The 57671-nt window shown below is 60.6% G+C and carries 48 protein-coding genes (1 of these 48 running past the window's edge); 30 read left to right on the forward strand and 18 right to left on the reverse strand.

Annotation, left to right across the window (positions count from 1 at the left end):
- From ACTJKS_RS12385 to ACTJKS_RS12395, 3 genes are all read left to right on the forward strand, one after another.
- Positions 1–576: transposase (locus ACTJKS_RS12385; protein ID WP_440828800.1), on the forward strand; the 576-nt coding region annotated here is incomplete at its 5' end.
- 170 nt (positions 577–746) lie between these two features.
- Positions 747–1148: a cupin domain-containing protein gene (locus tag ACTJKS_RS12390; protein ID WP_108182486.1), complete on the forward strand. Its 402-nt coding sequence runs from the start codon at positions 747–749 to the stop codon at positions 1146–1148.
- Between the two features lie 241 nt (positions 1149–1389).
- Positions 1390–2103, forward strand: a complete 714-nt coding sequence (locus ACTJKS_RS12395) for a hypothetical protein (RefSeq protein ID WP_041062440.1) — start codon at positions 1390–1392, stop codon at positions 2101–2103.
- 196 nt (positions 2104–2299) lie between these two features.
- Here the strand turns inward: ACTJKS_RS12395 and ACTJKS_RS12400 are convergent, their stop codons facing one another.
- The gene (locus ACTJKS_RS12400; protein WP_108182485.1) at positions 2300–7195 is read right to left on the reverse strand and encodes an NAD-glutamate dehydrogenase; all 4896 of its coding nucleotides are present in this window, start codon (positions 7193–7195) and stop codon (positions 2300–2302) included.
- A 648-nt stretch (positions 7196–7843) separates the two neighbouring features.
- Here ACTJKS_RS12400 and ACTJKS_RS12405 point away from each other — a divergent pair.
- On the forward strand, positions 7844–9040 hold the full coding sequence (locus ACTJKS_RS12405) for a colicin-like pore-forming protein (RefSeq protein ID WP_108182484.1): 1197 nt from the start codon (positions 7844–7846) through the stop codon (positions 9038–9040).
- Between the two features lie 78 nt (positions 9041–9118).
- A complete protein-coding gene (gene cui / locus ACTJKS_RS12410; RefSeq protein WP_108182483.1) occupies positions 9119–9694 on the forward strand; it encodes a colicin immunity protein Cui in 576 nt (191 codons plus the stop codon).
- A 49-nt stretch (positions 9695–9743) separates the two neighbouring features.
- Here cui and ACTJKS_RS12415 read toward each other — a convergent pair whose 3' ends face one another.
- Positions 9744–11138, reverse strand: a complete 1395-nt coding sequence (locus tag ACTJKS_RS12415; protein ID WP_108182482.1) for a hypothetical protein — start codon at positions 11136–11138, stop codon at positions 9744–9746.
- A gap of 336 nt (positions 11139–11474) precedes the next feature.
- On the opposite strand from ACTJKS_RS12415, the gene ACTJKS_RS12420 reads away from it, so the two are divergent.
- The 7 genes from ACTJKS_RS12420 (at position 11475) to ACTJKS_RS12450 (ending at position 18962) form a co-directional block, all read left to right on the forward strand.
- The gene (locus ACTJKS_RS12420) at positions 11475–11828 is read left to right on the forward strand and encodes a hypothetical protein (RefSeq protein ID WP_108182481.1); all 354 of its coding nucleotides are present in this window, start codon (positions 11475–11477) and stop codon (positions 11826–11828) included.
- 291 nt (positions 11829–12119) lie between these two features.
- A complete protein-coding gene (locus tag ACTJKS_RS12425; protein WP_003218556.1) occupies positions 12120–13079 on the forward strand; it encodes an AAA family ATPase in 960 nt (319 codons plus the stop codon).
- A gap of 5 nt (positions 13080–13084) precedes the next feature.
- On the forward strand, positions 13085–14029 hold the full coding sequence (locus ACTJKS_RS12430; RefSeq protein WP_047293911.1) for a DUF58 domain-containing protein: 945 nt from the start codon (positions 13085–13087) through the stop codon (positions 14027–14029).
- Positions 14026–14523, forward strand: coding sequence for a DUF4381 domain-containing protein (locus tag ACTJKS_RS12435; protein ID WP_108182480.1), 498 nt, complete (start codon positions 14026–14028; stop codon positions 14521–14523). The genes ACTJKS_RS12430 and ACTJKS_RS12435 overlap by 4 nt, the downstream gene beginning before the upstream one ends.
- Entirely contained in the window at positions 14516–15595 is a 1080-nt protein-coding gene (locus ACTJKS_RS12440; RefSeq protein ID WP_108182479.1) for a vWA domain-containing protein, read from the forward strand. Before ACTJKS_RS12435 ends, ACTJKS_RS12440 begins: the two co-directional genes overlap by 8 nt.
- Positions 15592–17328: a tetratricopeptide repeat protein gene (locus tag ACTJKS_RS12445; protein ID WP_108182478.1), complete on the forward strand. Its 1737-nt coding sequence runs from the start codon at positions 15592–15594 to the stop codon at positions 17326–17328. Before ACTJKS_RS12440 ends, ACTJKS_RS12445 begins: the two co-directional genes overlap by 4 nt.
- The gene (locus tag ACTJKS_RS12450) at positions 17325–18962 is read left to right on the forward strand and encodes a BatD family protein (RefSeq protein WP_108182477.1); all 1638 of its coding nucleotides are present in this window, start codon (positions 17325–17327) and stop codon (positions 18960–18962) included. Before ACTJKS_RS12445 ends, ACTJKS_RS12450 begins: the two co-directional genes overlap by 4 nt.
- Positions 18963–19047: 85 nt before the next feature.
- Here the strand turns inward: ACTJKS_RS12450 and ACTJKS_RS12455 are convergent, their stop codons facing one another.
- On the reverse strand, positions 19048–22671 hold the full coding sequence (locus ACTJKS_RS12455; RefSeq protein ID WP_142579961.1) for an RCC1 domain-containing protein: 3624 nt from the start codon (positions 22669–22671) through the stop codon (positions 19048–19050).
- A 242-nt stretch (positions 22672–22913) separates the two neighbouring features.
- Between ACTJKS_RS12455 and ACTJKS_RS12460 the strand changes: the two genes are divergently transcribed.
- The 3 genes from ACTJKS_RS12460 to ACTJKS_RS12470 are packed head-to-tail and all read left to right on the forward strand — an operon-like array spanning position 22914 to position 28377.
- A complete protein-coding gene (locus ACTJKS_RS12460) occupies positions 22914–24158 on the forward strand; it encodes an exonuclease SbcCD subunit D C-terminal domain-containing protein (RefSeq protein WP_108182475.1) in 1245 nt (414 codons plus the stop codon).
- On the forward strand, positions 24155–27796 hold the full coding sequence (locus ACTJKS_RS12465) for an AAA family ATPase (protein WP_108182474.1): 3642 nt from the start codon (positions 24155–24157) through the stop codon (positions 27794–27796). Before ACTJKS_RS12460 ends, ACTJKS_RS12465 begins: the two co-directional genes overlap by 4 nt.
- Positions 27793–28377, forward strand: a complete 585-nt coding sequence (locus tag ACTJKS_RS12470; RefSeq protein ID WP_108182473.1) for a glutathione S-transferase — start codon at positions 27793–27795, stop codon at positions 28375–28377. Before ACTJKS_RS12465 ends, ACTJKS_RS12470 begins: the two co-directional genes overlap by 4 nt.
- Before the next feature lie 99 nt (positions 28378–28476).
- On the opposite strand, the gene ACTJKS_RS12475 is transcribed toward ACTJKS_RS12470, so the two are convergent.
- From ACTJKS_RS12475 to ACTJKS_RS12510, 8 genes are all read right to left on the reverse strand, one after another.
- A complete protein-coding gene (locus ACTJKS_RS12475) occupies positions 28477–28734 on the reverse strand; it encodes a hypothetical protein (RefSeq protein WP_108182472.1) in 258 nt (85 codons plus the stop codon).
- Complete coding sequence (locus ACTJKS_RS12480; RefSeq protein WP_108182471.1) at positions 28731–28940, reverse strand: hypothetical protein; 210 nt, start codon at positions 28938–28940, stop codon at positions 28731–28733. Before ACTJKS_RS12480 ends, ACTJKS_RS12475 begins: the two co-directional genes overlap by 4 nt.
- Positions 28941–29200: 260 nt before the next feature.
- A complete protein-coding gene (locus ACTJKS_RS12485; protein WP_041062495.1) occupies positions 29201–29380 on the reverse strand; it encodes a hypothetical protein in 180 nt (59 codons plus the stop codon).
- A gap of 157 nt (positions 29381–29537) precedes the next feature.
- The gene (locus ACTJKS_RS12490; RefSeq protein ID WP_108182470.1) at positions 29538–30713 is read right to left on the reverse strand and encodes a lactonase family protein; all 1176 of its coding nucleotides are present in this window, start codon (positions 30711–30713) and stop codon (positions 29538–29540) included.
- Positions 30713–31012 carry a DUF5629 family protein gene (locus ACTJKS_RS12495; RefSeq protein WP_108182469.1) on the reverse strand — a complete coding sequence of 100 codons (300 nt, stop codon included), beginning with the start codon at positions 31010–31012 and terminating at the stop codon, positions 30713–30715. Before ACTJKS_RS12495 ends, ACTJKS_RS12490 begins: the two co-directional genes overlap by 1 nt.
- Positions 31013–31167: 155 nt before the next feature.
- Positions 31168–32748, reverse strand: a complete 1581-nt coding sequence (locus ACTJKS_RS12500; protein WP_108182468.1) for an aldehyde dehydrogenase (NADP(+)) — start codon at positions 32746–32748, stop codon at positions 31168–31170.
- 9 nt (positions 32749–32757) lie between these two features.
- On the reverse strand, positions 32758–33750 hold the full coding sequence (gene araD1, locus ACTJKS_RS12505; protein ID WP_108182467.1) for an AraD1 family protein: 993 nt from the start codon (positions 33748–33750) through the stop codon (positions 32758–32760).
- A gap of 158 nt (positions 33751–33908) precedes the next feature.
- A complete protein-coding gene (locus tag ACTJKS_RS12510; protein WP_108182466.1) occupies positions 33909–35231 on the reverse strand; it encodes an MFS transporter in 1323 nt (440 codons plus the stop codon).
- Positions 35232–35425: 194 nt separating this feature from the next.
- Between ACTJKS_RS12510 and ACTJKS_RS12515 the strand changes: the two genes are divergently transcribed.
- Entirely contained in the window at positions 35426–37162 is a 1737-nt protein-coding gene (locus ACTJKS_RS12515) for an IlvD/Edd family dehydratase (protein WP_027613081.1), read from the forward strand.
- A 156-nt stretch (positions 37163–37318) separates the two neighbouring features.
- Positions 37319–38038 carry a FadR/GntR family transcriptional regulator gene (locus tag ACTJKS_RS12520; protein WP_108182465.1) on the forward strand — a complete coding sequence of 240 codons (720 nt, stop codon included), beginning with the start codon at positions 37319–37321 and terminating at the stop codon, positions 38036–38038.
- A gap of 173 nt (positions 38039–38211) precedes the next feature.
- Here ACTJKS_RS12520 and ACTJKS_RS12525 read toward each other — a convergent pair whose 3' ends face one another.
- Both ACTJKS_RS12525 and ACTJKS_RS12530 read right to left on the reverse strand, forming a co-directional pair.
- A complete protein-coding gene (locus ACTJKS_RS12525; protein WP_086790937.1) occupies positions 38212–40596 on the reverse strand; it encodes an efflux RND transporter permease subunit in 2385 nt (794 codons plus the stop codon).
- Entirely contained in the window at positions 40593–41636 is a 1044-nt protein-coding gene (locus ACTJKS_RS12530) for a WD40/YVTN/BNR-like repeat-containing protein (RefSeq protein WP_108182464.1), read from the reverse strand. The genes ACTJKS_RS12525 and ACTJKS_RS12530 overlap by 4 nt, the downstream gene beginning before the upstream one ends.
- 449 nt (positions 41637–42085) lie before the next feature.
- Here ACTJKS_RS12530 and ACTJKS_RS12535 point away from each other — a divergent pair, with 449 nt between their 5' ends.
- The 7 genes from ACTJKS_RS12535 (at position 42086) to ACTJKS_RS12565 (ending at position 47490) form a co-directional block, all read left to right on the forward strand.
- On the forward strand, positions 42086–42676 hold the full coding sequence (locus ACTJKS_RS12535; RefSeq protein ID WP_007968626.1) for an amino acid synthesis family protein: 591 nt from the start codon (positions 42086–42088) through the stop codon (positions 42674–42676).
- Positions 42677–42707: 31 nt separating this feature from the next.
- Positions 42708–43541: an alpha/beta fold hydrolase gene (locus ACTJKS_RS12540; protein WP_095666804.1), complete on the forward strand. Its 834-nt coding sequence runs from the start codon at positions 42708–42710 to the stop codon at positions 43539–43541.
- Positions 43538–45019, forward strand: a complete 1482-nt coding sequence (locus tag ACTJKS_RS12545) for an aldehyde dehydrogenase (RefSeq protein WP_198760184.1) — start codon at positions 43538–43540, stop codon at positions 45017–45019. Before ACTJKS_RS12540 ends, ACTJKS_RS12545 begins: the two co-directional genes overlap by 4 nt.
- Before the next feature lie 12 nt (positions 45020–45031).
- Positions 45032–45517, forward strand: a complete 486-nt coding sequence (locus ACTJKS_RS12550) for a flavin reductase family protein (protein WP_198760185.1) — start codon at positions 45032–45034, stop codon at positions 45515–45517.
- 207 nt (positions 45518–45724) lie between these two features.
- Positions 45725–46114: a carboxymuconolactone decarboxylase family protein gene (locus tag ACTJKS_RS12555; protein ID WP_007968634.1), complete on the forward strand. Its 390-nt coding sequence runs from the start codon at positions 45725–45727 to the stop codon at positions 46112–46114.
- Between the two features lie 58 nt (positions 46115–46172).
- Positions 46173–46925 (forward strand): GntR family transcriptional regulator, encoded by a 753-nt coding sequence (locus ACTJKS_RS12560; RefSeq protein ID WP_262949458.1) that lies wholly within the window; start codon positions 46173–46175, stop codon positions 46923–46925.
- A 1-nt stretch (position 46926) separates the two neighbouring features.
- Positions 46927–47490 carry an NUDIX hydrolase gene (locus ACTJKS_RS12565; RefSeq protein ID WP_041062549.1) on the forward strand — a complete coding sequence of 188 codons (564 nt, stop codon included), beginning with the start codon at positions 46927–46929 and terminating at the stop codon, positions 47488–47490.
- 105 nt (positions 47491–47595) lie between these two features.
- On the opposite strand, the gene ACTJKS_RS12570 is transcribed toward ACTJKS_RS12565, so the two are convergent.
- Positions 47596–47889 carry a DUF1330 domain-containing protein gene (locus ACTJKS_RS12570; RefSeq protein ID WP_108182461.1) on the reverse strand — a complete coding sequence of 98 codons (294 nt, stop codon included), beginning with the start codon at positions 47887–47889 and terminating at the stop codon, positions 47596–47598.
- A 69-nt stretch (positions 47890–47958) separates the two neighbouring features.
- On the opposite strand from ACTJKS_RS12570, the gene ribBA reads away from it, so the two are divergent.
- The 5 genes from ribBA (at position 47959) to ACTJKS_RS12595 (ending at position 53322) form a co-directional block, all read left to right on the forward strand.
- Positions 47959–49068, forward strand: a complete 1110-nt coding sequence (ribBA, locus tag ACTJKS_RS12575) for a bifunctional 3,4-dihydroxy-2-butanone-4-phosphate synthase/GTP cyclohydrolase II (RefSeq protein WP_262949573.1) — start codon at positions 47959–47961, stop codon at positions 49066–49068.
- A 329-nt stretch (positions 49069–49397) separates the two neighbouring features.
- A complete protein-coding gene (locus tag ACTJKS_RS12580; RefSeq protein ID WP_262949574.1) occupies positions 49398–50423 on the forward strand; it encodes an ABC transporter substrate-binding protein in 1026 nt (341 codons plus the stop codon).
- A complete protein-coding gene (locus ACTJKS_RS12585) occupies positions 50420–51334 on the forward strand; it encodes an ABC transporter permease (protein WP_041062560.1) in 915 nt (304 codons plus the stop codon). Before ACTJKS_RS12580 ends, ACTJKS_RS12585 begins: the two co-directional genes overlap by 4 nt.
- Positions 51335–51340: 6 nt before the next feature.
- Complete coding sequence (locus ACTJKS_RS12590; RefSeq protein ID WP_025111627.1) at positions 51341–52150, forward strand: ABC transporter permease; 810 nt, start codon at positions 51341–51343, stop codon at positions 52148–52150.
- A gap of 17 nt (positions 52151–52167) precedes the next feature.
- Positions 52168–53322: an ABC transporter ATP-binding protein gene (locus ACTJKS_RS12595; RefSeq protein WP_262949575.1), complete on the forward strand. Its 1155-nt coding sequence runs from the start codon at positions 52168–52170 to the stop codon at positions 53320–53322.
- 132 nt (positions 53323–53454) lie between these two features.
- On the opposite strand, the gene map is transcribed toward ACTJKS_RS12595, so the two are convergent.
- From map to ACTJKS_RS12610, 3 genes are read right to left on the reverse strand one after another with little or no spacing between them, the layout of a single operon-like run.
- Positions 53455–54246: a type I methionyl aminopeptidase gene (gene map, locus ACTJKS_RS12600; protein ID WP_262949576.1), complete on the reverse strand. Its 792-nt coding sequence runs from the start codon at positions 54244–54246 to the stop codon at positions 53455–53457.
- Complete coding sequence (locus tag ACTJKS_RS12605) at positions 54243–54470, reverse strand: ParD-like family protein (protein WP_041062571.1); 228 nt, start codon at positions 54468–54470, stop codon at positions 54243–54245. Before ACTJKS_RS12605 ends, map begins: the two co-directional genes overlap by 4 nt.
- A gap of 36 nt (positions 54471–54506) precedes the next feature.
- Positions 54507–54902: a hypothetical protein gene (locus tag ACTJKS_RS12610; RefSeq protein ID WP_262949578.1), complete on the reverse strand. Its 396-nt coding sequence runs from the start codon at positions 54900–54902 to the stop codon at positions 54507–54509.
- On the opposite strand from ACTJKS_RS12610, the gene ACTJKS_RS12615 reads away from it, so the two are divergent.
- Entirely contained in the window at positions 54901–55836 is a 936-nt protein-coding gene (locus ACTJKS_RS12615) for a Ppx/GppA family phosphatase (protein ID WP_262949579.1), read from the forward strand. The two genes, ACTJKS_RS12610 and ACTJKS_RS12615, sit on opposite strands and share 2 nt — an antisense overlap.
- A 125-nt stretch (positions 55837–55961) precedes the next feature.
- Here ACTJKS_RS12615 and metE read toward each other — a convergent pair whose 3' ends face one another.
- Positions 55962–57671: the 3' portion of a 5-methyltetrahydropteroyltriglutamate--homocysteine S-methyltransferase gene (metE, locus tag ACTJKS_RS12620; protein WP_262949582.1), read on the reverse strand. 579 nt of this gene lie beyond the right edge of the window; only the last 1710 of its 2289 coding nucleotides appear in the window; its start codon lies beyond the right edge, outside the window — the gene reads right to left on this strand; it ends in the stop codon at positions 55962–55964.

Genomic DNA, 57671 nt, shown 5'->3' on the forward strand with positions numbered 1-57671 from the left:
GCGATGGTGCGTCGATTGGATGATCTTCAGGAAATGGAGCAGATGGAGCTCAATCGTCTGGATGTGTCCGACGAAAAGGTCAAAGACTCGATCAACTCCGTTCTGCGCCACATCGAAAAAGAGATCGCTGAAACGCACAAAGCGATCAAGAAACACATCGATGATGATCCGGACATGCGCCAGATGCGCGACTTGATCGTGACCATCGACGGTATCGGGCAGAAAACCCTTGAGCGGCTGCTGGCCGAGCTGGGCGACCTGCGCAAATACGACGACCCTCGCAAACTGGTCGCTGCTGCAGGGTTGAACCCTAAGCTGCAGGAGTCAGGAAAACTCAAAGGCAGAACAATTATTTCGAGGGTCGGCTCGGCTCGCGTTCGGGCGGGTCTGTACATGCCAGGCCTGGTAGCGCTGAGGCACAACGAGGCGATCATCGCCATGAAGGAACGCTTGAAGGCCAATGGCAAAGCCCCCAAACAGATCATCTGTGCAGCCATGCGCAAGTTGTTGCACTTCGTCTACGGAGTGCTCAAATCGGGCCAACCATTTGACCCGAAATTGGCACTTGCCCGGTGAGGGGCAAGACGGTATCTACACTATCCCTGTAGGAGCTGCCGAAGGCTGCGATCTTTTGCTTTTTGGCGGTAGCCGATTGGTCACCCGATCTTCCCGAATATTGGCCGTTTGCATGCCCCACCCCGCAGACTACTGTGGTCACCACCCCCTCCTCCCACAGGTGATCCGCCATGAAAGCCCTGCACCTCTTCACCGCCACTCTCGCCCTGTCCATGTCCGCTGCCGCGCTGGCCCACGACCCGTCCGAAAAAGTCACCGTCCTGCAAGACCAGATGCTGAAAAACGCCCCCGGCAAAAAAGCCATGATGATCGAAGTCGACTACAAACCCGGCCAATCCTCCATCGCCCACAAGCACGACGGCACCGCCATGGCCTATGTGCTCGAAGGCGAAGTGATTTCCCAGGTCAAGGGCGAACAGCCGATCACCTACAAGAAAGGCCAGTTCTGGTACGAACCGGCCGGCTCCGAACATCTGGTGTCGAAAAACGCCAGCAACAGCAAACCGGCGAAGTTGCTGGTGTTCATGGTGTTGGCGCCGGACGAACAAGTGCTGATCCCTTTGAAAAACTGATGGTTGTTGGCACAGCCATAAATAAAAAGGCGCAAAACACTGTTTTGCGCCTTTTTATTTCCCGAGGCAATTAACCGATTTGCCTTAAAGCCAATAAAACTAATGCATTGCCACAACACGGAAAATTGTCAGCTTATTTACAGGTTGGCGGGTTTAGTCTGAGTCAACTGTCGTGCGCCTTTGACAAACAGCCGCGACAACTATGACGTTCCGACTGAAGTTGCTTCACGGGAGACTCACCATGAAACTTGCGTTTGCCAGTACCTTGGCGATATCGGTTTTAGCTTTGTCCGCCTGCTCAGTACCCACCGCGCCGAAAGCGGTTTCGTCCCTCGATACGCTGTTCACCCAACCGGTTGGCCGCAGCAGCGCCGCCCAAGTGCAAAGCGGCCCCGGCGTGTCACTGGGCGTGGTCTACAGCCCCAGCACCCTGACCAACCGCGAATACCTGCGTAACTATCAAGCCAACGCCGGCACCGGTTTCGGCCAGAGCCTGCTGGTGCAGCCGATCCATGACGCCTACGTCAACACCTCGAAACCGGACATGGCGGTGGATTGGGTCAAGGCCTCGCTGCAACGGCAGTTCGGTTCAGTAACGGTGTACCCGGACATGCAGAGTTTGCGTGCAGCGCATCCCGACGTGGTGGCGATCATCGACACCCACAGCCAGTTGATCACCTCGCGCAGCTCCGACATTAAGGCTGATGTGAGTGCGGATTTTTATGATGCGAAGTTGAACTACATCGGTACGGCGAAAGGTTCTGAAGCGAAGGAACTGACGCCGGTGTGGGCGGACTTCAAAGGTTCGGACGAGATCGTCGCTGATATTAATCAGCAGCAGGATGTGCAAGTTCGGGCGCTGCAGAAGTTTGATCAGTCGCTGAGTAATTTATTGACCAGACCGACAGATAAAGTGTCGATGCTGGATAACAAACAAGCACCTGACTTGTATTGAAAGTAAGGCCCTCATCGCTGGCAAGCCAGCTCCCACAGGATTTGTGGTGACACTCAAACCCTGTAGGAGCTGCCGAAGNTTTGACTTTTAAAATCAAAAGATCGCAGCCTTCGGCAGCTCCTACAGGGAGCGCATCAACGAGCATAAAAAAGCCCCGGCATCTCACGACACCGGGGCTTCTTCATTCAACCACTACTCAGGCCAGTTCAAGCTCGGCATTCGCAGCAGCCGCAGGCACCACCGCCTGCCCGCTCAACGCGAGGTCCAGCAGCTCACGGTTGGCAACGGCGTACATGGCGTAGTCCGTGCCGCTCGCAGCACGGATTTCCACCAGCATGGCGCGCCAGCGCTCGATCATGCTTTCGTGCTGTGCCATCCACAGCGCCAGACGTGCTTCCACGTCCTGGGTGCCGTCGCCCTGTTGCAGGACGGAGATGGTGATCGCACGTTGCTGCCAGTCCACATCGTCACGGAACGCTTCACGGGCCAGGGCCTGCCAGTTGTTTTCAACCGGCAGCGCGCTGATCTGTTGCAGGTACCAGGTGATGTCCAGCGCACTGCCTACGGCGAAGTAGGCCTTGGCCACTTCGGCCGGATCCTGGCCAGTGACGTCGGACGCTTCGATGATCGGCAGCAGGGTGTACAGGTGCGAGGTACCCGCCACCATACGCGCCAGCAATTCCGGCACACCGGCCGCGACGTAAGCCTGATAACGCGCCTGCCAGTTTTCACGGATTTCGCCGCTCAGCAGTTCGTCGAGCTTCAGACCCAGCTCCTTGAGGTGCGGACCGAAGTGCGCGACATCACGGGCAGCGTTCTGCTCGTTGCGACGGGCACGCAGGAACCAGCGGGTAGCACGGCGGCCCAGACGCATCAGCTCGTCCATCAGCTCCAGCTGCACGTCAGCGGAAACCTGATAGTCGAGCGCTTCGATCTGACGGAACCAGTGCGGGAGGTGGAAGATGTCACGCACGATCACGTAGGCGCCAGCCACGTTCGCCGGGCTCATGCCGGTCGACTCTTTGAGTCGCTGCACGAAGGTGATGCCCATGTGGTTGACCAGATCGTTGGCGATCTGGGTGCTGACGATCTCGCGCTTCAAACGGTGACGACGCATGGCTTCGGAGAACTTGCTGACCAGGGTCGGCGGGAACGCCGTTTCCATGTCGCGGGTCAGGTAGTCGTCGTCCGGCACCAGCGAGTTCAGCAGCTGTTCCTTGAGGTCGATCTTGCTGTACGAGATCAGCACCGACAGCTCGGGACGGGTCAGACCATGGCCTGCCGCAACGCGCTCGTTGATCTGCTCTTCGGTCGGCAGGAACTCGATGGCACGGTCCAGCTTGCCACGGCCTTCCAGATCGCTCATCAGACGCTTGTACTCGGCAATGCGCTCGTAGGCACGACGCGCTGCCAGGGACAGGGCCTGGGTCTGCTTGTAGTTGTTGCCCAGCACCAGACCACCAACTTCGTCGGTCATGCTCGCCAGCAACTGGTTGCGTTGCTTGTCGGTCATGTCGCCGGCCTGAACCACTTCGTTCAGCAGGATCTTGATGTTCACTTCGTGGTCGGAGCAGTCCACGCCACCGGCGTTGTCGATGAAGTCGGTGTTGGAACCGCCGCCATTCAGACCGAATTCCACACGACCCAGTTGGGTCATACCGAGGTTACCGCCCTCGCCCACCACTTTGCAGCGCAGCTCGTTGCCGTTCACGCGCAGTGCATCGTTGGCCTTGTCGCCGACGTCGGCATGGCTTTCGCTGCTGGCCTTGACGTAAGTGCCGATACCGCCGTTCCACAGCAGATCCACCGGCGCCTTGAGCAAGGCGTTCAGCAGTTCGGTCGGGGTCAGCTTGTCGGCCTTGATGTCGAAGCGTTCTTTCATCTGCGGCGAGATGGCGATGCTCTTCGCGCTGCGCGAGAAGATGCCGCCACCTTCGGACATGATGCTGGTGTCGTAGTCGGTCCAGGCCGAACGCGGCAGGTCGAACATGCGCTGACGCTCGACGAAGCTGGTGGCCGGGTTCGGGTTCGGATCGATGAAGATGTGCATGTGGTTGAACGCAGCGACCAGTTGCAGCTTGTCGGACATCAACAGGCCGTTACCGAACACGTCACCGGCCATGTCACCGACGCCGACCACAGTGATGCTGTCTTCCTGAACATTGATGCCGCGCTCGCGGAAGTGGCGCTGTACGCCGACCCACGCGCCCTTTGCGGTGATGCCCATTTTCTTGTGGTCGTAACCGGCGGAACCACCGGAGGCGAACGCGTCGCCCAGCCAGAAGCCGTAGTCGATGGCGATGCCGTTGGCGATGTCGGAGAAGGTCGCAGTGCCCTTGTCCGCGGCCACCACCAGGTACGGGTCATCGTCGTCATGCCGCACGACGTTGGCCGGCGGCACCAGCGCGCCGTCTTTCAGGTTGTCGGTGATGTCCAGCAGACCGGAAATGAAGATGCGGTAGCAGGCGATGCCTTCGGCCGCGATCTCGTCACGGCTGCCGCCCAGTGGCAGACGACGCGGCAGGAAGCCGCCCTTCGCACCCACCGGCACGATGACCGAGTTCTTCACTTGCTGGGCTTTTACCAGGCCGAGGACTTCGGTACGGAAGTCTTCTTCACGGTCGGACCAGCGCAGACCACCGCGCGCAACGTTGCCGAAACGCAGGTGCACGCCTTCGACGCGTGGCGAGTACACGAAGATTTCGAACTTCGGAACCGGCTTCGGCAGCTCAGGGATCGCGTGCGGGTTGAACTTGAAGCTGAAGTACGACTTGTTCTGGCCGTTGGCGTCAGTCTGATAGAAGTTGGTACGCAGCGTGGCTTTGATCAGGTCCAGGTAACGACGCAGGATGCGGTCTTCGTTGAGCACCTGAACATCGTCCAGAGCGGTCAGAATCGCCTGTTCCAGACGTTGTTGTTTGTCTTCCAGATCATCACTGCCCAGCTTGCGCGCCAGGTAGAAACGGGTCTTGAACAACCGGGTCAGCTCGCGAGCGATGTCGGTGTGGTTGTTCAGGGTGCTGGCGATGTAACCCAGGTCGAAGCCCAAGCGGATCTGCTTCAGGTAACGGGCGTAGGCACGCAGCAGCGCCACGTCGCGCCATGGCAGACCGGCGGTCAGCACCAGACGGTTGAACGCATCGTTCTCGGCATCGCCACGGACGATGTGGACGAACGCGTCCTGCAGGGTGTCGTTGAGTTGCTGGATATCCAGCTCCAGACCTTCGGCTGCGGTGAACGCGAAGTCGTGAATCCAGAACTCGCGGCCATTGGTGTGACGCAGACGGTACGGGAACTCACCCAGCACGCGCAGGCCGAGGTTTTCCAGAATCGGCAAGACGTCGGACAGCGCCAGCGGGGTGTCGGCGTGGTACAGCTTGCAATGCAGCTCGCGCTGACCGGACACCTGGCCCAGCGGCTGATAGAAGCTCATCACCAGCGGATTTTTTTCGTTCAGGCTCAGCAGGTGCTGCATGTCGACCACGGCCGAATGCGCCGCGAAACGCTCGCGGTAACCCGCCGGGAAACCTTTCGGGAAATCCGCCAGCACGTTGGTGCCGTGGGCTTCGCCGAAGCTTTCGACGGTCAGGGCGGCGTAGTCGTCCTGCCAGCTGCGGCAGGCCTGTACCACTTCTTTTTCCAGCAACAGCGGGTCGATGTCGATGCGGTTCTTCGGATCGACACGCAGGATCAACTGCACGCGAGCCAGCACGGACTCGGAGAAGAAGGTCCAGAACTCGCAGTCGGTGGCCTTCAGACGCTCCATCAGCACCTGCTGGATCTTCTGGCGCACTTCGGTGGAATAGATGTCGCGCGGCACGTAGGCCAGGCAGTAGCAGAAGCGACCGTACGGGTCTTTGCGCAGGAACACGCGGATCTTGTTGCGTTCCTGGATCTGCACGATCGACATCACGGTGCTGAACAGTTCGTCGACCGGGGTCTGGAACAGGTCGTCACGCGGCAGCACTTCAAGCACCTGCGCCAGTTCCTTGCCCAGGTGAGCCTTGGACTGGAAGCCGGAACGGCGTTCGATTTCTTCGACCTTGCGGCGGATGAACGGGATGACCCGCACGCTCTCGCCATACACCGAGGAGGTGTACAGGCCCATGAAGCGGTGTTCCTTGATGACGTGGCCGTCGGCGTCGATTTCACGGATCGACACGTAATCCGGGTAAGCCGGACGGTGTACGCGGCTCGGGTGCGCAGCCTTGGCGAACGACAGCAGGGTCGGTTCGCGCAGGTAGTTCACCGCGTAGTCTTCGATGTGCCGGTCTTCGTTGGTCAGGCCGGTGCGCAGCAGCTTGGTCAGACCGAGGAAGGAATTCTGGTCGTATTCGATATGGCCGCCATCGGCCTGATCGACAACGGTGAACTCTTCGTAGCCGAGGAAGGTGAAGTGGTTGCCCACCAGCCATTCCAGAAAGCTCTTGATTTCGCTCTTTTCGTCGGCATCGACGGCGAATGCGCTGTGATCGAGCTTGGTGAGGATCTCCTGCACCTTGGCCTTCATCGGCTCGAAATCAGCGACCGCGACGCGCACTTCACCGAGCACTTGCTCCAGCTCTTTGCTCAGCACATTCAGTTCGGCCGCGTTGGCGCAGCGGTCGATTTCCAGGTACATCAGCGACTCGTGCAGCACGCCTTCGCCGGTGCTGCCCTTTGGCAGGATTTCCAGCAGCTCGCCCTTGCTGCCACGACGCACGCTGAGCACGGTGGTCTGCAGGGTGTGGATGCTGTAGCCGCGACGGTTCAGCTCGGTGCGCACCGAGTCGACCAGGAACGGCAGGTCGTGGTGCAGCACTTCGACCGCGGTGTGGGTCGACTGCCAGCCATGACGCTCGTAATCAGGGTTGTAGACGCGCACTTGCGGTTGCGCGTGATCGAAGCGCTCAAGCAGGCGCCACGCGGAAAGAGTACAGCCAGCGAGGTCGGAGAGGCGACGTTGGGTCAGCTCGTCCAGGGAAATGATGCCGAAGAATTGTTCAGCGAACAGCGCCACTTGTGGCAGTGCCTGTTCACTGATGTGCTGCGCCAGTGCCGCTTGCAGTTGGTGCTGGAAGTCGGCTTTGCTGGCTGCGGTGAAGAACGCCATCTGTGGTACTCCGCTTAAGCTTGTTATTGATGGAAAGCGTCGCGTGCAACACCCCTTGCGGGGCTTGTGTCGCCCTGTTCCTGAATCTCGGGCAGAGGAAACAGGGGGACAGGTGGGTGAAGCTGGACGAGACACTCAGGTCACATTCACCTTCCATTGAATGGGCATCTGCAAAAACGACTGTCGAGGCTGCCGACAATGCCTTTACGGGTGCTCATTCGTTGCGCAGCTTAATGGGTGCGACAATGTGTCTGCTTGCGGTGCTGCGACATATTCGGTCATTGGCACGTAAACCAAGGCTGGGGCATGGCACAACACTAGCAGTGGATGGGCGAACTGGTCGGATTAAAACCCTATTTTCCACACATTCGTATCGAAAATGACTGCCTGAACAACGAACGTTCCCGCGCGTTCGGCCCTGCGCCTCCCTGCTTTCAGCCCCCCCTCCAAAAAAATGGCAACGATTTAGAGAAAAAACAAGTAGTTACAAGGCTTTTCCACCTTCTTACAAACAGCAAAGAAAAAGCCCACAGAAACTTCAGAACATATTCTTACAACCTGAATTGTTTGAATTTCAACGCAATGCTATCAATGTAAAAACATTCTCCACCCGAAGGATCGGGCATTCAATGCACAAGGAACTTGCACATGTCACAACTGGAACTTCCCGGGATAATCACCTATGCCGATGGCACGTGGGAAATAATCAATTTAAACCCAAACACGATAAGAGGCGACATCCGCAGAAACTATCCCTTGGGAAATCCGATGCATGGGTTCACCCTCGCACTACAAAATGACTACAACACACGCAAGCAAAATCTTGAAGCCAACCTTCAATCCGAACTGAACATCAAAGAAAGCAGCTATCCGCCTCTGACAGCCATTACGCCGGACTCATGGCTATCCCGGGCAACAAACATCGTCAACGAACTTTTATTTCAGAAAAACGCCGAACTTCAACAACAATTGAAAACTGTAAATACTGCAAAACTTTATGCAAAGCTGGAAGCAACTTACAACGCCATGATCCTCACCGATCAGATTGCAAGCCTGCAATCCCGGCAAACACAGTTATATGCCGAAACAAACCGCCGACAAGCCGAGGCTCTGGCCTTGCAACAGGCTGCCGAAGCCGCGCGCCGGATAGAAGAAGCACGCAGGCAAGCGCAGGAGCAGGCGCGCCTCGCAGCCCTTGCCGAAGCCCAACGAATCGCCGAGGAAAACGCGAGGCTCGCGGCAGCAGAGGAAGCCAGGCAGATCGACGAGCACAAGCGCGCCGTGGCGTTCGTTGCCGACGCCAATAAATACATCCTGGAGAAATACGGCGCGAACCTGCATCAGGTCGTTATGGATCTTCAAAAGGACATTTCAGGCAAGAAGATCCGAAGCTACACCGAAGCCATGCAGACCTTCGAAAAAGTGCGCACCAACCCGAATGCAAGGCTCAGCCCGCAGGATACCCGTGCGGTTGTCGACGCACTGAACGCGCTGGACAAGGCGACCTACACGGACAGTGTCAATCGGCTCGCCAAAGGATTTGGCGTAACCGGAAAAATCGTGCAGGTGCACTCGGTGATCGAGAAAACTGCGATTGGTTTCCAAGAAGGCAATTGGAAACCGTTGATGCTGGAGCTTGAGAGTATTGCGGCTGGTATGGGGGCAGGCGCACTACTGGCAGTGACCGCCGCCTACTTTTTCCCGGCACTGGTTACTACCGTACCCGGTATAGCAGTAGTCGGCTTATTGATTGCCTTGGCAGCAGCCTTTTTGAGCGCTGATAACGTGGAAAAAATAAATACACTGATCCTTGATCAGTTCAATAGCGCTTCCTCAAAAGGATAGCAAACATCTGTAACGGGCCAGCCTTCCGGCTGGCTCTGTTAAACAGACAACACAGCCAGCCTACTGGAGAACACCAAGATGAATAAAAACCCGCCTGAACTGACTGTACCTCCATTATTGATTTCCCTTTTCTGCGCGCCGATCTTTTTTATAAACCTTCTTCTTCCTGCACTCCCGCAAAGCAGCCTGGATTTTGCTATCAACGACTTCCTGGACAACCAGCTTTTCGGCTTGAGCGGATTCTGGTCTTCCTTATTCCCCTTCAGTTCCAAAGCAACCGCAAACTATGTAGCGGTTGTCGGGCCAATATTTGCACCAATTCTATTCTACAAAATTTACAAAACAATGAAGATTGACCCGACCCAGTACAAAAACAGGATTTTAACTCGATTCATCACCGGAATATTCTTTACAGCCTTTATGATTATATTTTTTATATTAGCTTTTTATTTAACCGAAACAGATCTTGGAAAAGGCACCGGAAAATATGGAAACCTGTTTGGACAAAACATATTGTTTTACTCGATATTCTCTTCAGGCATGTTGATACTTTTCTTTGTCATCCCATTTCTGATCCATCGAATCTTTTTTTACTTTCCGTACTTGCTGATCAAGAACTGGAAGGAAAAAAGGGAACGCCGCCACTCTCATTGAGCGCTATGCCTTCCCTTTTTCCTGAGCTGTTTACAGCCCCCCATCAACATCAGTCAGGCAGCTCCTCGAACGCCCTGAATTTACTAACCGTGGCACAGTCGTAACACAGGGTTTTCAGGACCAGTTTATCCATGCTGGCGTCGATATTGCTGGAGTCACACTCTCGGCAAAACAGCCTCAAATGACCGAGCAGGTCGCTGTCAAAAGCTGCACGGGAGAAGAACTGCGGCACCAGTTCATCGCGCCAATACATTCCCGGCGACTTGGAAAAGCCGGCTCCGCTGTCCTTGAGCACTACGTCGTACAACAGCCGATGCAGCGCCGATTGCGGTACCCGCGAATCGCGGTGTGCGTTTTTGCGCCAGTTCCGAGTCAGGGCATCCTGAGCGGTCCCGAGCATGTTGCGCGGGATGGTGTTGGACGCATGATTGCGACCTTTGGAATTGCCGGTAGCGTAGAAATGCGCAGCGTTTTTTACTGCCAGACGGGCAAAGTAATAGAGCTGGCTTACAGAAAAATCCTGCAGGAGTTGCCCCACAACTGTTTCAGCACGCGCCTCGGCCGTGAACGAAAAACTGACTTCATTGGCCAGTACACGGATGTATTGAAGCGATTCTTCTCGGGCCAAATCGAAGATCAGCCCGTAGAGTTCGCTCTTCCAGGCGACCTGAATGTCGCCGGACAATTCCTGATAGAGCGCCAGGTAAAGGCTTTCCCGATTACAGCGCGCAACCCCGCCGAGTGCCACATTGGGCTGCCAGCGCACTGCAGAATAGTCACTGATACTGCAACCCTCAGTGCGATCAAAGGCCCTGATATCAGAGCTCGTCGCGACCGTTACCACGCCGGCCTCGTGCAGACTCTTCAATCTTTCCTCACTTGCCTCAACGCTCGGTGCCAGACGTTCGCTTCGGGAAGACGCGTTCAACGGAGCGATCCATTCGGGACGGCTGACGTTGCCATCGTCCAGCAAGGCCAACAATGTCAGTTTCTGCACAAACCCAAGGGCCCCATATGGCACCGCGAGCCTCGGTATGCCGAAGTGCGATTCAAGTTCCCGTCGGTCACGCTCGGCCTGCGCCGCCAAGTGTTGCTGATGAACCTGCCAGCACGCCTGGCAAGTACAGGCCATGCGCCGGCCATGGCGGGCGAATTCAGAGTATCGGTGCTCGCACCGTACGCACTTGTAAGGATGACGCTGCGAGACCGAAGTGCCCCGGGCGTGCCGACGTATCCACATGGGTAAATCACAATAAGGGCATTTCAGGTCTTGACTGACAATCGGCGGCAATACCTTGAGCAAGCTGCGAACAGTGACAGGGATCTGATACTCGACCAGGAGCGCGGCGCTTTTTTCGCCGTCCAGATACCGTTGATAAATCTGCTCGACCTGAGCGTCAGAAAGGTGAGCGATTTCCTCTGCGCGTTCGAAATACGGATGCATTGAAAGAGGTCCTTTTTTTCAGTTTGTATTGACGCACTCCTTTGCGTTTGAACGGCAAAATAATGACAATCGTGTCGATAAAACAAGCGAAAAAGCAAAAAATGGCTGCCAAGTTCAAACATGTATTTTTTCCTGCGGCGTCCTCGGAAATTTCAGCGCTCAACCTAGGATTCAACTGTCGGAATTCTCCTTCTTCATTGATTCAGCCAAATTTCACGCGCCCTTTTATCGCAGGCATCCATAAAGCAACCCGCGCAAGAGAGCAGCGCAATTTCGTCAACGCTGGCAAAATCGCGCTTTCGATTGCACTTAGCGCCCGTCGGCCAGGAACTCCCCATGCAAATGACCACCGCCCTACTGATCGTCAACCCGTGCGACGACGAAGAAGACAACATGGCCATGCTCTGCTGCCATAGCGACAAGGGCGATATGTTTCTGATGAGCCGCTATCCGGACGAGGACGAGCTGGAGATCACCCTGGATGGCGAGCCTTCGACGCTCGACGGCGTAAAGGTCACCCTGAGCAAAACGCAGTTGAAGATCGAGATCGCGGCGGCGGATGCCGATGCGCTGAATGGCGATGATGTGCTGGAGATCACTTTCAATCCGGAGATGGTGGATCTGGAGGAGGTTGAGGAAACCTTGAAGAATATTCTGGATGGCACCGGCACCTATATCAGCCAGATTTGAGGGTGACTGAGCCGGCCTCTTCGCCGGCAAGCCAGCTCCCACAGAGAGCGATGTGTTGCATAAATCGCATTCGCACCGCTGATACCTGTGGGAGCTGGCTTGCCAGCGATGGGGCCAGAACTGCCACCTCACCACTCCCCCTGCTACAAAATTCCAACAAATCCCCCGTTCATTTCCCGCACTTTGCGCAAAATGCCGTTAGTCGCCACCCCCCTCGATGGATTAAAGTAACGCCCCCAGCCCCGGCGTTATCCGAACGCCTGCGGCCACCCTTTCCAGGAACAGTCACCGATGGAACATCGTGAAGCGCTGCTGGCGCTGCGAACCTTTCTTTCAACGCAGATTCTCGGCCAGGAAAAACTCATCGAGCGTTTGCTCATCGCCCTGCTCGCCGACGGCCACATGCTGGTCGAGGGCGCTCCGGGTCTGGCCAAGACCAAAGCGATCAAAGAACTCGCCGAGGGCATCGAAGCCCAGTTCCATCGCATCCAGTTCACCCCGGACCTGCTGCCGGCCGACATCACCGGCACCGAGATCTATCGCCCGGAAACCGGCAGTTTCGTGTTCCAGCAAGGGCCGATCTTCCACAACCTGGTGCTGGCGGACGAAATCAACCGGGCCCCGGCCAAGGTGCAATCGGCGCTGCTCGAAGCCATGGCCGAGCGTCAGGTCAGTGTCGGGCGCAGCACTTACGAGCTGTCGCCGCTGTTTCTGGTGATGGCGACGCAGAACCCGATCGAGCAGGAAGGCACCTACCCGCTGCCAGAAGCGCAGCTCGACCGCTTCCTGATGCACGTCAAGATCGGTTTCCCGGACGCCGCCGTCGAACGCCGGATCCTGCAGCAGGCCCGTGGCGAAGCGCTCAACGGCGAAACCAAACCTGAACGCCGGGTCAGCCAGCAGGCGATTTTCGCCGCGCGCAAGGAAATCCTCGGTCTGTACATGGCGGACGCCGTAGAGGAATACCTGGTGCAACTGGTCATGGCCACGCGCACCCCGGCCAAGTTCGACCCGGAGATGGCCGAGTGGATCGCCTACGGCGCCAGCCCGCGTGGTTCTATTGCTCTCGACCGCTGCGCCCGGGCTCACGCCTGGCTGGCGGGTCGCGATTTCGTCAGCCCGGAAGACATTCAGGCGGTGCTGTTCGACGTGTTGCGTCACCGCATCATTCTGTCGTTTGAAGCCGAAGCCGCCGGCATCGATCAGGATCGGGTGGTGCAGCGGATTCTCGACGTCGTAGCCGTCGCTTGACCCCCATGAACGCCCCCCTGCCGTCCGAACCGGGCATCCGCATCAGCCTCACCGACCTGATCGAGATGCGTCACCGTGTGCGCGAAGTGCAGCTGTTTTCCACGCCAAGTCAGCGCAGCCCGCTGATCGGCCTGCACCACTCGAAATTTCGCGGACGCGGGGTCGACTTCGATCAGGTGCGGGTCTATCAGGCCGGCGACGACGTGCGCACCATCGACTGGCGCGTGACCGCGCGCACCCAAGAGCCGCACACCAAGCTGTTCCACGAGGAGCGCGAACGACCGATTTTTATCATGGTCGAGCAAAGCACGCGGCTGTTTTTCGGCTCCGGGCTGATGTTCAAGTCAGTGCTGGCGGCGCAAGCGGCGGCGCTGATCGGCTGGGCCGCGCTGGGGCACAATGATCGGGTTGGCGGGCTGGTGTTCGGCGACAACGAGCACTACGAAATCAAACCGCGCCGCAGCAAGCAGAGCCTGCTGCAATTGCTCAACCGTCTGGTCAAGGTCAATCAGTCGCTGCACAGCGAACGCGAGCCGGACCGCGATGCCCTCGGCGTGGCGTTGCGCCGGGCGCGTGAAGTGTTGCGCCCGGGCAGTCTGGTGATCGTCATCTGTGACGAGCGCGCGCTGACCGACAGCGCCGAGCAGCAACTGAGCCTGCTGGCGCGCCATTGCGACCTGCTGATGCTGCCGCTGTCCGATCCGCTGGACCACGCCCTGCCCGCCGCCGGGCTGCTCAGATTCGCGGAAAGGGGCGCGCAACTGGAACTCGACACCCTCAATTTCGAGCTGCGTCAAACCTATCGCGCCCAGGCCGAGGCCCGTATCGCCCGCTGGGAATTGCTCGCGCAAAAACTGCGGGTGCTGCTGATGCCGTTGAGCACGCAAAGCGAAATGGTCGAGCAGATGCGCGAGTTCCTCAATCCGCAGCGCCCGGGGAGCAGTCGATGAACGGCCTCGAGCAACTGCAACCGCTGATTTCGCCACCGCCGATCGACTTTTGGCCGCCAGCGCCGGGCTGGTGGCTGCTGCTGTTATTGCTGCCGCTGCTGGGCTTCGCCGTGTGGCGTTTGCGCCGGTTCATTCCGCTCAAGAAACGCCCGATCGTGCGCGCCGAACAGCCGCTCGATCCGGTACGCATCGCCGCGCTGGCCGAACTGGCACAAATGCCCAAACCCTACGACGGTGCACCGGCCGGGGCGTGGCTGCAGCAGCTCAACGGCCTGCTCAAACGCCTGTGCCGCAACCACTACCCTTACAGCCAGAGCCACACGCTCAATGGCCGCAAATGGCTGGCATTTCTCGACAACCGTTGCCCAGCGGCCGGTCTGACGCGCTGGATGGTGCTGGTCGAAGGCGCCTACAAACCGGAATGCAAACTTGACGACAAAGCCATCGCCGGCCTGACCCAAGCCGTCGACACCTGGATTCGCAAGCATGTTTGAGTTCGCCTGGCCGTGGATCTTCGTGCTGCTGCCGCTGCCGTGGCTGATGCGTCTGGTGTTGCCGGTGGCCGACAGCGGCGAGCCGGCGTTGCGCGTCAGTTTCCTCTCGGACCTCGAAGGCCTCGCCCGTCGCCGCGCCCGAGCCAACCTGCCAGCGTGGCGTCAGCAGGCGCCGTTTCTGTTGCTGTGGCTGCTACTGCTGAGCGCCGCGGCGCGCCCGCAATGGCTCGGCGAACCGTTGCCGATTGCCGCCAGCGGCCGTGATCTGCTGGTGGCGGTGGACGTGTCCGGCTCGATGGATTTTCCCGACATGCAGTGGCAGGACGAAGACGTCAGCCGCTTGTCGCTGGTTCAGCATCTGCTCGGGGATTTCCTCGAAAGCCGCGATGGCGACCGCGTAGGTCTGATCCTGTTCGGCAGTCAGGCGTATCTGCAGGCACCGCTGACATTTGACCGCCACACCGTGCGCGTCTGGCTTGATGAAGCGCGCATCGGCATTGCCGGCAAGAACACCGCCATCGGCGACGCAATCGGTCTGGCGCTCAAGCGGCTGCGCCTGCGTCCGGCGCAAAGCCGAGTGTTGATTCTGGTCACCGACGGTGCCAACAACGGTGGCGAAATCGATCCGCTGACCGCCGCAAAACTGGCCGCCAGCGAAGGGGTGAAAATCTACCCGATCGGCATTGGTGCGGACCCGGAAGACAGTGGCAGCACCGGCCTGCTCGGGGTCAATCCGAGTCTGGACCTCGACGAACCGGCTCTCCAAGCCATCGCCAACGCCACGGGCGGCCAATACTTCCGCGCCCGCGACGGCAAAGAGCTGCAAACGATCAAGGACACTCTCGACCAACTCGAACCGGTCACCCAGCAACCGACCCAGGCACGCCCGGCGCAAGCCTTGTATCACTGGCCGCTGGCGTTGGCCCTGCTGCTGAGCCTGTTGCTGGTCGTCCGCGAATTGTGGCCGGACAACCCGCTGCAACGCCTGTTTACCAAGGAGCTGTATCTGCAAAGTCCGTTGCCTGACTGGCGTGAGCGTCTCAAGCGCCTGCGTTTGCGGAGGCGCCGATGATCGCGCTCTGGCCGCACTGGTTCCGCCCCTGGTGGCTGCTGCTTCTGCCGCTGCTCGGCTGGCTGATCTGGCAACTCTGGCACCGACAAAAACGCGCCGGACGCTGGCAGATGATTCTGCCGCCAGCGTTTCACTCGACGTTGCTCAGCGGTGGCGGTGGACGCGACAGCAAGCTGCCGTGGGTTGCCCTCGGCGTCGCGTGGTTGCTGACCCTCGTCGCGCTGCTCGGGCCGAGCTGGGAGCGCGTCGAACAGACCAGCCAGAAACCCGCCGATCCGTTGGTGGTGGTGCTGGAGCTGACCCCGGAAATGCTCGCCACCGACTCGCCGCCAACGCGACTGGAACAGGCCCGGCGCAAGCTGTTCGACCTGTTGCAGGCACGCAGCGATGCGCAAACCGCGATTGTGGTCTACGCCGGCAGCGCGCACACGCTGGTACCGCTGTCGGATGACCTGGCGACCAGCCGCAACCTGCTCGACGCCCTCAAGCCGTCGCTGATGCCGGAAAGCGGCCACCGCGCCGACCTCGGCGTGGGCAAAGCATTGGCGTTGCTCAAGCAAGGCGCCCTGGGCCAGGGACGCATCCTGCTGATCGGCTCCTTGCTGACCGAGGAGGAACGCCAAGGCATCCGCCGTGCCCTCGGCGAGCAATCGGCGCAACTATTGATGCTCGGCATCGGCACCGCTGAAGGCGCGCCCATCGCTCAGGAGGACGGCAGTTTCCTCAAGGATGAACAAGGCGCGATTCGCGTACCGCAACTCGACAGCCCGGGCCTCGGCGCGTTCCTCGCCAGCGTCGGCGGTGAATACCACAGCGCGCGTCTGGACGAATCCGATTTGCGCGCCCTCGGCCTGCTCGATGGCCCGCGCAGCCTGCGCAACGATGGTCAGACCGTGCGCCTGGACACCTGGGCAGATCAGGGCTACTGGCTGTTGTTGCCGCTGTTGCTGCTCGCCGCGTGTGCCGGACGGCGTGGCTGGTTATTCTGCCTGCCGCTGCTGCTGTGCCTGCCGCAGCCGAGCTACGCTTTCGACTTCGAAGACCTGTGGCTGCGTCCTGACCAACAGGGCTTGCACTTGCTCAAGCAGAAGCGCCCGGCCGAGGCCGCCGAACACTTTGAAGATCACCAGTGGCAAGGGCTGGCGTTGTATGAGGCCGGCGATTACAGTGGCGCCGCTCAGCGTTTCGCCGAAGGCAGCGATGCCCGCGCCCACTACAATCGTGGCAACGCGCTGGCGAAAAGTGGCGAGCTGGAAGCGGCGATTGATGCCTACGAGCAAGCGCTGGAACTGCAATCGGATTTGCGCCCGGCGCTGACCAACAAGGCCCTGGTGGAAAACCTGCTCAAGCAGAAGAACACCCCGCCACCGGCCGAACCACAGCCGCAAACGGCCCAGCCGAACGTGCCCGGCGATGAACCACCGCCAGCGACCGCGCCGCCACCGACGGTCAAAAACGAGACCCCGAGCGAGGCTCAGCCCGGCGAGTCGGCTACCGAGCCGCCGCCGACCACGCCTCCGCAGCCGGGCCCTGACGAAGTGCCGGGCAATCCGCCGGAAGAAGCACCGAATACGGCACCGACGCTGCAACCGGCCGAGGACAACCTCGAAGGCGAGCAACGTCAGGCACTGGAACAATGGCTGGGCAAAATTCCGGACAACCCGGGCGAATTGCTGCGACGCAAATTCTGGTACGAACAGCAACAACATCAGGATCAGGAAAAAACTCGATGACCCGCTTCAGCGCCCTCTTGCTACCCCTGCTGCTCTGCACAGCCACCGCCCAGGCGGCCGAGCTGACGGCCAGCGTGGATCGCAGTCGCCTGAACTCCGGCGAGACGGTCGAGCTCACCCTCGAAACCAGCGATGTCACCCAGTTCGGCAAACCCGACCTGACCCCGCTGGAACCGTTGTTCGAGGTGCGCGGCACGCGTCAGGTCAACCAGTTGAACACGCTTAATGGCGACAACCGCGCCACCACGCGCTGGATCATCACCCTGCTGCCGAAAGAGAACGGCAGCGTGGTCATTCCACCGCTGCAACTGGGCGATGTGCAGAGCCAGCCGATCACCGTGCAAGTGGTCGAGAGCGATACTCGCGCAGAAAAAAACAACCCGAACCCGGTGTTCATCGAGGTCAGCCTCGATCAGTCCAGCGTTTACGTGCAAGCCCAGGCGGTTCTGACCCTGCGCATCTACCATTCAGTGTCGCTGTACGACGACAGCAGCCTGACCCCGCTGCAAATCGCCGATGCGCGTATCGAACAGCTGGGCGACATGCGTACCTATGAGAAAGACATCAACGGCGTGCGCCATGGCGTGATCGAGATGCGCTATGCGATCTACCCGCAGCACAGTGGTTTGCTGCTCATCGCCCCGCAGACGTTCAGCGCCACGCTGGTCGACACCCAGCCCAGCCAGGACGCCACCGCGCAAGGCCCGAAACCGGGCAAATTGCTGCGGGTCAATTCCGCCGAGATCGCCCTGACGGTCAAACCGAAACCGCTGACCTATCCGGCAGATGCGCCGTGGCTGCCCGCTCGCAGCCTGAGCCTGAGCGAAAGCTGGAACCCGGAGCCGGAGCACATTCAGGTCGGTGACTCGCTGACCCGCAGCCTGACACTGAAAGCCGAAGGCCTGGCCAGCTCGCAGTTGCCGGCCCTGCCCGGTACCGAAGCCAACGGCCTGCGCCGTTACCCGGATCAACCGGTGCTGAGCAACCAGAGCGGCGAGCGCGGCCTGATCGGCAGTCGTGAAGAACGCGAAGCACTGGTGCCCAGCCGCAGCGGCAGCATCGAGCTGCCCACCGTCGATGTGGTCTGGTGGAACACCTTCGAAGATCATCTGGAACACACCAGCCTGCCGGCGCGCACCCTGCAGGTGGCGAACAACCCGAGCCTGCAAGTCGACACCCCGGCGGGCACCCTGCAATCGGCCATTGTCGACAGCGATACCCTGTGGTGGTGGAAACTCAGCACCCTGATCCTCGCCTGCACCACCCTGCTCGGCTTCGGCCTGTGGTGGCGTGCGCGCTGGCAACCGGCGGTGCATCGCGCCGCCCAGACCGGCCCAAGCCCGCGCACCTTGCTGGACGACATCAAGCGGGCGTGCCAGGCGAATGATCCGCAAGCGACGCGGCAGGCACTCGATGCCTGGGCGCGGCAACAGCCGGAGACACTGGCGGACATGGCGGCGCGGTTTGTGCCGTTGTCCGACGCGCTGGACGGGCTCAATGGCGCGCTGTACAGCGAGACCGGGCAGCATTGGCAAGGCGAGGATCTGTGGCGGGCGATCCGCACGATTCCGGCGGCGGAGCGGGTGCAGGATCCGGTGGGTGACAGCGGGTTGCCGCCGCTTTATCCGAAGTAAAAAGCAAAAGATCGCAGCCTGCGGCAGCTCCTACATTTAGTCGTAGGCGCTGCCGCAGGCTGCGATCTTTCAGGCGTTGACGGTGTTATGAGGTTTGTTCACTTGCTGCCGCTTCAAGCAGTCGCTTCTCACGCATTCCCAGACCACGGGACAGCGCTGTAGCTTCGTAGAAGATTTTGCCATTGAGCTGATCGGCGACGGCATCGCTATCTCCTCCGGCGGGGCCACGCCCCCAGGTCACGACGTCGCCGCTGGACGTCAGTGCAGCGAAGGCATGGGTGTTGCCATAAATGGCCCGGACGTTGATCAATCTGGCCGTAATGGCATCCGGGATTTCACCGCCTCGATCAGCAAAGCCCCAAGCTACAACAGTGCCGTTGGCCCGCAGCGCGGCAAAAGCAACGTGCCCGCATACAACCTGTACGATATCTGTCAGAGCTGCAACCGGCGCCGGAATAGCCTGGGCTCCCCACCCCACTACACGCCCGCTGCTCAACAGTGCGACGAAAGATCCAAAGTTACCCGTCACGGTCCGGATATCCGTCAGGGCTGCGATCGGCGCAGGAACGTTGGCGCCATGTGCCCCATCCCCCCAGGCAACAACGCTGCCATTGCTTCGTCGGGCGGTAAAGGCCCTTTGAGTGGCGCTCAGCTCGATTATGTCTGTCATGTCTCCAATCGTGGCAGGCACGTTTCCGCCGATAGTGCCGGCTCCCCATGCCACTACCGAACCATTGGCACGCAGAGCTGCAAAGGCGTATGCGGTAGCGACTATATCAACGATGTCAGTCAATACCGCGATGGCCGCAGGCACATTACCTCCGTTGCTTTGGTGCCCCCACGCCACGACCGAACCATTGGCCCGTAACGCAGCAAAGGCGTAGAGGTTGCCAATCACTCTGACGACATCCCTCAATGCAGGGATCGGCTGTGGAAGCGCCGCCCCCATACTAGGGTTTCCCCACGCCACCAGACTCCCATCGCGACGCAGCGCACAGAATGCATAACCGTTGCCGCTCACTGCCAAGATATCCCGCATAAGACTGATGGGTTCAGGTATCTCGCCTCCGTCTTCTTTCCGCCCCCAAGCCACCCCCCCGCCACTTGCCTGACGCGCCGCAAACGCATAACCGCAAGCACTCAGCGATAGGGCATCAGAAATGGCCGGTAACGAATCTCCTAAATTTCCACCCCGGTCAGGACTGCCCCATGCCACCAGTGCTCCACGCTCCGTCCGCGCGGCAAAGGCTGCGTTGTTTGCTTCATGGCCAGATATAAAATTACCGTTCCCGCAAAGGTTCAGCGGATTGACTGTCACTTGATCGTCACTGATCCGCACGTGCAGCAGTCGGTCCGGGCGGGTGTCACGAAACGTCATACCACTGAACTCGCCCTCCTCGCCGTTATAACGCCACCAGGCCCTGACCGGCTGCCGGTCGGTTGCATCCAGCGCGGTCAGCCACGCAGTCCCGCCGCCATAAATCTGATAATTGCCCCGCGAGCGCGCGCCCATTACGAGCAAGCGGCCTGTCCCCAGCGAAGCACGCACGTCATAAACCGCCACGCGCGAGTACTGTTGACCACCGGCCTGACGCAGCACGGTGCAATCCAGCGAAATCTCCTGCCCGACGTTGGCCAACACCACCGACAGCGGCACGCTGATCAGTTTGTCGCGTCCCGCTTCTCCGCTTTCCACGCGAAATGGCACCATCGCCGTGCCCTCTCCGGCAACGCCGATCCAGCGGATCTCGCCGCGGTCGCCAACCTTCAGGCCATACGTCGCGGCAAGGCGCACAGTGGCACCCACCGCAGGTACCGCGCTCGCATCAATCTGGTCGCCGCGTGCGCCATCGATTGAGGGCGGATCGAAATCCAGCAGGGCATTGCCGACCCGCAAGGTCAGCGGAAAGGAGTAACCCAGGGTCTTGCCGTTACGCACGATAAAGTAGTCAATGACGATCCGCCGATTGAGGTTGTTGGTCACAAACTGTTTAGGCACGGTGAACGGCACCTCCTTGCCGGCGGTTTGCGATGTCAGTTGCAGCGAGCCGCTGGTACTGCCGCTGGTGGCCGAGCCGCGCCAGCGATAATTCACCACGTCTTCGGGCAGCGTCTCCAGATACGGCACAATCAATTTACAGCCCAGCGGCGGTACGGCTTCCGGATCGATCAACGACGTGCCAGGCACTGCCTCTTCCACACGCGGCGTCACGAAAAGCGGTTGCACCTCGCCCACCTGCATCTCGAACGGCAACGACTCGCGCACGTTGAGTGTCGCCTCGTCATCATTGGCGACGGAATAGAACACCGAAACCTTCAACCCGTCGAAACGCTGGATCACCACATTCGAGACGTTGCGCAAAACCGGCTCGTCATCCGGCACATCACCAACCGGACGCGGATCTTCGTAATAGACGATGCCGCCGCCGGGGCGCGTGGCCTGCCAGATCAGCGTCAACAGGTCACTGGCGGCACGCCCCGCAAACCATGGAATGCGCACGGTGGCCCAGCGTTCGTCCGGGTTCAGCGTACCGGCAGGGGCTTCGTCCACCGTAGGAGAAGGCAGTCGGAAGGCCTCCCCTATCACCGAGATACCGACGGTCTTGGACGGCCGATCGGCCTCGCCCGCTCGCTTGAGTATGTAGGAGACACTGGCCCGGCCTTTGGCAATGGCCCGTACCTTGTCGTTCGGGATGGTGAACGGCAGCGCAAGACCGACTCGCGTCACCGTCAGCTCTACCGGGCCATGGTTGATCGGTGCGCCCTGGGCGTTGGTTCCCAGCCAAGTCAATGCGACGACATCCTGTACCTGGAAGGAGCCGGCGGGGGTGTTGACCAGAACGTTCACATCGTCATCGTTCAATTCGTCGAGGTCGATTTCGTCAGTCTGCGGATCGGCCTCCAGCACGATAGGCGCATCGAGGCGATTTTCTTTCAGATCCACCACGAGTCGGATTTCCGCTGACCACGGTGAACGCAGATCGGGATAATTGCCGCACTCATCGATCACCTGGTACGTCACGATCACCCCGGCGCTGTCGCCCGCCTGCTCGATCAGTAACTTATCGATGGTCACGACCAGCGGGTTATCGTCAGGGTCATCAATATGTCTTTGCTCGACAAGGACGGTTTTCTCTACGCTGCCCCATGCCACTTTGACAAGGTCGTTGATGCGCATGAAGAGGTACGGCAGGATCGTGATTGGCACACCCGCTGCGGCCTCTTCGGGGCCAACACCGCCGTCAATGATGCTCTGCGGAATATGGTAACGCAGGTTCTGGTTACCGGGCGTCGACTGGTCGTCATCGAAGCCGCCGGGGCGATCCAGTTTGACGAAGAACCTCTCCGGCGGAGTTGACTCAGGCTCCTGAAACGGTCGGGTCACGCGATAAAAAACCGGATAGGCCTCCCCTCTGCGGATATGCCCCTCATCGATAACCCCTTTGATGAGTTCGTTTTCATCTTCTGGCTCGATGTCTTTGCTCCAGACCGGCATCTGCAGGTCGCCCCAGAACACCTCAAGCAGATCACCCGCCTTCATGACCAGCCAGGGAGGCACCAGAAACTCGACGCCTCCCTCCACAGCGGCCACCGGCAACCCACCGTCATAGCCCTGCACGGGAGTCCTGAGCTTGATGATTTTTAAGGGCTTGAGTGCGCTCACGCCTGGATCAGAAGACGTAGAGGTCGACGATGATTGCGTTTTCATACAGGCAATTCCTCAGGTGACAGAAAGCCCTGGCTTGACGCCTTGGCGACTGCGGTATCCCATCACCCGACGCCGTCTGTCGCTACTGTCAGATCTGACAGTAGCGACAGACGGAAGCGGCTACGGCCTCTTGATCTTGCAAGCCTTTGGGCAAGCCCGCTCGTTTGCCAGTAAACTCCCCCCTCTTTAGCCGCCCATCATTTCCCCCGCGGCCATCACCTATTTCTGTAGCGGAGTCCACCTTGCGTCTGTTCCACACCTCCGACTGGCACCTTGGGCAAAACCTGCATGGCCAGGAGCGCGATTTCGAGCATGCGTGCTTTCTCGAATGGCTGCTGCGCCAACTGCAACTGGCGCAGCCGGATGTGCTGCTGATTGCCGGGGACATCTTCGACACGGTCAACCCACCGGTCAAAGCCCAGGAACGCCTCTACGACTTCATCGTCAGCGCTCACGAACAGCAGCCGTTGCTGACCATCGTAATGATCGCCGGCAACCACGATTCCGGCTCGCGCATAGAACTGCCCGCGCCGTTGATGCGCCGTTTGCGCACCCATGCGCTGGGTCGGGTGTTGTGGCTGGATGACGGGCAACTGGATGCCGAACGCCTGCTGCTGCCGTTGCCGGATAAAACCGGCGAAGTCGCCGCGTGGTGCCTGGCGCTGCCGTTCCTGCGTCCGGCGGAAGTGACCGGTGCGCATCTGGGCGACGACTATCTGCGCGGTATCGGACAGGTGCATGAATGGCTGATCGAAGCGGCGAATGCCAAGCGCCAGCCGGGTCAGGCGCTGGTCGCCATCAGCCACGCGCACATGGCTGGCGGCTCGGTCTCGGAAGACTCGGAGCGCAGCCTGATCATCGGTAATGCCGAGGCGCTGCCCGCCAGCCTGTTCGGACCGAGCATCAGCTACGTTGCGCTCGGCCATTTGCACAAGCCGCAAAAGGTCAACGGTGAAGAACGCATTCGCTACAGCGGCTCGCCGATTCCGCTGTCGTTTTCAGAGATCGCCTATCAGCATCAGATTCTCGACATCACCCTCGACGGCGAAACCCTGGTCAGCGTCGAGCCGAAACTGATCCCGCGCTCGGTCAACCTGCAACGCATCGGCCCGGCGCCGCTGGCGGAGATTCTGCTGCAACTGGCTGACCTGCCGAACATCGATCTGCTCGCTGAAACCCAGCGTCAGCCATGGCTGGAAGTGCGCGTCACCCTCGACGAGCCGCAGCCGGATCTGCGCCATCAGGTGGAAAACGCCTTGCAAGGCAAAGCCGTGCGCCTGGTGCGGATCGCCGCCGAGTACGCCGGCAACCGTGGCGCCGAGGGCAGCGACGACGGCAGCGCGTTGGTCGAACTGGATCAACTCACCCCGCAGGAACTGTTCAGCCGTGCCTGGCTCGACAACTACGGCAACGAGGTCGATGAACAAACCCTCAAGGACTTCGCCGAATTGCTGCAAGACGTGCAACTGGAGGGCGAGCAGCCATGAAGATTCTCGCCATTCGCTTGAAGAACCTCGCCTCGCTGGCCGGGCCGTTCGAGATTGATTTCACCGCCGAACCGCTGGCCAGTGCCGGCCTGTTCGCGATCACCGGGCCGACCGGCGCCGGTAAAAGTACCTTGCTCGACGCCTTGTGCCTGGCGCTGTTTGGCGCCGTGCCACGGCTGAACAACACCGGTCGTGACGCCAAGGTGCCGGATGCCGACGGCGAAATCGCCACCGGCGACCCGCGTACCTTGCTGCGCCGTGGTACCGGTGAAGGTTACGCGGAAGTGGATTTTGTCGGCGTCGATGGCCGGCGTTATCGCGCGCGCTGGGAAGCCAACCGCGCCCGGGAAAAGGCCGGCGGCAAGTTGCAGGCCAGTCGCCAGAGCCTGCGCGACATCGATCAGGATCAACTGCTCGCCAGTCAGAAAGGCGAATACAAGACCCAACTCGAAGCCGCGCTGGGCCTGAACTTCGAACAATTCACCCGTGCCGTGCTGCTGGCCCAGAGCGAGTTCAGCGCGTTTCTCAAGGCCGACGACAACGACCGCAGCGAACTGCTGGAAAAACTCACCGACACCGCGCTCTACACCCGCCTCGGTCGCCGCGCGTTCGACAAGACCAAAGAGGCCCGCGAAGCGCACAAGCTGTTGCAGGATCAGGCCACTGGCGTGACTCCGCTGACGCCCGAAGCGCGGGCCGATCTGGACGAACGCTTCAACGCCGCCCAGCAACAGTTGAAGTTGCAGCAGGCGCAGCTCAAGCAACTGGAACAACAGCACAGCTGGCTCAAGGATTTGCGCCAATTGCAGGACGCGCAACAAGCGGCCGCCGAACAACTGCAGAGTGCACAGCAGCAGTGGGAAGGTCTGGCTGGCGAGCGCCTGAAGCTCACGCGCCTGGAGCAACTCGCGCCGCAACGCCACCAGTTCGCGCGCAAGACTGAACTCGATGCGCAACTGACGCCGCTGGCGGCACAGATTGCCGCGCATACCCGGCAACACGGCGAGCTCAACGAGCGCCAGACGCAACTGGAACAGGCGCTCAATGCGGCAAACATCGCCCTGAGCGAAGCGCAGCAGCGGCACAGCGAAAGTGGCCCGCTGCTGCGTCAGGCCTTCGACGAGCAAAGCACCCTCGCCCGCCTCGCCAAGGAAACAGCCCTCAGCGCCGAAACCCGGCAAGCCGCCGAGCTGGCCTGCAGCGAAGGCCAGAGCGCAATTCAGGCCTTGCAGACGAAACAGGTAGAAGTCGCTGAACGCCTGCAGAAAATCGCCGCCGGGCTGGAGCAGAGTGCGGGTCTGGCGCCGCTCAGCGATGCATGGAATGCCTACCGCGATCGCCTGCAACAGCTGATGCTGATCGGCAATCGCCTGAACAAGGGCCAGGCCGAACTGGCGTCCCTCGAACAGAACGCGGCGCTCAGCGCCGAGACGCTGGCCGCGCAAAAACAACAACTGGAAGTGCTGTTCAAGGAGGCCGGCGCCGAGCCGGATGCCGTCGCCGAACAGATCGGCATCCTTGGCAATCTGCTGCAGGACAATCGCAAACAACTGCGCGCTATCGAAGACCTGACGCGGCTCTGGGCCAGTCAGCAGGAGCTGGAAAAACGCAGCGCTGAGGTGCAACAGCGCCTGCTCGATGCGCAGCAGGAACGCGAGCGCCTGACCCAGGACGGGGTGAAAACCAAGGCCGAACTGACTGTCGCTGAACAAACCCTCAACGTCACCCGTGAGCTGCTTGAACGCCAGCGTCTGGCCCGCAGCGCCAGTGTCGAAGAGCTGCGCGCGCAGTTGCAGGACGATCAGCCGTGCCCGGTCTGTGGCAGCAACGAGCATCCGTATCATCAGCCGGAAGCGCTGCTGCAAAGCCTCGGCCGTCATGATGAATCCGAGCAGGCCAGCGCGCAGCACGCGGTGGATCAGCTCAAGGAAAAACTCACCGAGTTGCGCGCTGAAGTCGGTGGCGTGATCGCCCGGCAGAAAGAGCTGCTGCAACAGCAGGAACAATTGAGCGTCCAGCTGCAGGCACTGGCGCCGAGTCTGGAGGCGCATCCGCTGGCGCCTCAGTTGCTCAATCAGGACGCCGACAAGCGCGATGCCTGGCTGACCCGGCAAAACGAGCAACTGAACCAGAGCATCACTCAGGACGAACAACGCCAGAGCGCCCTGCTCACCCTGCAACAGGATGCGGCGCGCCTGACCCAGCAACTGCGCAATGCCGAAACCGCACATCAGCAAGCGGCGCAGCACCTGAGCAATCAACAGCGCGAACTGAGCAGCGACCGTCAGCGTCTCGACGAAGAGCTCAGCGCGTTCGCCAGCCTGTTGCCAGCCGACACCCTCGAAGCCCTGCGCGTTGAACCGGCGGCAACCTTCATGCAACTGGATCGGCAGATTGCCGAGCGTCTGGCGCAGGTCGAGCAGCAGAAGGAAGAGTTGGCCGAACAGCAACAACGCCAGCAAACGCTGGAGAAAGAACAGGACCGCCAGCTCAGCCGCGTCCAGCAGCTGCAAAGCGCCGAGCAGCAGTTCGGCGCACTGGCCGCACAGCAACAGGCCAGTCAGGAAAAACTCGCGCAGCTGCTGGGCGAGCACAGCAGCGCCGAGCACTGGCAGCAGCAGCTGGAACAGGCCGTGGAACAGGCGCGCAACGCCGAAACCAGCACTGCTGCACAACTGCAGAACGTGCGCACGCAACAGGTGCAAATCAGTGCCGAACTCAAGGCGCAGCAGGAACGCTTGCAGGTACTGCAAAGCGAAGACAGCGAACTGACGCAGAAGATTGCCGACTGGCGCGCACGCCATCCTGAACTGGATGACGGCGGTCTGGAAGATCTGCTGCGCGTCGATGACACGCAACTCAGTGAACTGCGCCAGCGCTTGCAGCACAACGAAAAAGCCATCGAACAGGCCAAGGTGCTGCTGCAGGAGCGCGATCAGCGCTTGGCCGATCATCAGGCGCAGCACAACGGCAATCTCGATGCCGAGCAACTCGCCAGCGCTCTCGCCCAGCTGCAGAACCAGTTCAACCTCAGCGAGCAACAGTGTGCCGAACTGCGCGCCGAACAAGCCGAAGATCAGCGCCGCCAGAACGCCAATCAGGCATTGGCGCAGCAGATCGCCGAGGCTTACGCCGAGTACCAGCGCTGGGCGCGCCTGAACGCGCTGATCGGCTCAGCCACCGGCGACACCTTCCGCAAGATCGCCCAGGCCTACAACCTCGACCTGCTGGTGCATCATGCCAACGTGCAGTTGCGCCAACTGGTCAAACGCTATCGCCTCAAACGTGGCGGCAGCATGCTCGGCCTGCTGGTGCTGGACACCGAGATGGGCGACGAATTGCGCTCGGTGCATTCGCTGTCCGGCGGCGAGACCTTTCTGGTGTCACTGGCTCTGGCACTGGGGCTGGCCTCGATGGCGTCGAGCACGCTGAAAATCGAATCGCTGTTCATCGACGAAGGCTTCGGCAGCCTCGATCCGGAATCGCTGCAACTGGCCATGGATGCCCTCGACGGCTTGCAGGCGCAGGGGCGCAAGGTCGCGGTGATTTCCCACGTGCAGGAAATGCACGAGCGAATTCCGGTGCAGATTCAGGTGCAGCGCCAGGGCAACGGCTTAAGTACGCTGGAGGTGAAATGAACACGCTGTACTCGTTCCGCCGCTGCCCGTACGCGATGCGCGCGCGGATGGCCCTGCGCTATTCGGGGGTACCGGTGGAGATCGTCGAAGTCAGCCTCAAGGCCAAACCGGCCGCGATGCTGGCGATCTCCCCCAAAGGCACGGTGCCGGTGCTGGAGGCCGATGGCCGGGTGATCGATGAAAGCTTGGAAATCATGCGCTGGGCGTTGGCTCAGCATGATCCGGACGATTGGCTGCTCGGTGGGGATTCACGGATTGCCGAGTTGATCGAGGCTAACGATCAGGCATTCAAGGTGCAGCTGAACCGCTACAAGTACGCCGAACGCTATCCGGAGCAACCGATGGAGGTTTATCGGGCCGAGGGCGCGGTGTTTCTGCAGCGGCTGGATGGGTTGCTTGAAGGTCGGGATTATTTGCTGAGTGATCACTTGAGTCTGGCAGATGTGGCGTTGCTGCCGTTCGTTCGACAGTTTGCGCATGTGGATCGCGAGTGGTTCGCGCAGACGCCCTATGTTCGCTTGCAGGCGTGGCTACAGCGCTTCCTCGAATCCAACCTCTTCACCTCCATCATGAAGAAATAACCCCTGTAGGAGCTGCCGAAGGCTGCGATCTTTTGATCTTGATCTTAAAAACAAATTCAAAAGGTCGCAGCCTTCGGCAGCTCCTACAGGGAATGTGTTTCAGGCCAGTGCGTTGCACATGCCCAGTGCCAAGCAATCCACTTCAAACGGCCCAAGAAAATCGACCTCAGCCTTGATCGGCGGATTACCGGCCAGCAACCCCTGCGAGTTGGCCCGTTCGATATTGTGCGCAATGCTGTGATTGGCCTCTATGGCCCGGGCCAGCGCACCGACCGAGCCTTGACCAAAACCGAGTAACGCCGCGCCATTGGTCATCAATGCCAGACCGGCGATGACCCAGAGTCTATAGCCTTTCATGCGCCGCTCACTCCTGTGATTTCAGCACGATCAACCAGCACGTCTGCGCGGTGTTCGAACTGGATGCCGGGGTGTGCGACTTCGATCGGTGCGTCGACGCTGTGTTGGGTTTGCGCGGCGATGCTGACGAACAGCACCAGGGCCAGGTAAAGACCGATGGCCAGGTAGGCGCCGCGCTTGGCTGAGGTAATGATTGAACTGGCCATGATGTGCTCCGTGGGCATGTTTCAGTGCCGTCAGGATCAATCAAAAAAGCCGTGGTAACCACTCAGGGTTTGCCATAGTAAACATCAGCTTGGTTGATTATTTAGGCCGTCTATCTCAGCATTGGAGAAAACCTATCGAGCGGAGATTTTTGATCACGCATACGTGTAGGAGCTGCCGAAGGCTGCGATCTTTTGACGTTGAAGATCAAGAGATCGCAGCCTTCGGCAGCTCCTACAGGGAGTGATGCCAAATCGGACTTTCAGTGTTGGGCTTTGTGATCCAGTGCGGCGTAGAAGTTGGCGCTCTGTTGCAGGTATTTCTGGGTGTAGCTCTGGGTGTGGGATTTTTTGCTGGCGATTTCAACGTTGGCACTGGCTGGCAATGCAACGGTGGCGGAAATGGCGGAAGCGGCGATGACGGAGAAGAGATTGAAGTTCATGGCGGTAACCCTCGTGTTCGGTTGGCTTGCTTTGCCCGGTTGGGCCGTGAAGCAAACTTAACGCTCGAGGGTTGATCGCTTGAAATGCTTTGTAGCATTACCGGATATCAGCGCGATTAATACAAAGAGACAGGCCCCGTAAACCGGGGCCTGTGGCTTATTGTCGCACGATAAACTTCAGGTCACTGGGTGCGTCCATCGGCAGTTTCTGCACGGTTTTGCCGAGCAGACCGGTCTTGGCGTCACGCTCGACGACGACAATTTCGTTGCTCTTCTGGTTGGCGATCAGCAGGAATTTGCCACTTGGATCGAGGCTGAATTCGCGCGGGTGATCGCCCTCCACCGAACGTTTTTGCAGCTCCTTGAGCTGGCCGGTTGCCGGATCGATGCTGAAAACCAGTAGCTGATTGGCGGTACCACGGTTGCTGACGTAGAGGAACTTGCCATCGGCCGAGGCATGCAGCGCGGCGGCGGCTTTGTCCGAGGTCGGTTGACCGGCAGCCAGATCGACCAGTTGCGTCTGGGTCAGCACACCGTCGTGATAGTCGAACACTGCAACCTGTGCGCTCATTTCCATGGTCAGCCAGGCATGTTTACCGTCCGCGCTGAACAGCAAGTGACGCGGGCCGCTGCCGGCCGGCAGGCTCACCGAAGCAGTTTTCGCCGGGGTCAACGGCAGCTCTGGGTTGGCTTTCGGGTCGAACTGGTAAATGAAGACCTTGTCCGCCCCCAGATCGTTGGAGAACACGTAGCGGCCATCCGGCGAGGACACCGTCGAGTGCACGTGGTTCGAGGCCTGACGCTCGGGGTTGACCCGGCTCGCCGGGTGCGCGCTCATCTGCACCACCGGTTTGAGTTTGCCATCGGCACCGACCGGCAACACCGCGAGGGTGCCGCCCGGATCTTCGACCACCGAATAGTTGCTGACGAACAGATGGCTGGCATCGCCGCTGAGGCTCGAGTGGGTCGGCTCGTTGCCCAGGCTCTGCACTTGATTGATCAGCGTCAGGAGGTGGGTCTTGGGATCGATCGAGTAGCTGCTGACGCGGCCGACCGGATCTTTCTGGCCGGGACCGTTTTCATTGACCACGAACAGCTGCTTCTGGTCTTTGGACAAGGTCAGCCATGACGGGTTTTCGCTCTTCACCACTTGCAGCGGCTTGGCGGCGATCTGGCCTGTGGCGCTGTCGAAATTCATTCGATAGATGCCCTGGCTGGTGCCGGCGGTGTAGGAGCCGACCAGCAATTGATAGCTCTCGGCGCTGGCACTGGACAGGCCCATCGCACCGACGCTGCCAGCCATCAGCAATGGCCAGAATTTACGCATGTTCATTAATTGTCATCCTCGTCGTCGCTGCTGCTGAGCACATCACCGAGGCACACCAGACGGTGTTCGCCGGTGGTCTTGGTGTCGCTGGCGTAGCCAATGATCAGCCAGCTTTGCAGGTCTTCATCAAACGTCGCCGCCGCAACCTGCGCCGGGGTGAACTCCCAATGCTTGGCCGCGCGGCCATCGATGCATTCGATGTGCAGGTTGTCGTCTTCGTCGAGGGCGAATTCGAAGGCGTGCAAGCCATCGATTTCGACCATGCCGCAGTGTTCGAGGGCGTTGAGAAGGGTTTGGGCAGTCATGGCAAACAGTCTTTCTAGGGGGGAAAGGGCCAATGATAGCTTATAGCGCCTCGATCCCTCTGTAGGAGCTGCCGAAGGCTGCGATCTTTTGATCTTGTTTTTTAAAATCAAAGTCAAAAGATCGCAGCCTTCGGCAGCTCCTACAGAGTGATGGGTCAGAGGGCGTCGCGCGAGGGCTTGCCGTCTACCAGCCGTTGAATGCGCAACGGGTTGGCGTTTTTCAGCGGTTCCGGCAGCAAGAAATCCGGGTAGTTCTGGAAGCATACCGGGCGCAGGAACCGATCGATCGCCAGCGTCCCCACCGAGGTACCGCGCGCATCGGAAGTCGCCGGATACGGCCCGCCGTGCACCATTGAGTCACACACCTCCACACCCGTTGGATAACCATTGAGCAGGATCCGTCCGACTTTCTGTTCGAGCAGCGGCGTCAGTTCCGGGAAGCGTTCGAAGTCAGCCTGCTCGCCGATCATCGTCGCCGTCAATTGGCCGTGCAGGCCCGACAGCGCCGCGCTGAGCTCGGCCTTGTCCGCCACTTCGACAATTACCGTGGTCGGGCCGAACACTTCTTCCTGCAGCACCTCATCGCCGTTGATCAACAGGCTGACATCGGCCTTGAACAGTTGTGGCTGCGCCTGATTGCCCTGTTGCGGATTACCCGCCAGATGCTCGATGCCGGAATGTGCCAGTAACTTTTGCAGACCTTTGCCGTAACTGCCAAGGGTGCCGGCGTTGAGCATGGTTTGCGCCGGTTGGTCGCCAATCAGCCCGGCGACTTGCTGGACGAAGGCGCTGAACTGCGGCGAGCGAATCCCAATGACCAAACCCGGGTTGGTGCAGAACTGGCCGCAGCCCTGCACCACGGATGCGGTCAGGTCGCGGGCGATGGTTTCCGAGCGCTCAGCCAAGGCTTGAGGCAGAACGATCACCGGGTTGATGCTCGACATTTCGGCGAACACCGGGATCGGTTGCGGCCGTGCCGCGGCCATGTCGCACAGTGCCCGACCGCCCTTCAGCGAACCGGTGAAGCCGACCGCCTGAATCGCCGGATGCTTGACCAGCCACTCGCCAACGCCAGCGCCGTAAATCATGTTGAACACACCGGCCGGCATCGCGGTTTTTTCGGCGGCGCGAATCAGTGCCTCGGCCACACGTTCAGCGGTTGCCATATGACCTGAATGCGCCTTGAACACCACCGGGCAACCGGCGGCCAACGCGGCAGCGGTATCACCACCGGCGGTGGAAAACGCCAGCGGAAAGTTGCTCGCGCCAAACACTGCCACCGGGCCGAGGCCGATGCGGTATTGACGCAGGTCCGGGCGCGGCAACGGCTGGCGATCGGGCAGTGGCAGATCGATTCGCGCGCCGTAGAAATCACCGCGCCGCAGGACTTTGGCAAACAGGCGCATCTGCCCGCTGGTGCGCCCGCGCTCGCCCTGAATGCGTCCGGCGGGCAGCGCGGTTTCACGGCAGACCAACGCTACGAAATCATCATCCAGCGCATCTAGTTCGTCGGCAATCGCGTCAAGAAATTGCGCGCGGCGTTCGGCGCTGAGGCTGCGATAGGCCGGGTACGCTGCGGCGGCGGCTTTGGCGGCGGCATCGACTTCGGCTTCAGTCGCTTGAATGAATGCGTACGGCAGGTGTTCGCCGGTGGTTGCGTCGACGCTGTGCAGTGTCACGTCGCCCGCTGCGCTGCGCTGTCCGCCAATGAAGTTGTATCCAGAAATCTGCGTCATGGGAGCTCCTTAAAGGGTGCCGATGCTGTCCGGTTGAAAGGCCGCTGCTGCCGGCGCAATGCCGTTGACCAGCGGGGCGCCGAATTCGGCCTGGCTGATTTCAAACTGGTCGCCCGGTTGGGTGCGAACGCCATCGGCGAACGACAGGGTCGCCGTGCCGAAGAAGTGAATGTGCACGTCGCCCGGGCGCAGGAACTGGCGGTACTTGAAGTGGTGGTATTCGAGGTTGGCGAGGCTGTGGCACATGTTGGCCTCGCCACTGAGGAATTCGTTCTGCCACAGCACTTCGCCGTTACGCAGAATGCGACTGTTGCCGGCCAGATGCTGCGGCAATTCGCCGGTGCGCAGTTCCGGGCCGTAGCTGCAACTGCGCAGTTTCGAGTGGGCCAGGTACAGGTAGTTCTTGCGCTCCATGACGTGATCGGAGAACTCGTTACCCACGGCGAAACCGAGGCGATACGGTTTGCCGTCGTGGCCGATGACGTAGAGCCCGGCCATTTCCGGCTCCTCGCCGGCATCTTCGGCGAACGGCGGCAACGGGAAGGCTTCGCCCGGACGCACGACGATGCTGCCGTCGCCCTTGTAGAACCATTCCGGTTGCACACCGGCCTGCCCTGCCGCCGGTTTGCCGCCCTCCACGCCCCATTTGAAGATGCGCATGGTGTCGGTCATTTGCGCTTCGTCGCCGGCCTGCTGGTGCATCTTGTCCCGCGCCGAGGCGCTGCCCAGATGCGTGAGGCCGGTACCGCTGACCAGCAGGTGCGCCGGGTCCGGGTGATCCAGCGGTGGCAGAATTCGCCGCGTGCTCAGCAGCTCGGCGTAGTCATGACTGATGCCCAGGCCGTGGGTTTGTACTTGCTGCTCCAGAGTGCCGCCGGCTTCGATGGCGGCCAGCGCGAGATCGCGTACGCTACGGGCGTCCTGCACGTCGCGGATCAGACCGTTGTCGACCACACCGACGCGGCGCTCGCCGTTGATCAATTCGAATTGAACCAGATGCATAAATTTCTCCTGTAAACAAAACTTCGAAACACTGCAAAACCCTGTGGGAGCTGGCTTGCCAGCGATAGCAATCTGTCAGATACCGCTATGTTGGATGTGCCGCCGCTATCGCTGGCAAGCCAGCTCCCACAGGGTTTGCGGTGATGGTTCGTTTGATATCAGGTTCGGGTGGCACCGCGTGCGCTGGCGGCGAATTGCTCGGTTGGCAGGACGTGTTTGCGCTCAAGCACGCGGTAAACCACGCCGGTCAAAATCAAACCGAACACCATCACTGCGCTGAGGAAATACAACCCCGAACCCAGATTCCCGGTGTATTCCTTCAACGCGCCAATCACGAACGGCCCGATGTAGCCGCCGAGGTTGCCCACCGAGTTGATCAAGGCGATCCCCGCTGCCGCACTCGCGCCGGCAAAGAACCGCCCCGGCAAGGTCCAGAACACCGCCGTGCAGGAAAACAGCGCGAACGCCACCAGACACAGCGCCGCCAGTTGTGCCACCGGCAGGGTCAGCCAGGCGCTGAAAAACAGGCCCAGTGCACCCAGCACATAAAGCACCGCGAGATGACCGTAGCGATCATTCATGCGGTCGGAACTGCGAGGCACGATCAGCAGGCCGACGATGCCGAAGATGTAGGGCACCGACGAGACGAAACCGGTCACCAGATCGCTGCCGCCAAACTGTTTGATCAGCGTCGGCAGCCACAGGCCAAGGCCATAAATGCTCAGCGTCACCGGCAGGTAAAACAGCGCCAGCAGCAACACCCGTTTGTCCTTGAGTGCATGCAGCGGGTTGCCGTGACGGGTCTGGCCGTATTCCTGCAAATCCTTTTTCAGCTCGCCGGTCAGCCAGTCTTTCTCGGCCTGATCCATCCACTTCACGTTTTGCGGGCCATCGGGTAGCCAGCGCAGGACCGGCCAGGTCAGCAGGATCGCCGGGGTGCCGATGACGATGAACAGCCACTGCCAGCCGTGTAGCCCGAGGATGCCGTCCATACCGAGCAAACCACCGGACACCGGGCCGGTGATCATCATCGCGATCGGTTGGGAGAGGATGAACAGGCCGAGGATCTTGCCGCGATGGCGCACCGGGAACCATTGGGTGATGTAGTACAGAACACCGGGAAAGAACCCCGCCTCCGCCGCGCCGAGCAGAAAGCGCATCACGTAGAAACTGTGCGGGCCCTGGACGAACGCCATGCCGATGGTGATCGCGCCCCAGGTGATCATGATCCGCGCGAACCAGCGCCGCGCACCGAAGCGTTCGAGCATCAGGTTGCTGGGAATTTCGAGAAGAAAGTAGCCAATGAAAAACAGCCCGGCACCGAGACCGTAGGCCGCATCACCGATGCCGATGTCAGCGCCCATGTGCAGCTTGGCGAAGCCGACGGCGGAGCGATCCACATAGGCGATCAGGTACAGCAGGATCAGGAAGGGAATCAGTTTCAGCGTGATGCGGCGGATAAGCCGCAATTCCTGGCTCATGGGATCGGTCTCCGATTGTTGTTTTTATAGAACCTCGGGGGACGCCTCTCGCGAAAAATCGCCAGGGCCAATCCCTCCGTCGAAAACGACTATATAGTATTACTAATTACCCAACAACACTTCCAAAGCTGCGATTTTGCGCTTATGTTTAGCCATGACTTGCAAACAATAGTCTTACAATAAGAGAATCGATCATGTCTGAGAAGAAACCCACCCTGCGCTCCGCCCAATGGTTTGGCACGGCCGACAAGAACGGCTTCATGTACCGCAGCTGGATGAAGAATCAGGGCATCGCCGACCACCAGTTCCACGGCAAGCCGATCATCGGCATCTGCAACACCTGGTCGGAACTGACCCCGTGCAACGCGCATTTCCGCCAGATTGCCGAGCACGTCAAACGCGGCGTGATCGAGGCCGGTGGCTTTCCGGTGGAATTCCCGGTGTTCTCCAATGGCGAGTCGAACCTGCGCCCGACCGCCATGCTCACCCGCAACCTGGCGAGCATGGACGTCGAAGAAGCGATTCGCGGCAACCCGATTGACGGCGTGGTGCTGCTGACCGGCTGCGACAAAACCACCCCGGCGCTGCTGATGGGCGCGGCCAGTTGCGACGTGCCGGCGATCGTCGTCACCGGCGGGCCGATGCTCAACGGCAAGCACAAGGGCAAGGACATCGGTTCCGGCACGGTTGTGTGGCAGCTCAGCGAGCAGGTCAAGGCCGGCACCATCACCATTGACGATTTCCTTGCAGCCGAGGGCGGCATGTCACGCTCGGCGGGCACCTGCAACACCATGGGCACCGCGTCGACCATGGCCTGCATGGCCGAAGCACTCGGCACGTCCCTGCCGCACAACGCGGCGATTCCGGCGGTGGATGCGCGACGTTACGTGTTGGCGCATATGTCCGGCATGCGCGCAGTGGAGATGGTGCGCGAAGATTTGCGCCTGTCGAAGATCCTGACCAAGGAAGCCTTTGAAAACGCCATTCGGGTCAACGCGGCGATCGGCGGTTCGACCAACGCGGTGATTCACCTGAAAGCCATCGCCGGGCGCATCGGCGTCGAGTTGGATCTGGATGACTGGACGCGCATCGGGCGCGGCATGCCGACCATCGTCGACCTGCAACCGTCCGGGCGTTTCCTGATGGAAGAGTTTTACTACGCCGGTGGTTTGCCGGCGGTGCTGCGGCGTCTCGGTGAGGCCAATCTGATCCCCAATCCGAACGCGCTGACCGTTAACGGTAAATCGCTGGGCGAGAACACCAAGGACGCGCCGATCTATGGCGAGGACGAAGTGATCCGCACCCTCGACAATCCGATCCGCGCGGACGGCGGTATCTGTGTATTGCGCGGCAACCTGGCGCCGCTGGGTGCGGTACTCAAGCCGTCCGCCGCGACCCCGGAATTGATGCAGCATCGTGGACGCGCAGTAGTGTTCGAGAACTTCGACATGTACAAGGCGCGGATCAATGATCCGGAGCTGGATGTCGATAAAGACTCGATTCTGGTGATGAAAAACTGCGGGCCGAAGGGTTATCCAGGCATGGCCGAGGTGGGCAACATGGGCTTGCCGGCCAAGCTGCTGGCCCAAGGCGTGACCGACATGGTGCGCATCTCGGATGCGCGGATGAGCGGCACCGCGTACGGCACCGTGGTTTTGCACGTTGCCCCGGAAGCCGCTGCCGGTGGGCCATTGGCGGTGGTGCAGGAAGGCGACTGGATCGAGCTCGATTGCGCCAGCGGGCGTTTGCATCTGGACATTCCGGATGCCGAACTGGCAGCGCGCATGGCGGATCTGCAGCCACCGCAGCAGCTACTGGTCGGCGGCTATCGTCAGCTGTACATCGACCATGTGTTGCAGGCGGATCAGGGTTGTGACTTTGACTTCCTGGTGGGTTGCCGAGGGGCCGAAGTGCCGCGCCATTCTCATTAAGATCAAAAGATCGCAGCCTGCGGCAGCTCCTACCTTGGAATGCATTTCCCTGTAGGAGCTGCCGCAGGCTGCGATCTTTTCAAGGGCTGGATCGCCCACCGCCCGTGCCTGCTATGATGCGCGGCATCTCCATCGCTCAGGATCGCGCCGTTCCCCATGGATTACCGCAAACCTTCCGACCGTAAAAGCATGCACTCGCGCATTGTCCAGGAACTGGGCATGCAGATCGTCTCCGGACGCTTTTTGCCCGACGACAAACTGCCCGCCGAAGCACTGCTGTGCGAGGAATACGCGGTCAGCCGCCCGGTGTTGCGCGAAGCCACGCGAGTGCTGGTGGCCAAGGGGCTGGTGTACTCCAAACCGCGTGTTGGCACGGTGGTCAAGGCCCGTCGCGAATGGCACATGCTCGACCCGGACGTGCTGCACTGGCTGATGCAAAGCAGTCCGCAGAATGAATTCTTCAATGTGCTGACCAGCGTGCGCAGCATCATCGAACCGGCCGCTGCCGCCCTCGCCGCCCAGCACGCGACCGAGGCCGACATCACCGCCATCGGCGAGGCCTATCAACGCATGGAAGCCGCGCCGACACCGGAAGCCTTGCTGCAACCGGACCTGGACTTCCATAGCCGGATTGCCGATGCGACGCACAACGATTTGCTGGCGAACCTGTGCAACATGCTTTCGGTGGCGATTGCCGAGGCGTTGAAGCATTCCAACCAGCGACCGAATCTGCATGAACTGGCGTTGCCGCGGCACAAGGCGATTCTTACGGCGATCGAGAACCGCGATGCACTGGGTGCCCGCCACGCGACGCTGGTGCAGCTGGATGATGCGCGCAGTGCGTTGAGTGCGGTGCTCGGCACCGAGTTCTCTTGAAGCAAAGTCAAAAGATCGCAGCCTTCGGCAGCTCCTACAGGGATCATGTGCACCGGTGAATATCGGGTGTACTTGTGCCCATGTAGGAGCTGCCGAAGGCTGCGATCTTTTGATCTTGAGCTACAAAAAAGCCGCAACCCTGAGGTTGCGGCTTGTCGTTTCAGGCATCCGGATCAGTGAGCAAACAGCGAATTGCCCTTCTGCCCCGCCAGTTTCTCCGGCTTGATCAAGAACTTGGCCAGGGCCGGCAACAGCCACAGCGCACCGAACATGTTCCACAGCAACATGAAGGTCAGCATCAGGCCCATGTCGGCCTGGAACTTGATCGCCGAGAAGATCCAGGTGCACACGCCGATGGCCAGGCACAGGCCGGTGAACAGCACCGCTTTACCGGTGGATTTCAGGGTCTGGTAATAGGCTTCCTGCAACGGCAGACCGGCACGCAGGAAACTCTCCAGACGGCTGTAGATGTAGATGCCGTAGTCCACGCCAATCCCCACGCCCAGTGCCACCACCGGCAGGGTCGCGACTTTGACGCCGATGCCCATGAACGCCATCAGCGCGTTGCCCAGCACCGAGGTCAGCACCAGCGGCAGGACGATGCACAGGGTCGCCGCCCATGAACGGAAGGTGATCATGCACATCACTGCGACGCAGATGTACACCAGGATCAGGATGGTCAGCTCGGCCTGTTTGATCACCTCGTTGGTGGCCGCTTCGATCCCGGCGTTACCGGCGGCGAGGATGAATTCCAGACCGTCCTTGTTGTTGGCCTTGGCGAATTCCTGCACCGCATGCACCGCGCGGTCGAGGGTTTCGGCCTTGTGGTCGTTGAGGAAAATCAACACCGGCGCCAGCGAACAGCTGTTGTTGTACAGGCCGTCGGCGCGGGCGATCGAGTTGTTCAGCACGTCCGGGTTGCGCGACAGGGTTTCCCATTTCAGGTTGCCCTCGTTCATGCCCTTGATCATCTGCTTGGATACGGTCACCAGCGAGATCGCCGACTGCACGCCCTCGGTGTTCTGCATCTTCCACATCAGTTCGTCGATCGGCGCCATCGCTTCGTAGCGCGAGCAGCCCTCGGTGGCGGTCTTGACCATCACCACCAGCACGTCGGAACTGGTGGAATAGTTGTTGATGATGAAGTTGTTGTCCTTGTTGTAGCGCGAGTCCGGACGCAGCTCCGGCGCGCCCTGGTCGAGGTCGCCGATCTTCAGGTTCTGGCTGTACCAGAGGCCGCCGCCGAAGGCGAGCAGCGCCAGAGCAATCGAAACCGGGGCGACTTTCGGGCTGGCGAAATTCGACAGCAGGCGCCAGAACGGATGTTCGCGATTCGCGTCCTTCTTGCTCTTGGCAATCGCACGCTTGCTGATGCCGACATAGGAAATCGCCACCGGCAGCAGGATCAGGTTGGTGAACACAATCACCGCCACGCCGATGGACGCGCCGATCGCCAGTTCGCGGATCACCCCGATATCAATGATCAGCAGGGTGATGAAGCCCACGGCGTCAGCGAGAATCGCGATCATCCCCGGCAGGAACAGTTGCCGGAACGTGCGCCGCGCCGCGGTCAGGGCGTTGTCCGCCTCACTCGACTGCAGGGCGATGCCGTTGATCTTCTGCACGCCGTGGGAAATGCCGATGGCGAAGATCAGGAACGGCACCAGCATCGAATACGGATCCAGCCCGAAACCGAAGAAGTGCATCAGCCCGAGCTGCCAGACCACCGCCACCAGCGTGGTGCTCAATACCGCAATGGTGCTGCGCAGGCAGTTGGTGAACCACAGCAGCAGAATCAGGGTGATGACGAACGCGATGCCGAAGAACATCACCACCATCACCAGACCGTCGATCAGGTCTCCGACCTTCTTGGCGAAGCCGACGATGTGGATTTTGACGTTGGGGTTCTGCGCTTCGAACTTGTTGCGGATCTTGTCTTCGAGCTCATGGGAGAACTGGCGGTAGTCCAGCGCCAGCAGCTTGCCCTGATCCTGCGGGTCCGGGTAGGACTCCAGCAGCGGGATGTCGACGATGCTCGATTTGAAGTCGTTGGCCACCAGGCGCCCGACCTGCCCGGATTTGAGGACGTTGTTGCGCAGCATGTCGAGGCTGTCCGGCGAGCCGTCGTAGCTCTGCGGGATCACTTCGCCGCCGGCAAAGCCTTCTTCGGTGACTTCGGTCCAGCGTACGCTCGGACTCCACAGCGACTTGAGGCCGGAGCGGTCGACGCCGGAGATGTAGAACACCTCGTCGTTGATCTGGCGCAGGGTCTCCATGTATTCCTTGGAGAAGATGTCGCCGTCCTTGGCTTCCACCGAAATCCGTACGGTGTTGCCCAGGTTCGCCAGATCGTTGCGGTGCTCCATCATCTTCTCGATGAACGGATGCTTGAGCGGGATCATTTTTTCGAAACTGGTGGAGGGGCGAATCAGCGTGGCCTGCCAGAACAGGAAGATGCTGACCACCAGGCAGATCAGGATCACGGCCGGGCGGTTGTTGAAAATCAGACGTTCGAGGAACGTCGCCTTGTCCTGATGATGAGTGCTCAAGGAAGTCATAGCCCCGCCTTCTTATTATTGATTTCGGCGCCGTTTGGCTGCGTGGTGTGCACGCCGCCCTGCCCGGTCAGAATCAGATTGCCGTCGCCGGCCGCTGTCACCGAGGACAGCGAAATGCGGTCCGGGCGGTTGAACACGCTGAAGGTTTCGCCGTTGTCGCTGCTGCTGATCACCGAGCCGCCGTTGCCGACGATCACGATCGAGCCGTCGGCGAGCAGCGTGGCGCCGGACAGACCGAACTCCAGCGCACCACGCGCGGCCTTGAGTTCGACCTGCTGCCAGGTGCTGCCGAAGTCGCTGGAACGATAGAGATTGCCGCGCAGGCCGTAGGCCAACAAGGTCTGCGCCTGGGCGGTGCCGATCACGCCGAACAGCGAGCCTTGATATGGGCCCTGGAGTTTTTCCCAGGTCTGGCCCCAGTCCGGGGAGCGGAACATGCTGCCCTGCTCGCCGACGATGAACAGCCCGGCGTCCTTGACCGCCGCGATGGCGTTGAGGTGGAACTGGTCCTGGTTGTCGAGGCGGTCGCTGACGTCCTGCCAGTTCTTGCCGCCGTCGGTGGTTTCCAGCAAGGCACCGTAGGCGCCTACGGCGACGCCGTGGTTGACGTCCTGGAACCAGACGTCGAGCAGCGGTGCTTCGCGCTTGAGGTCTTCGAACTGTTTGCTCCAGGTCAGGCCGCCGTCAGCGCTGGCGAGGATCTGCGCGTCGTGGCCGACCGCCCAGCCGTGCTTGTCGTCGACGAAGTACACCGCCGTCAGCAGTTGCCGGGTCGGCACCTTGGCCTGGGTCCAGGTCTTGCCCTGGTCATCGGAATAGAGAATGTGCCCGCGATCACCCACCGCCACCAGGCGGGTGCCGGCGTGGACAACATCGAGTATCAGGCTTTTGGCGGCTTTGGCCGATTCGGTGGAGTACACCCCGTCGGCGGGCGCTTCGGCGGCCAGAACGGGTGCCGACAAGGCAGCACAGCCCAGCAGTGTGAGTGCTGTGGCCAGCAACGCGGTGTTGCGTAACGCCGGCGGGCGGCAACGACTCATAGACCTTCCCCTATTTATTATTGTTAGGCCATTGGGCCTTAGGGCACCGCAAGGGTGCTCGTGGTGACTGATGGGTCACAAGCATAGCCGTGAAACCCGCAGTCCAGAGCGCCTTGGGAAGCTGGCTCATCCTATCGGGCTTTGGAAACGTCTGACAATCGGCGCCACGTTATCTTTTGTTAACCAAATGACCCCGACACAACCCCCTGTAGGAGCTGCGGCACGCTGCGATCTTTTGATCCGGGTTTTTAAAAACAAGATCAAAAGATCGCAGCGTGCCGCAGCTCCTACATCGATATCGCGTCGTGGCGGATTGATGAGGATGGCAGGCGAATACACCGCCATTCGCCGGATCGATGCGGCAAATCTTGCGACGGGGACTTGCACGATCGGTATTATGGTATACCATCAGACGCACAGACACTCTCAATCCCCTTACGGAGCAGCTCATGAGTTTCGAAATTCGCAAGATCGTCAGCTATGTCGAAGAAACCTTCATCGAAGGCGGCAAGGCCACTGACAAGCCAGTGACCATGGTTGGCCTGGCCGTGGTGATGAAGAACCCGTGGGTCGGCAACGGCTTCGTCGAGGACCTGAAACCGCAAATCCGCGCCAACTGCTCCGACCTCGGCGCAATGATGGTCGAGCGTCTGGTGGGCATCATCGGTGGCGCCGAGAAGATCGAGGCTTACGGCAAAGCGGCAGTGGTCGGCGCTGACGGCGAAATCGAACACGCCTCGGCGGTGATCCACACCCTGCGCTTCGGCAACCACTACCGCGAAGCGGTCAAGGCCAAGAGCTACCTGAGCTTCACCAACAAGCGCGGCGGCCCGGGCACGTCGATCCAGATCCCGATGATGCACAAGGACGACGAAGGGCTGCGCTCGCACTACATCACCCTGGAAATGCAGATCGAAGACGCGCCGCGTGCCGACGAAATCGTCGTGGTGCTCGGTTGCGCCGACGGTGGTCGCCTGCACCCGCGCATCGGCAACCGCTACATCGATCTGGAAGAACTGGCCGCCGAAAAAGCCCAGTAATCACAATAAAAAGGCATTGCAGGAGCGCTCCATGATTCGGCTCACCGCTGAACTCACCCCGGCTGGCACCAGTTACCTGGCGACCGGCCAAGGCCAGCCCGTGGTCTTGATCCACGGCGTGGGCCTGAACAAAGAAATGTGGGGCGGCCAGATCGTTGGCCTGTCTGCCCAATACCAGGTGATCGCCTACGACATGCTCGGCCATGGCGCCAGCCCGCGCCCGGCCAGCGGCACCGGCCTGCTCGGTTATGCCGATCAGTTGCTGGAACTGCTCGATCACTTGAATCTGCCCCAGGCAGCGGTGATCGGTTTCTCCATGGGTGGCCTGGTAGCGCGGGCGTTTGCCCTGCATTACCCCGAGCGTCTGCAAAGCCTGGTGGTGCTCAACAGCGTGTTCAACCGCAGCGAAGAACAGCGCGCCGGGGTCATCGCCCGCACCGCGCAGGCGGCCGAACACGGGCCGGACGCCAATGCCGAAGCGGCGCTGTCGCGCTGGTTCAGCCGCGAATATCAGGCGGCGAACCCGGCGCAGATCGCGGCCATTCGTCAGACCCTGGCCGGCAACGACCCGCAGGGCTACCTGACTACCTACGAATTGTTCGCCACTCAGGACATGTACCGCGCCGACGACCTCGGCAGCATCCAGGCACCGACGCTGATCGCCACCGGCGAATTGGACCCCGGTTCCACCCCGGAAATGGCCGAGCAACTGGCCCGGCGCATCCCCGGTGCGAAGGTTGCGGTACTGCCCGAGCAACGGCATATGATGCCGGTAGAGTCGCCGCGCCTGGTCAACCAGACGCTGCTGCAATTTCTCGACTACGCACACGCCCGACAAAACCCTATAAAGGGGATCGTTGCATGACACTCCAACGCTTCCAGATGTGCATCGGCGGAGAATGGGTCGACGCCCTCTCCGGCAAGACTTTCGAAAGCCTCAACCCGGCCAGCGCGCAAGCCTGGGCCGAACTGCCTGACGCCGATGAAGCCGATGTCGAACGCGCCGTGCAAGCGGCGCAGACTGCCTTCGACAGCCCGGCCTGGCGCGGTCTCACCGCCACCGCACGCGGCAAACTGCTGCGGCGGCTCGGTGACCTGATCGCGGAAAACAAGGAACAACTGGCGCAGCTGGAAAGCCGCGACAACGGCAAACTGATCCGCGAAACCCGTGGTCAGGTCGGTTATCTGCCGGAGTTCTTCCACTACACCGCAGGCCTGGCCGACAAGCTCGAAGGCGGCACCCTGCCGCTGGACAAGCCCGACCTGTTTGCCTACACCGTGCACGAAGCGATGGGCGTGGTCGCCGCGATCATTCCCTGGAACAGCCCGCTGTACCTGACCGCGATCAAACTGGCTCCGGCCCTCGCCGCCGGCAACACGATTGTGATCAAGCCGTCCGAGCACGCTTCGGCAACCATCCTTGAGCTGGCGCGACTGGCGCTGGAAGCCGGAATTCCAACGGGCGTGGTCAACGTTGTCACCGGTTACGGCCCGAGCACCGGCGCCGCCCTCACCCGCCATCCGCTGATCCGCAAGATCGCCTTCACCGGCGGCGCGGCCACGGCCCGGCACGTGGTGCGCAGCAGCGCCGAGAACTTCGCCAAGTTGTCACTGGAACTCGGCGGCAAATCGCCAAACATCATCTTCGCCGACGCCGATCTGGACAGCGCGATCAACGGCGCCATCGCCGGGATCTACGCCGCCTCGGGCCAGAGCTGCGTGTCCGGTTCGCGCCTGCTGGTGCAGGACGAAATCTACGACGAGTTCGTCAACCGTCTGGTCGAACGCGCCCAGCGCATCCGCATCGGCAACCCGCAGGACGACCACAGCGAAATGGGTCCGATGGCCACCGCGCAGCAATTGGCGGTGGTCGAAGGTCTGGTGGCGGATGCCATCGCTGAAGGCGCGCGGTTGCGCACCGGCGGCAAGCGTCCGGCCGACCTCGGTGACGGCTGGTTCTACGAGCCGACGCTGTTCGAGTGCGACCGCAACTCGATGAAGATCATGCAGGAAGAAGTCTTCGGCCCGGTGGCTTCGGTGATTCGCTTCAAAGATGAAGCCGAAGCGCTGGCAATCGCCAACGACTCGCAGTTTGGCCTCGCCGCCGGCATCTGGACCCGCGACCTGGGCCGCGCCCATCGTCTGGCCCGGGACGTGCGCTCAGGGATCATCTGGGTCAACACCTACCGCGCGGTATCGGCCATGGCGCCAATTGGCGGTTTCAAGAACAGTGGCTATGGACGCGAAAGCGGCATCGATTCGGTGCTGGCCTACACCGAACTGAAAACGGTGTGGATCAATCTCTCTCAGGCCCCGATGCCTGACCCGTTTGTGATGCGCTAGGAGTCCTGCGACATGATCGAACCCGGCATTTACAAAGACGTCATGAGCTCGTTTCCGTCCGGGGTCACGGTGGTCACCACCCTCGACCCGGATGGCGCCATCGTCGGCATCACCGCCAGCGCCTTCAGTGCGCTGTCGATTGACCCGGCGCTGGTGCTGTTCTGCCCCAACTACGCCTCCGACACCTACCCGGTGCTGCGCGACAGCCAGAAATTCGCGATCCATTTGCTGTCCGCCGAGCAGACCGCCGAGGCCTACGCCTTCGCCGGCAAAGGCAAGGACAAGGCCAAAGGCATCGAGTGGCACTTGAGCGAACTGGGTAACCCGATCCTCGCCAAGGCCACAGCAATCATCGAGTGCGAGTTGTGGCGTGAATACGACGGTGGTGATCACGCGATCATTGTCGGCGCGGTGAAGAACCTGATCCTGCCCGCGCAACCGGTGACGCCGATGATTTATCACAAGGGCAAGCTCGGGCCGTTGCCGACCCTGGCTTGATGGATACATAGGTCCCACTGTGGAACTGCCCATTGTGGTGAGGGGATTTATCCCCGATGGGGTGCGAAGCGCCCCCACAACCTGCACCCGCGTTTTTCCAGAAACACCGCGTGCAATGGTTTACGACTGCTCCGCAGCCGGTCGGGGATAAATCCCCTCACCACAGGGTTCATTCCAGCAAAGGGATATGTGGTGCGAGGAGGAATGATGAGTAACGAAAAATACGAAAAGGGCCTGAAGATCCGCACCCAGGTGCTGGGCGAAGCCTACGTGCAACGCTCGATCGAGAACGCCGACGACTTCACCCGCCCACTGCAGGAAATGGTCACCGAATACTGCTGGGGCCATGTCTGGGGGCGCGAGGGTTTGTCGCTCAAGGAGCGCAGCATGATCAACCTGGCGATGATCTCGGCGCTCAACCGTCCGCACGAACTCAAGCTGCATGTGCGCGGCGCCTTGCGTAACGGCCTGAGTCGTGAGCAAATACGCGAAATTCTGCTTCAGGTCGGTATTTATTGCGGCGTCCCGGCAGCCGTGGACAGTTTCCGGCTCGCCCGTGAAGCCTTCGCCGAAGCCGACGCCGAGGCCTCCAGTTAACCCCTCGGCTGTTTAGATGCCCGTCTGGCATGGACAGCCAACTTAAAGAGCGGACCCCATGAAACGCCAGCCACTCGACGAAAGCTTCAAGGTCAATCGCAACCCCGTTACCCTGCGCGAAATCGTGCTGGATAAACTGCGTAGCGCGATCATGAATTTCCAGCTCATGCCCGGCGATCGTCTGGTGGAGCGCGATCTGTGCGATCGCCTCGGTGTCAGTCGTACGTCGGTGCGCGAAGCCTTGCGTCACCTGGAGTCCGAAGGCCTGGTCGAATTCGCCGATGCCAAAGGCCCGCGCGTAGCGATCATCACCCTCGCCGATGCAGTCGACATCTATGAACTGCGCTGCGTGCTCGAAGGCCTGATCGTCCAGCTGTTCACCCTGCGCGCCAAGGCCAAGGACATCAAGGCCCTGGAAAAAGCCCTCGACGAGAACCGCAAGGCACTCAAGGACGGCGAACTGCAACAGGTGATCGACTCGGTGCAGGGCTTCTACGACGTGCTGCTCGAAGGCTCGGGCAACCATGTTGCGGCCACGCAGTTGCGCCAGTTGCAGGCGCGCATCAGCTACCTGCGGGCGACCTCGGTGTCCCAGGAAAACCGGCGCGGCGCGAGTAATCACGAAATGGAAAAAATGGTCGAGGCGATCAAGAGCGGTGATCCGCTGGCGGCGCATCAGGCTTGCGTCGATCACGTGCGTGCGGCAGCTGCCGTGGCCCTCGATTATCTGAAGCGCAAACAGGAAGAGACCGGCGCCACGCCGACGATCACCCTGCCCATCGCGCTGAAAGAACCGCGCATAGGTCACTGACATGTTCAGCCCGAGCTTTTGCCCTAAATGCGGTGGCCCTGACCTCGGTCAGCAGGTACCGCCGGGCGATACGCACGAGCGCCTGATGTGCCGCGGCTGCGGCTACATCCACTATGTGAACCCGAAAATCATCGCCGGCTGCATCATCGAGCAGGACGGCAAATACCTGTTGTGCCAACGGGCGATCCCGCCGCGCCCCGGCACCTGGACGCTGCCGGCCGGCTTCATGGAAAGCGGCGAAACCACCGAACAGGCCGCCCTGCGCGAAGTCTGGGAAGAAAGCGGCGTACGTGCGGAAATCGTCTCGCCGTATTCGATCTTCAGCGTGCCGAAAATCAGCGAGGTATACATCATCTTCCGCGCGATCGCGCTGGAGATCACCGGGCAGTACGGGCCCGAGACTCTCGACTACAAGTTCTTTGCCCCTGAAGACATTCCGTGGGAGCAGATCTACTACCCGGCGATCCGGCAGATCCTCGAGCGCTATATCGAGGAGCGTCAGGCCGGGGTGTATGGGATCTACATGGGCAATGATGACAGCGGCAAGATCCACTTTATCCGCTGATACCTCACCCCTGTAGGAGCTGCCGCAGGCTGCGATCTTTTGACTNGACTTTGATTTTAAAAAACAAGATCAAAAGATCGCAGCCTGCGGCAGCTCCTACAATGGCTACGGCGCCAGACCTTCGACGATAACGATCTCCGCCCGCGCCCATTCCTCGCGATAACGTTTCGCCTCCTGATACGCCGCCGAGTGGTAGCACGCCAGCGCCTGCTCGTAGCTCTCGAACTCGATCACCACGCTACGCTGTGGAGTAGGCCTGCCCTCCAGTGCTTCGCTGCGCCCGCCACGCGCTAAAAACTTCGCGCCGAATTCGGCGAACGCCTTCGGTGCGCGCTGGGTGTATTGGCTGTAGTGCTCGGCATCGTCGACATCCACGTGAGCAATCCAGTACGCCTTCATAGTGACCTCATTGTTGATTTTGTATTATGGTATACCAATATTATTTCCAACAAACCCTGAGAGTCCAGCATGGCCTTCAACAGCATCGAAGAAATCCTCGAAGATTATCGCCTCGGCAAAATGGTCCTGCTGGTCGATGACGAAGATCGGGAAAACGAAGGCGACCTGCTGCTGGCCGCCGACTGCTGCACGCCCGAGGCGATCAGCTTCATGGCCCGTGAAGCGCGCGGGTTGATCTGCCTGACGTTGACCGACGAACACTGCCAGCGCCTGGGCCTTGAGCAGATGGTGCCGAGCAATGGCAGCGTGTTCAGCACCGCGTTCACCGTGTCGATTGAAGCGGCGGTCGGCGTCACCACTGGCATTTCTGCAGCTGACCGCGCACGCACGGTCGCTGCCGCTGTGGCGAAAGACGCTCGCGCCGAAGACCTGGTGCAGCCCGGCCATATCTTCCCGCTGCGCGCCAAGGAAGGCGGCGTGCTGACCCGCGCCGGCCACACCGAAGCCGGCTGCGACCTTGCCCGCCTCGCCGGTTTCACCCCGGCCTCGGTGATCGTCGAGGTGATGAACGATGACGGCACCATGGCCCGCCGCCCGGATCTGGAAGTGTTCGCCCGTAAGCACGGAATCAAGATCGGCACCATCGCTGACCTGATCCACTATCGCCTGAGCACCGAGCACACCATCGAGCGCATCGGTGAGCGTGAGTTGCCAACGGTGCACGGCACCTTCCGCCTGATCACTTTCGAAGATCGCATTGAGGGCGGCGTACACATGGCGATGGTCATGGGCGATCTGCGCCGCGAAGAGCCGACGCTGGTGCGCGTGCATGTGATCGATCCGCTGCGTGATCTGGTCGGCGCCGAGTACAGCGGGCCGAGCAACTGGACGCTGTGGGCGGCGCTGCAACGGGTCGCGGCGGAAGGTCATGGGGTTGTGGTGGTGTTGGCCAATCATGAATCGTCACAGGCGCTGCTGGAGCGCGTGCCGCAATTGACCCAGCCGCCACGGCAGTTCAGTCGCTCGCAATCGCGGATTTATTCGGAGGTGGGTACCGGGGCGCAGATTCTGCAGAACCTCGGTGTCGGCAAACTGCGCCATCTTGGGCCGCCGCTGAAGTATGCGGGGCTGACCGGGTATGACCTGGAGGTGGTGGAGAGCATTCCGTTTACCGACTAACGCCCAGACACAGGTGATTTCCTGTGGCGAGGGAGCTTGCTCCCGCTGGACTGCGCAGCAGGCCCAAGCTTTTCAGAGAAGCGAGGGTCGCTTCGCAACCCGGCGGGAGCAAGCTCCCTCGCCACAATTTTCCATCTGTCACAAAACTTCCAGCGGTAAAAAAACACATTCCCCAGATAACCGGTAAGGCAAAGTGCTTGCACAAAGTTTGGAATACCATAATATGATATTCCATAGACCGGACGACCTGAAAAACCGTCCAGCTACTGCTCCCGACAGGCGGGCAACAACGCAAGCCCGCTCAAAAACACAACAATGAGGGCGTGAAAATGGTGTTGAACAAAGCTGCAACCGCAATCTTTTTTGCGGGACTGCTGAGCGTGACCGGCCAGGCTGCAATGGCCGCCGAGAGTGTGAACTTTGTCAGCTGGGGCGGTAGCACCCAGGATGCGCAGAAACAGGCCTGGGCCGATCCGTTCAGCAAGGCCAGCGGCATCACCGTGGTGCAGGACGGCCCGACCGACTACGGCAAACTCAAGGCCATGGTCGAAAGCGGTAACGTGCAATGGGACGTGGTCGATGTCGAAGCCGACTTTGCCCTGCGCGCCGCTTCCGAAGGCCTGCTCGAACCCCTCGATTTCAACGTCATCCAGCGCGACAAGATCGACCCGCGTTTCGTCAGCGACTACGGCGTCGGCTCGTTCTTCTTCTCCTTCGTCCTCGGCTACAACGAGGGCAAGCTTGGCGCTGCCAAGCCGCAAGACTGGAGCGCCCTGTTCGACACCAAGACCTATCCCGGCAAACGCGCGCTCTATAAATGGCCAAGCCCCGGCGTGCTCGAACTGGCGCTGCTGGCCGACGGCGTAGCGGCTGACAAGCTCTACCCGCTGGATCTGGATCGCGCCTTCAAGAAACTCGACACCATCAAGAAAGACATCGTCTGGTGGGGCGGTGGCGCGCAGTCGCAGCAACTGCTGGCCTCCGGTGAAGCGAGCATGGGTCAGTTCTGGAACGGCCGGATTCACGCCCTGCAGGAAGACGGCGCCCCCGTCGGTGTGAGCTGGAAACAGAACCTGGTCATGGCCGACATTCTGGTGATTCCAAAAGGCTCGAAAAACAAGGACGCGGCGATGAAGTTTCTGGCCAACGCCAGCAGTGCCAAAGGCCAGGCGGACTTCTCCAACCTGACCGCCTACGCCCCGGTCAACGTCGACAGCGTGGCGCGCCTGGACTCGGTGCTGGCCCCGAACCTACCGACGGCCTACGCCAAGGATCAAATCACGCTTGATTTCGCGTACTGGGCCAAGAACGGTCAAGCCATCGCGACACGGTGGAACGAATGGCTGGTCAAATGAAAATGGCGGCCACTGCGCCCCGCCCCGCAACGGTGACCGGTAGCGCCACTGGCGCTGCCGGCTCGTCCCCCACCTTCAGACAACGCTGGAAAGGTGCCGGCAACCTGGTCCCGGCCCTGCTGTTCCTCGGCCTGTTCTTTCTCGCGCCGTTGATTGGCCTGCTGTTGCGCGGCGTACTGGAACCGACTCCCGGCCTTGGCAACTACGAACAACTGTTCGCCAACTCGGCGTATGCGCGGGTGCTGCTCAACACCTTTTCGGTGGCCGGGCTGGTGACGATTTTCAGCCTGTTGCTGGGTTTTCCACTGGCGTGGGCGATTACCCTGGTGCCACGCGGCTGGGGGCGCTGGATCCTCAACATCGTGCTGCTGTCGATGTGGACCAGCCTGCTCGCCCGCACCTATTCGTGGCTGGTGCTGCTGCAAGCCTCGGGGGTGATCAACAAGGCGCTGATGGCGCTGGGCATCATCGATCAGCCACTGGAAATGGTGCACAACCTCACCGGCGTGGTGATCGGCATGAGTTACATCATGATCCCGTTCATCGTCCTGCCGTTGCAGGCAACCATGCAGGCCATCGACCCGATGATCCTGCAGGCCGGCTCGATCTGTGGCGCCAGTCCCTGGACCAACTTCTTCCGGGTGTTCCTGCCGCTGTGCAGGCCGGGGCTGGCGTCCGGCGGGTTGATGGTGTTCGTGATGTCGCTCGGTTACTACGTCACCCCGGCGCTGCTCGGCGGGGCGCAGAACATGATGCTGCCGGAGTTCATCATTCAGCAGGTGCAATCGTTCCTCAACTGGGGCCTGGCCAGTGCCGGCGCCGCGTTGCTGATCGCGATCACGCTGGTGCTGTTCTACTTCTACCTGAAGCTTCAGCCGGAATCCCCGGTTGGCGCCAGCAACGCGAGGTAAGCCGAGATGCTCCTGACTCCCAATGCCATGAGCCGGCGGATGCGTTTCGGCTTGTACGCCACCACCGGACTGATCGGTTTGTTTCTGCTGTTGCCGATCGTGTTCATCGTCCTGCTGTCGTTCGGTTCGTCGCAGTGGCTGGTGTTCCCGCCGCCGGGCTGGACGTTGAAATGGTACGGCCAGTTCTTCTCCAACGCTGACTGGATGAACGCCGCGGCGGCCAGCCTCAAGGTCGCGGTGCTGACCACGATCTGCGCCGTGGCCCTCGGTTTGCCGACGGCGTTTGCCTTGGTGCGCGGGCGTTTTCCCGGACGGGAAATGCTCTACGGCCTGTTCACCCTGCCGATGATCGTGCCGCTGGTGATCATAGCCGTGGCGGTGTACGCGCTGTTTCTCAAGCTCGGTTACACAGGGACGATGTTCGCCTTCGTGGTCAGCCATGTGATCGTCGCGCTGCCGTTCACCATTATCTCGATCATCAACTCGCTGAAGCTGTTCGATCAGTCGATTGAAGACGCGGCGGTGATCTGCGGTGCCTCACGCCTGCAAGCGGTGTTCAAGGTGACCTTTCCGGCGATCCGTCCGGGCATGGTCGCCGGCGCCCTCTTCGCCTTTCTGGTTTCGTGGGACGAAGTGGTGCTCAGCGTGATGATGGCCAGCCCGACCCTGCAAACCCTTCCCGTGAAAATGTGGACCACTTTGCGCCAGGACCTGACCCCGGTGATCGCCGTCGCTTCGACGCTGCTGATCGGCCTGTCGGTATTGGTCATGGTGATCGCCGCCGCGCTGCGCCGGCGCAACGAAATCAGCGCCTGAGCGCCCAGGAGTACGACATGAGTGCCGTGATCAAAGACGCCTCCCTGCAGAACGACAAACCTCTGGTCAGCCTGCGCAACCTGAACAAGCACTACGGCGACTTTGCCGCCGTCGACAACATCTCGCTGGACATCAAGGACGGCGAGTTCCTGACCTTCCTCGGCTCCAGCGGCTCGGGCAAAAGCACCACGCTGTCGATGCTCGCCGGCTTCGAAACCCCAAGCAGCGGCGAGATCCTGGTCAACGGTCAGTCGTTGGTCAACGTGCCGCCGCACAAGCGCGACATCGGCATGGTGTTCCAGCGCTATTCGCTGTTCCCGCATTTGTCGGTGCGCGACAACATCGCCTTTCCGCTGGCGATCCGCAAACTCGCCGCCGCCGAACGTGACAAGCGTGTCGATGCGATGTTGAAGCTGGTGCAACTGGAACAATTCGCTCATCGCCGCCCTTCGCAACTCTCTGGCGGGCAACAGCAACGCGTCGCCATCGCCCGCGCGCTGGTCTACGAGCCACGCATTCTGTTGATGGACGAACCCCTCGGAGCGCTGGATAAAAAACTGCGTGAAGACTTGCAGGATGAACTGCGCCAGCTGCATCGGCGTCTGGGCATCACCATCGTCTACGTGACCCACGATCAGGAAGAAGCCATGCGCCTGTCGCAGCGCATTGCGATTTTCAGTCACGGCAAGATTGTGGGTTTAGGCAGCGGTTATGACCTGTACCAGAATCCGCCGAACGCGTTTGTCGCGTCGTTCCTCGGCAACTCGAACTTCCTCAAGCTCAAGGCGCAAGGCAATGCGGCGGCTTCGTTTGAAGGACAGTCATTGTCGATTCGACTGACCGCCGGGTTGCACACCGATCAGGATGTGCTGCTGATGGTGCGTCCGGAAAAGGCTGTGGCGCTGAGCGTGCAGCAGGCGAGCGACGAGCCGCTGGCGGCGGGCTGGAATGAGGTGTCGGCGCAGGTTGTGGAGGTGTTGTTTCTTGGTGAGAGCCAGACGTGCAGCGTGCTCACCGCGGGGGGTACTTCGATGACGGTGAAAGCCTTGTCCGCCGCCGGCATGCCGCTCAAGGCTGGCGATCCGGTGCGAGTGCGCTGGGCGACGGCGGATGCCTGTGTCTACAGCGAATGGGCTGAAAGCGACCTCAACAAAGCCGCCGGTTCTCACTGACAATCCGTGAAGGAGCTGCATTTCAACTGTGGGAGCGAGCCTGCTCGCGAATGCGGTGCGTCATTCAACGTTAATNGCTGACTGACACGGCCTCTTCGCGAGCAGGCTCGCTCCCACAGGGGCCGGTGGTGTTCAGTTGATCGGAGTGAACCCTTCGATTTCGTCCGGCCACGCCGTTAGGATCTCGAAGCCGGTGTCGGTCACCGCGACCATATGCTCCCACTGCGCCGACAAGGAGCCATCCTTGGTCAGCACCGTCCAGCCGTCCGGCATGTTCTTCACATGGCGCTTGCCGGCATTGAGCATGGGTTCGACGGTGAAGATCATCCCCGCCTTGAGCTTCAGGCCCTGATTGGGGAACCCGTAATGCAGGATCTGCGGTTCATCGTGGTAGACCTTGCCAATGCCATGCCCGCAATACTCGCGCACCACGCTGAAGCCTTCTTTCTCCGCCAGACTCTGGATCGCATGGCCGATGTCACCCAGCGTCGCTCCGGGACGCACCCTGCGAATGCCGGCGCACATGGCGTCGTAGGTGGTATTGATCAGGTGTTGCGCCTCAGGCGACGCCGTGCCGACCACGTACATGCGGCTGGTGTCGCCGAACCAGCCATTCTTGATTACCGCGATGTCGAGGTTGACGATGTCGCCATCCTTCAGCGGCGTGCCCGACGGGATGCCGTGGCACACCACGTCGTTGACCGAGGCGCAGACGGTTTTCGGGAAGCCGTGATAACCGACGTTAGCCGGAATCGCTTTCTGCACATTGACGATGTAGTCGTTGCACAGGCGATCCAGTTCATCGGTGGTCACGCCCGCCTTCACATGCGGTACCAGCATCGCCAGCACCTCGGCGGCCAGCTTGCCGGCAGCGCGTGACTGAGCGATTTCGGCGGGGGTGTTGATCTTGATCTGGTTTCTCATGCGCTGACGGCTTCCTGAGTCAGTTGGTGCAGATCCAGCCCGCCGTTCTGTACGGCGCGGATCAGCAAGCGGCAAATGGCGCTGTGGTCGAGGTTGGGGTGCAGTTCGGCAAGCATGCCGATGCGCATCCAGTGCTCGGCCTGCGCGTTGATCGAGCGGCTGAGCGCGGTGCTGGAGATGCGCAGGTTCTCGTGCATGTCTTCAGAAATCTTTACGATGCCCATATCCAAATCCAATACGAAGTGTATATGGATCGTATATTAGACAAGCCTGGCGCCGAATTGCAAATACACTCCGCAAACCTGCTGACATAACCGTGTAGGAGCTGCCGCAGGCTGCGATCTTTTGATCTTGCTTTTGTTTATAAAAACCAAAATCAAAAGATCGCAGCCTGCGGCAGCTCCTACAGGGTTTGGTGTCGGCTTGGGGGAAACATGCCGAATTTCAGGCAAAAAAAAGCTGCCCAAAGAGGCAGCAAATACTTTAAGAACACGCGATGTATTGGGTGCAGGATAGACGCCGGATAATGACAGTGTCATGACAGCCAACCCTTCACTGAAGCGCCCCTGCCCCGTCATCAGGATGTCATCAACCGCACCGCAAAATCCTCGCAAACCGTCTTGAGCCTTCGACGAACGCTTTGCAGGGATTCCCATGAAACAAGACGCCTCGCTGTTTGCCGCCATCGACCTGGGTTCGAATGCGTTTCGCCTGATGATCGGCCAGTCGGTACGCAGTCGACAGGGCTTGATGATTCAGGAGGTCAAAACCCTGCGTGAGCCGGTGCGACTGGCCGAAGGTTTCGAAGGCGGTGCTCTGGACGCGCTGGCGCTGGATCGGGGCTGGCAGGCGCTGGCGCGGTTCGGCAAGAAACTGCGCGGATTCGAGGCCGGCAAAGTGCGGGCCGTGGCAACCAGCGCGGTACGCGAGGCCGACAATGCGCAGCTGTTTCTGCACAGCGCCGAACGTCATCTGGGGTTTCGCATCGATGTCATTTCCGGCCATGAAGAGGCGCAACTGGTCTATGCCGGCGTCGCCCATTCCCTGCCGGATGCAGAAGACATGCGGCTGGTGGTCGACATCGGTGGTGGTTCCACCGAGCTGATTCTCGGCCAGGGGTCGCAGCCGCTGCTCACCGAAAGCATCGCCATCGGCAGCGGCACCCTGGGCGCACGCTATTTCCCTGACGGGCGCATCGCGCCCGGTGCGCTGCAGGAAGCCGAACGCGTGGCGATCCTGCAATTCGAGAAAGTCGCCCGTCGCTATCGCGCACAGGGCTGGCAGCAGACCATTGGCTCGTCCGGCACGGCGCGGATGCTGGCGAAAGTGCTCAAGGCCAATCGCCTGAACGACTTCGGCCAGGATGGCATTACCTATGGTGGGTTGTTGCGCTTGTCGCTGTTGCTGCTGAAGGTGAAGAACGTTCAGCAGTTGAAGCTGGCAGGTTTGCAGCCGCATCGCCAGAGCATTTTGCCCGGCGGATTGGTATTGATGCTGGCGGCGTTCAAGGCATTCGGGATTTCGCAGATGGCGCCGTCGGAACCGGGTTTGCGCCTGGGTGTGCTGCATGGATTGATGAGCCGGCACTGATACCCTACACACTCAAGTGTGGGAGCGGGCTTGCCCGCGAAGGCGGCGTGTCAGTCGAGAATTATTCAGCTGACACTCCGCTTTCGCGAGCAAGCTCGCTCCCACAGGGTTTGGTGGGTGTCTGCTCAGGCCAGTTCTTTGCGCAGTTGCCGGGCAGCGGCAACCATATGCACCAGCGCCGCCTCAGTCTCCGGCCAGCCACGGGTTTTCAAGCCGCAATCCGGGTTGACCCACAACCGCTCGGCCGGAATCCGCTGCGCTGCCTTGCGCAGCAAATTGGCCATCTCCGAAGCATCGGGAACGCGTGGCGAGTGGATGTCGTAGACACCCGGGCCGATCTCGTTCGGATAGGCGAAGGCTTCGAAGGCGTCGAGCAACTCCATGTCCGAACGCGAGGTTTCGATGGTGATCACGTCGGCATCCATCGCAGCGATGGACTCGATCACATCGTTGAATTCGCTGTAGCACATGTGGGTATGAATCTGGGTCTCGTCACGCACCCCCGAGGCGCACAGGCGGAACACTTCAGTGGCCCAGTCCAGATAATGCTGCCACTGCGCGCGGCGTAGCGGCAGACCTTCGCGGAAGGCGGCTTCGTCGATCTGCACGATCTTGATTCCGGCGGCTTCCAGATCCACCACTTCGTCACGGATCGCCAGCGCCAGTTGCCGCGCCTGCACCTCACGGGACACGTCTTCACGGGGGAACGACCACATCAGCATGGTCACCGGGCCGGTCAGCATACCTTTCATGACCTTGCCGGTGAGGCCCTGAGCATAGCGGATCCAGTCCACGGTCATGGCTTGCGGACGGCTCAGATCACCGAAGATCACTGCCGGTTTCACACAACGTGAACCGTAGCTCTGCACCCAGCCAAAACGGCTGAACACGTAGCCGTCGAGTTGCTCGGCGAAGTACTCCACCATGTCGTTGCGCTCGGCTTCTCCGTGCACCAGTACATCGAGGCCCAGTTGCTCCTGGATCTCCACAGCGTGACGAATTTCGCTGTACATGGCTTCGGTGTATTCGGCTTCGCTGAGCTTGCCTTGCTTGAACGACTGACGCGCCAGACGAATCGAGGCGGTCTGCGGAAACGAACCGATGGTGGTGGTCGGGAACAGCGGCAGGTCGAGGCCGGCGCGCTGCTTGGCGATGCGCTGGGTAAACGGCGATTGGCGCTGGCTGTCCTGCGCTGTTATGGCCGCCACACGGGCCTGCACCGCCGGTTTGTGAATACGTGGCGAGGCGGCGCGACTGGTCTGTACCGAGCGGCTTTGGGTCAAGGCGCGGAGCACTTTTGGTGACTCAGGCTCGTTGACGGCCTGCGCTAGCACGGCGACTTCTTCACACTTCTGCACGGCAAACGCCAGCCAGCTTTTCAGCTCGGCATCGAGCTGGTCTTCGCGACTCAGGTCCACCGGACTGTGCAGCAGCGAGCAGGACGGCGCGACCCACAGCCGATCACCCAATCGCTCATGCGCATGTTGCAAAGTCGCCAGCGCATGTTCCAGATCGCAGCGCCAGACATTACGGCCATTGACCAGGCCCAGCGACAACACTTTGTAGGCCGGCAGGCGATCAAGAATGGTCGGGTACTGTTCCGCTGCACGCACAAGATCGATGTGCAACCCATCGACCGGCAGATTGGCGGCCAGGCCGAGGTTTTCTTCCAGACCACCGAAGTAAGTGGCGAGCAGCTTTTTCAACGGATCGCGCTGGATCTGGTTGTACGCACGCTCGAAGGCGTTCTTCCATTCCTGCGGCAGGTCGAGCACCAGAATCGGCTCGTCGATCTGCACCCATTCCACACCGAGTGCGGCGAGGCGCGCGAAGAT

The sequence above is a fragment of the Pseudomonas sp. 22189 genome (assembly GCF_052045635.1).
GTDB lineage: Bacteria > Pseudomonadota > Gammaproteobacteria > Pseudomonadales > Pseudomonadaceae > Aquipseudomonas > Aquipseudomonas parakoreensis.

Bases quoted from the DNA above. Each gene is read 5' to 3' on its own strand.
- ACTJKS_RS12390 (WP_108182486.1), top strand. From the start codon at position 747: ATGAAAGCCCTGCACCTCTTCACCGCCACTCTCGCCCTGTCCATGTCC.
- ACTJKS_RS12395 (WP_041062440.1), top strand. From the start codon at position 1,390: ATGAAACTTGCGTTTGCCAGTACCTTGGCGATATCGGTTTTAGCTTTG.
- ACTJKS_RS12400 (WP_108182485.1), bottom strand. From the start codon at position 7,195: ATGGCGTTCTTCACCGCAGCCAGCAAAGCCGACTTCCAGCACCAACTG.
- ACTJKS_RS12405 (WP_108182484.1), top strand. From the start codon at position 7,844: ATGTCACAACTGGAACTTCCCGGGATAATCACCTATGCCGATGGCACG.
- cui (WP_108182483.1), top strand. From the start codon at position 9,119: ATGAATAAAAACCCGCCTGAACTGACTGTACCTCCATTATTGATTTCC.
- ACTJKS_RS12415 (WP_108182482.1), bottom strand. From the start codon at position 11,138: ATGCATCCGTATTTCGAACGCGCAGAGGAAATCGCTCACCTTTCTGAC.
- ACTJKS_RS12420 (WP_108182481.1), top strand. From the start codon at position 11,475: ATGCAAATGACCACCGCCCTACTGATCGTCAACCCGTGCGACGACGAA.
- ACTJKS_RS12425 (WP_003218556.1), top strand. From the start codon at position 12,120: ATGGAACATCGTGAAGCGCTGCTGGCGCTGCGAACCTTTCTTTCAACG.
- ACTJKS_RS12430 (WP_047293911.1), top strand. From the start codon at position 13,085: ATGAACGCCCCCCTGCCGTCCGAACCGGGCATCCGCATCAGCCTCACC.
- ACTJKS_RS12435 (WP_108182480.1), top strand. From the start codon at position 14,026: ATGAACGGCCTCGAGCAACTGCAACCGCTGATTTCGCCACCGCCGATC.
- ACTJKS_RS12440 (WP_108182479.1), top strand. From the start codon at position 14,516: ATGTTTGAGTTCGCCTGGCCGTGGATCTTCGTGCTGCTGCCGCTGCCG.
- ACTJKS_RS12445 (WP_108182478.1), top strand. From the start codon at position 15,592: ATGATCGCGCTCTGGCCGCACTGGTTCCGCCCCTGGTGGCTGCTGCTT.
- ACTJKS_RS12450 (WP_108182477.1), top strand. From the start codon at position 17,325: ATGACCCGCTTCAGCGCCCTCTTGCTACCCCTGCTGCTCTGCACAGCC.
- ACTJKS_RS12455 (WP_142579961.1), bottom strand. From the start codon at position 22,671: ATGAAAACGCAATCATCGTCGACCTCTACGTCTTCTGATCCAGGCGTG.
- ACTJKS_RS12465 (WP_108182474.1), top strand. From the start codon at position 24,155: ATGAAGATTCTCGCCATTCGCTTGAAGAACCTCGCCTCGCTGGCCGGG.
- ACTJKS_RS12470 (WP_108182473.1), top strand. From the start codon at position 27,793: ATGAACACGCTGTACTCGTTCCGCCGCTGCCCGTACGCGATGCGCGCG.
- ACTJKS_RS12475 (WP_108182472.1), bottom strand. From the start codon at position 28,734: ATGAAAGGCTATAGACTCTGGGTCATCGCCGGTCTGGCATTGATGACC.
- ACTJKS_RS12480 (WP_108182471.1), bottom strand. From the start codon at position 28,940: ATGGCCAGTTCAATCATTACCTCAGCCAAGCGCGGCGCCTACCTGGCC.
- ACTJKS_RS12485 (WP_041062495.1), bottom strand. From the start codon at position 29,380: ATGAACTTCAATCTCTTCTCCGTCATCGCCGCTTCCGCCATTTCCGCC.
- ACTJKS_RS12490 (WP_108182470.1), bottom strand. From the start codon at position 30,713: ATGAACATGCGTAAATTCTGGCCATTGCTGATGGCTGGCAGCGTCGGT.
- ACTJKS_RS12495 (WP_108182469.1), bottom strand. From the start codon at position 31,012: ATGACTGCCCAAACCCTTCTCAACGCCCTCGAACACTGCGGCATGGTC.
- ACTJKS_RS12500 (WP_108182468.1), bottom strand. From the start codon at position 32,748: ATGACGCAGATTTCTGGATACAACTTCATTGGCGGACAGCGCAGCGCA.
- araD1 (WP_108182467.1), bottom strand. From the start codon at position 33,750: ATGCATCTGGTTCAATTCGAATTGATCAACGGCGAGCGCCGCGTCGGT.
- ACTJKS_RS12510 (WP_108182466.1), bottom strand. From the start codon at position 35,231: ATGAGCCAGGAATTGCGGCTTATCCGCCGCATCACGCTGAAACTGATT.
- ACTJKS_RS12515 (WP_027613081.1), top strand. From the start codon at position 35,426: ATGTCTGAGAAGAAACCCACCCTGCGCTCCGCCCAATGGTTTGGCACG.
- ACTJKS_RS12520 (WP_108182465.1), top strand. From the start codon at position 37,319: ATGGATTACCGCAAACCTTCCGACCGTAAAAGCATGCACTCGCGCATT.
- ACTJKS_RS12525 (WP_086790937.1), bottom strand. From the start codon at position 40,596: ATGACTTCCTTGAGCACTCATCATCAGGACAAGGCGACGTTCCTCGAA.
- ACTJKS_RS12530 (WP_108182464.1), bottom strand. From the start codon at position 41,636: ATGAGTCGTTGCCGCCCGCCGGCGTTACGCAACACCGCGTTGCTGGCC.
- ACTJKS_RS12535 (WP_007968626.1), top strand. From the start codon at position 42,086: ATGAGTTTCGAAATTCGCAAGATCGTCAGCTATGTCGAAGAAACCTTC.
- ACTJKS_RS12540 (WP_095666804.1), top strand. From the start codon at position 42,708: ATGATTCGGCTCACCGCTGAACTCACCCCGGCTGGCACCAGTTACCTG.
- ACTJKS_RS12545 (WP_198760184.1), top strand. From the start codon at position 43,538: ATGACACTCCAACGCTTCCAGATGTGCATCGGCGGAGAATGGGTCGAC.
- ACTJKS_RS12550 (WP_198760185.1), top strand. From the start codon at position 45,032: ATGATCGAACCCGGCATTTACAAAGACGTCATGAGCTCGTTTCCGTCC.
- ACTJKS_RS12555 (WP_007968634.1), top strand. From the start codon at position 45,725: ATGAGTAACGAAAAATACGAAAAGGGCCTGAAGATCCGCACCCAGGTG.
- ACTJKS_RS12560 (WP_262949458.1), top strand. From the start codon at position 46,173: ATGAAACGCCAGCCACTCGACGAAAGCTTCAAGGTCAATCGCAACCCC.
- ACTJKS_RS12565 (WP_041062549.1), top strand. From the start codon at position 46,927: ATGTTCAGCCCGAGCTTTTGCCCTAAATGCGGTGGCCCTGACCTCGGT.
- ACTJKS_RS12570 (WP_108182461.1), bottom strand. From the start codon at position 47,889: ATGAAGGCGTACTGGATTGCTCACGTGGATGTCGACGATGCCGAGCAC.
- ribBA (WP_262949573.1), top strand. From the start codon at position 47,959: ATGGCCTTCAACAGCATCGAAGAAATCCTCGAAGATTATCGCCTCGGC.
- ACTJKS_RS12580 (WP_262949574.1), top strand. From the start codon at position 49,398: ATGGTGTTGAACAAAGCTGCAACCGCAATCTTTTTTGCGGGACTGCTG.
- ACTJKS_RS12585 (WP_041062560.1), top strand. From the start codon at position 50,420: ATGAAAATGGCGGCCACTGCGCCCCGCCCCGCAACGGTGACCGGTAGC.
- ACTJKS_RS12590 (WP_025111627.1), top strand. From the start codon at position 51,341: ATGCTCCTGACTCCCAATGCCATGAGCCGGCGGATGCGTTTCGGCTTG.
- ACTJKS_RS12595 (WP_262949575.1), top strand. From the start codon at position 52,168: ATGAGTGCCGTGATCAAAGACGCCTCCCTGCAGAACGACAAACCTCTG.
- map (WP_262949576.1), bottom strand. From the start codon at position 54,246: ATGAGAAACCAGATCAAGATCAACACCCCCGCCGAAATCGCTCAGTCA.
- ACTJKS_RS12605 (WP_041062571.1), bottom strand. From the start codon at position 54,470: ATGGGCATCGTAAAGATTTCTGAAGACATGCACGAGAACCTGCGCATC.
- ACTJKS_RS12615 (WP_262949579.1), top strand. From the start codon at position 54,901: ATGAAACAAGACGCCTCGCTGTTTGCCGCCATCGACCTGGGTTCGAAT.
- ACTJKS_RS12610 (WP_262949578.1), bottom strand. From the start codon at position 54,902: ATGGGAATCCCTGCAAAGCGTTCGTCGAAGGCTCAAGACGGTTTGCGA.